The 54,205-nt window shown below is 63.8% G+C and carries 59 protein-coding genes and 2 pseudogenes (2 of these 61 only partly in view); 16 read left to right on the top strand and 45 right to left on the bottom strand.

Annotation, left to right across the window (positions count from 1 at the left end; translation table 11 throughout):
• The 5 genes from JCM7685_RS00560 to JCM7685_RS00545 form a co-directional block, all read left to right on the top strand.
• Positions 1–1,586, top strand: partial view of an ATP-binding protein gene (locus JCM7685_RS00560; protein WP_074969944.1) — the 3' portion only. 160 nt of this gene lie to the left of the window's left edge; 1,586 of the gene's 1,746 nt are visible here — the last part of the coding sequence; its start codon lies off the left edge, out of view; its stop codon occupies positions 1,584–1,586.
• Between the two features lie 606 nt (positions 1,587–2,192).
• Positions 2,193–4,202 (top strand): AAA family ATPase, encoded by a 2,010-nt coding sequence (locus tag JCM7685_RS00555; protein ID WP_074969946.1) that lies wholly within the window; start codon positions 2,193–2,195, stop codon positions 4,200–4,202.
• Positions 4,117–5,202, top strand: coding sequence for a helix-turn-helix transcriptional regulator (locus JCM7685_RS00550; RefSeq protein WP_231964722.1), 1,086 nt, complete (start codon positions 4,117–4,119; stop codon positions 5,200–5,202). Before JCM7685_RS00555 ends, JCM7685_RS00550 begins: the two co-directional genes overlap by 86 nt.
• A 32-nt stretch (positions 5,203–5,234) precedes the next feature.
• The gene (locus JCM7685_RS19465) at positions 5,235–5,981 is read left to right on the top strand and encodes a hypothetical protein (protein WP_139218125.1); all 747 of its coding nucleotides are present in this window, start codon (positions 5,235–5,237) and stop codon (positions 5,979–5,981) included.
• Positions 5,978–6,565: a hypothetical protein gene (locus JCM7685_RS00545; protein WP_074969950.1), complete on the top strand. Its 588-nt coding sequence runs from the start codon at positions 5,978–5,980 to the stop codon at positions 6,563–6,565. The genes JCM7685_RS19465 and JCM7685_RS00545 overlap by 4 nt, the downstream gene beginning before the upstream one ends.
• A 134-nt stretch (positions 6,566–6,699) precedes the next feature.
• Here JCM7685_RS00545 and JCM7685_RS00540 read toward each other — a convergent pair whose 3' ends face one another.
• The 11 genes and pseudogenes from JCM7685_RS00540 to JCM7685_RS00490 form a co-directional block, all read right to left on the bottom strand.
• Positions 6,700–7,260: a hypothetical protein gene (locus JCM7685_RS00540; protein ID WP_083412889.1), complete on the bottom strand. Its 561-nt coding sequence runs from the start codon at positions 7,258–7,260 to the stop codon at positions 6,700–6,702.
• Between the two features lie 330 nt (positions 7,261–7,590).
• On the bottom strand, positions 7,591–7,719 hold the full coding sequence (locus JCM7685_RS20500; RefSeq protein ID WP_269458819.1) for a hypothetical protein: 129 nt from the start codon (positions 7,717–7,719) through the stop codon (positions 7,591–7,593).
• A 22-nt stretch (positions 7,720–7,741) separates the two neighbouring features.
• Positions 7,742–7,987 carry a hypothetical protein gene (locus JCM7685_RS00530; protein ID WP_074969954.1) on the bottom strand — a complete coding sequence of 82 codons (246 nt, stop codon included), beginning with the start codon at positions 7,985–7,987 and terminating at the stop codon, positions 7,742–7,744.
• Positions 7,984–8,652, bottom strand: a complete 669-nt coding sequence (locus JCM7685_RS00525; protein WP_074969956.1) for a YcbK family protein — start codon at positions 8,650–8,652, stop codon at positions 7,984–7,986. Before JCM7685_RS00525 ends, JCM7685_RS00530 begins: the two co-directional genes overlap by 4 nt.
• Positions 8,653–8,721: 69 nt before the next feature.
• A complete protein-coding gene (locus tag JCM7685_RS00520; RefSeq protein ID WP_074969958.1) occupies positions 8,722–8,961 on the bottom strand; it encodes a hypothetical protein in 240 nt (79 codons plus the stop codon).
• A gap of 19 nt (positions 8,962–8,980) precedes the next feature.
• Entirely contained in the window at positions 8,981–9,724 is a 744-nt protein-coding gene (locus JCM7685_RS00515; RefSeq protein ID WP_074969960.1) for a DUF2793 domain-containing protein, read from the bottom strand.
• Positions 9,725–9,738: 14 nt separating this feature from the next.
• Positions 9,739–11,859 (bottom strand): annotated as a pseudogene (locus JCM7685_RS20875) (baseplate multidomain protein megatron); the annotation flags it as partial.
• Positions 11,860–12,423: 564 nt separating this feature from the next.
• Positions 12,424–14,301 (bottom strand): annotated as a pseudogene (locus tag JCM7685_RS20870) (baseplate multidomain protein megatron); the annotation flags it as partial.
• A gap of 3 nt (positions 14,302–14,304) precedes the next feature.
• Positions 14,305–14,805 carry an NlpC/P60 family protein gene (locus JCM7685_RS00500; RefSeq protein WP_074969962.1) on the bottom strand — a complete coding sequence of 167 codons (501 nt, stop codon included), beginning with the start codon at positions 14,803–14,805 and terminating at the stop codon, positions 14,305–14,307.
• The gene (locus tag JCM7685_RS00495; protein ID WP_074969964.1) at positions 14,805–15,689 is read right to left on the bottom strand and encodes a DUF2163 domain-containing protein; all 885 of its coding nucleotides are present in this window, start codon (positions 15,687–15,689) and stop codon (positions 14,805–14,807) included. The genes JCM7685_RS00500 and JCM7685_RS00495 overlap by 1 nt, the downstream gene beginning before the upstream one ends.
• Positions 15,686–16,312 (bottom strand): DUF2460 domain-containing protein, encoded by a 627-nt coding sequence (locus JCM7685_RS00490; RefSeq protein WP_074969966.1) that lies wholly within the window; start codon positions 16,310–16,312, stop codon positions 15,686–15,688. Before JCM7685_RS00490 ends, JCM7685_RS00495 begins: the two co-directional genes overlap by 4 nt.
• Positions 16,313–16,427: 115 nt before the next feature.
• Between JCM7685_RS00490 and JCM7685_RS00485 the strand changes: the two genes are divergently transcribed.
• Positions 16,428–16,622 (top strand): hypothetical protein, encoded by a 195-nt coding sequence (locus JCM7685_RS00485; protein ID WP_074969968.1) that lies wholly within the window; start codon positions 16,428–16,430, stop codon positions 16,620–16,622.
• A gap of 46 nt (positions 16,623–16,668) precedes the next feature.
• Here JCM7685_RS00485 and JCM7685_RS00480 read toward each other — a convergent pair whose 3' ends face one another.
• The 4 genes from JCM7685_RS00480 to JCM7685_RS00465 form a co-directional block, all read right to left on the bottom strand.
• The gene (locus JCM7685_RS00480; RefSeq protein ID WP_100525999.1) at positions 16,669–19,068 is read right to left on the bottom strand and encodes a tape measure protein; all 2,400 of its coding nucleotides are present in this window, start codon (positions 19,066–19,068) and stop codon (positions 16,669–16,671) included.
• On the bottom strand, positions 19,031–19,222 hold the full coding sequence (locus JCM7685_RS20105; protein WP_456299459.1) for a DUF7697 family protein: 192 nt from the start codon (positions 19,220–19,222) through the stop codon (positions 19,031–19,033). The genes JCM7685_RS00480 and JCM7685_RS20105 overlap by 38 nt, the downstream gene beginning before the upstream one ends.
• Positions 19,223–19,293: 71 nt before the next feature.
• Positions 19,294–19,716 carry a hypothetical protein gene (locus JCM7685_RS00470; protein ID WP_331716672.1) on the bottom strand — a complete coding sequence of 141 codons (423 nt, stop codon included), beginning with the start codon at positions 19,714–19,716 and terminating at the stop codon, positions 19,294–19,296.
• Between the two features lie 18 nt (positions 19,717–19,734).
• Positions 19,735–20,679 (bottom strand): phage tail tube protein, encoded by a 945-nt coding sequence (locus JCM7685_RS00465; RefSeq protein WP_100525997.1) that lies wholly within the window; start codon positions 20,677–20,679, stop codon positions 19,735–19,737.
• Between the two features lie 75 nt (positions 20,680–20,754).
• Between JCM7685_RS00465 and JCM7685_RS00460 the strand changes: the two genes are divergently transcribed.
• Positions 20,755–21,171, top strand: a complete 417-nt coding sequence (locus JCM7685_RS00460) for a thermonuclease family protein (RefSeq protein WP_083412937.1) — start codon at positions 20,755–20,757, stop codon at positions 21,169–21,171.
• 19 nt (positions 21,172–21,190) lie between these two features.
• Here JCM7685_RS00460 and JCM7685_RS00455 read toward each other — a convergent pair whose 3' ends face one another.
• The 12 genes from JCM7685_RS00455 to JCM7685_RS00405 all read right to left on the bottom strand — a co-directional run bounded on the left by JCM7685_RS00455 (position 21,191) and on the right by JCM7685_RS00405 (position 30,990).
• Positions 21,191–21,613, bottom strand: a complete 423-nt coding sequence (locus JCM7685_RS00455; RefSeq protein ID WP_074970372.1) for an acyl-CoA transferase — start codon at positions 21,611–21,613, stop codon at positions 21,191–21,193.
• Between the two features lie 82 nt (positions 21,614–21,695).
• Entirely contained in the window at positions 21,696–22,259 is a 564-nt protein-coding gene (locus JCM7685_RS00450) for a hypothetical protein (RefSeq protein ID WP_100525996.1), read from the bottom strand.
• 3 nt (positions 22,260–22,262) lie between these two features.
• Positions 22,263–22,901, bottom strand: a complete 639-nt coding sequence (locus JCM7685_RS19460; RefSeq protein WP_139218133.1) for a hypothetical protein — start codon at positions 22,899–22,901, stop codon at positions 22,263–22,265.
• A gap of 80 nt (positions 22,902–22,981) precedes the next feature.
• On the bottom strand, positions 22,982–23,620 hold the full coding sequence (locus JCM7685_RS00445; protein WP_074970376.1) for a DUF6441 family protein: 639 nt from the start codon (positions 23,618–23,620) through the stop codon (positions 22,982–22,984).
• On the bottom strand, positions 23,617–23,931 hold the full coding sequence (locus tag JCM7685_RS00440; RefSeq protein WP_074970378.1) for a head-tail joining protein: 315 nt from the start codon (positions 23,929–23,931) through the stop codon (positions 23,617–23,619). Before JCM7685_RS00440 ends, JCM7685_RS00445 begins: the two co-directional genes overlap by 4 nt.
• 11 nt (positions 23,932–23,942) lie before the next feature.
• The gene (locus tag JCM7685_RS00435) at positions 23,943–24,965 is read right to left on the bottom strand and encodes a major capsid protein (protein ID WP_074970380.1); all 1,023 of its coding nucleotides are present in this window, start codon (positions 24,963–24,965) and stop codon (positions 23,943–23,945) included.
• Positions 24,966–25,010: 45 nt separating this feature from the next.
• Positions 25,011–25,391 (bottom strand): head decoration protein, encoded by a 381-nt coding sequence (locus JCM7685_RS00430; RefSeq protein WP_036700378.1) that lies wholly within the window; start codon positions 25,389–25,391, stop codon positions 25,011–25,013.
• Positions 25,392–25,432: 41 nt separating this feature from the next.
• Entirely contained in the window at positions 25,433–26,749 is a 1,317-nt protein-coding gene (locus JCM7685_RS00425) for a S49 family peptidase (RefSeq protein ID WP_074970382.1), read from the bottom strand.
• Positions 26,749–28,248, bottom strand: a complete 1,500-nt coding sequence (locus JCM7685_RS00420; protein WP_074970384.1) for a phage portal protein — start codon at positions 28,246–28,248, stop codon at positions 26,749–26,751. Before JCM7685_RS00420 ends, JCM7685_RS00425 begins: the two co-directional genes overlap by 1 nt.
• A gap of 3 nt (positions 28,249–28,251) precedes the next feature.
• Positions 28,252–28,467 carry a phage head-tail joining protein gene (locus JCM7685_RS00415; RefSeq protein WP_074970387.1) on the bottom strand — a complete coding sequence of 72 codons (216 nt, stop codon included), beginning with the start codon at positions 28,465–28,467 and terminating at the stop codon, positions 28,252–28,254.
• Complete coding sequence (locus JCM7685_RS00410) at positions 28,467–30,506, bottom strand: phage terminase large subunit family protein (RefSeq protein ID WP_074970389.1); 2,040 nt, start codon at positions 30,504–30,506, stop codon at positions 28,467–28,469. The genes JCM7685_RS00415 and JCM7685_RS00410 overlap by 1 nt, the downstream gene beginning before the upstream one ends.
• Entirely contained in the window at positions 30,454–30,990 is a 537-nt protein-coding gene (locus tag JCM7685_RS00405) for a hypothetical protein (RefSeq protein WP_036700384.1), read from the bottom strand. Before JCM7685_RS00405 ends, JCM7685_RS00410 begins: the two co-directional genes overlap by 53 nt.
• Before the next feature lie 128 nt (positions 30,991–31,118).
• Between JCM7685_RS00405 and JCM7685_RS00400 the strand changes: the two genes are divergently transcribed.
• Genes JCM7685_RS00400 through JCM7685_RS00385 form a run of 4 tightly spaced genes read left to right on the top strand, consistent with a single transcriptional unit; the run spans position 31,119 to position 32,373 of the window.
• On the top strand, positions 31,119–31,340 hold the full coding sequence (locus tag JCM7685_RS00400; protein WP_074970448.1) for a hypothetical protein: 222 nt from the start codon (positions 31,119–31,121) through the stop codon (positions 31,338–31,340).
• 9 nt (positions 31,341–31,349) lie between these two features.
• A complete protein-coding gene (locus JCM7685_RS00395) occupies positions 31,350–31,577 on the top strand; it encodes a hypothetical protein (RefSeq protein ID WP_074970391.1) in 228 nt (75 codons plus the stop codon).
• Positions 31,567–31,791 (top strand): hypothetical protein, encoded by a 225-nt coding sequence (locus JCM7685_RS00390; RefSeq protein ID WP_074970393.1) that lies wholly within the window; start codon positions 31,567–31,569, stop codon positions 31,789–31,791. The genes JCM7685_RS00395 and JCM7685_RS00390 overlap by 11 nt, the downstream gene beginning before the upstream one ends.
• 12 nt (positions 31,792–31,803) lie before the next feature.
• Entirely contained in the window at positions 31,804–32,373 is a 570-nt protein-coding gene (locus JCM7685_RS00385) for a DUF3489 domain-containing protein (protein WP_074970395.1), read from the top strand.
• 116 nt (positions 32,374–32,489) lie between these two features.
• Here JCM7685_RS00385 and JCM7685_RS00380 read toward each other — a convergent pair whose 3' ends face one another.
• The 5 genes from JCM7685_RS00380 to JCM7685_RS00360 form a co-directional block, all read right to left on the bottom strand.
• Complete coding sequence (locus JCM7685_RS00380) at positions 32,490–32,822, bottom strand: hypothetical protein (protein ID WP_074970397.1); 333 nt, start codon at positions 32,820–32,822, stop codon at positions 32,490–32,492.
• A 33-nt stretch (positions 32,823–32,855) separates the two neighbouring features.
• The gene (locus JCM7685_RS00375) at positions 32,856–34,187 is read right to left on the bottom strand and encodes a site-specific DNA-methyltransferase (RefSeq protein WP_074970399.1); all 1,332 of its coding nucleotides are present in this window, start codon (positions 34,185–34,187) and stop codon (positions 32,856–32,858) included.
• Positions 34,184–35,443: a site-specific DNA-methyltransferase gene (locus tag JCM7685_RS00370; protein ID WP_074970401.1), complete on the bottom strand. Its 1,260-nt coding sequence runs from the start codon at positions 35,441–35,443 to the stop codon at positions 34,184–34,186. The genes JCM7685_RS00375 and JCM7685_RS00370 overlap by 4 nt, the downstream gene beginning before the upstream one ends.
• Before the next feature lie 617 nt (positions 35,444–36,060).
• Positions 36,061–37,464, bottom strand: coding sequence for a sensor histidine kinase (locus JCM7685_RS00365; protein ID WP_074970403.1), 1,404 nt, complete (start codon positions 37,462–37,464; stop codon positions 36,061–36,063).
• Positions 37,457–38,128: a winged helix-turn-helix domain-containing protein gene (locus tag JCM7685_RS00360; RefSeq protein ID WP_074970405.1), complete on the bottom strand. Its 672-nt coding sequence runs from the start codon at positions 38,126–38,128 to the stop codon at positions 37,457–37,459. The genes JCM7685_RS00365 and JCM7685_RS00360 overlap by 8 nt, the downstream gene beginning before the upstream one ends.
• Before the next feature lie 165 nt (positions 38,129–38,293).
• On the opposite strand from JCM7685_RS00360, the gene JCM7685_RS00355 reads away from it, so the two are divergent.
• From JCM7685_RS00355 to JCM7685_RS00345, 3 genes are read left to right on the top strand one after another with little or no spacing between them, the layout of a single operon-like run.
• Complete coding sequence (locus JCM7685_RS00355; protein ID WP_231964664.1) at positions 38,294–39,820, top strand: ArnT family glycosyltransferase; 1,527 nt, start codon at positions 38,294–38,296, stop codon at positions 39,818–39,820.
• Between the two features lie 8 nt (positions 39,821–39,828).
• Positions 39,829–40,833 (top strand): glycosyltransferase family 2 protein, encoded by a 1,005-nt coding sequence (locus JCM7685_RS00350; RefSeq protein ID WP_197701061.1) that lies wholly within the window; start codon positions 39,829–39,831, stop codon positions 40,831–40,833.
• The gene (locus tag JCM7685_RS00345) at positions 40,827–41,216 is read left to right on the top strand and encodes a GtrA family protein (protein ID WP_074970406.1); all 390 of its coding nucleotides are present in this window, start codon (positions 40,827–40,829) and stop codon (positions 41,214–41,216) included. The genes JCM7685_RS00350 and JCM7685_RS00345 overlap by 7 nt, the downstream gene beginning before the upstream one ends.
• A gap of 13 nt (positions 41,217–41,229) precedes the next feature.
• Here the strand turns inward: JCM7685_RS00345 and JCM7685_RS00340 are convergent, their stop codons facing one another.
• The 5 genes from JCM7685_RS00340 to JCM7685_RS00320 are packed head-to-tail and all read right to left on the bottom strand — an operon-like array spanning position 41,230 to position 43,790.
• Positions 41,230–41,907 (bottom strand): hypothetical protein, encoded by a 678-nt coding sequence (locus JCM7685_RS00340; protein WP_074970408.1) that lies wholly within the window; start codon positions 41,905–41,907, stop codon positions 41,230–41,232.
• Positions 41,904–42,869, bottom strand: coding sequence for a helix-turn-helix domain-containing protein (locus JCM7685_RS00335; protein ID WP_074970411.1), 966 nt, complete (start codon positions 42,867–42,869; stop codon positions 41,904–41,906). The genes JCM7685_RS00340 and JCM7685_RS00335 overlap by 4 nt, the downstream gene beginning before the upstream one ends.
• Positions 42,866–43,264: a VRR-NUC domain-containing protein gene (locus JCM7685_RS00330; RefSeq protein WP_074970413.1), complete on the bottom strand. Its 399-nt coding sequence runs from the start codon at positions 43,262–43,264 to the stop codon at positions 42,866–42,868. The genes JCM7685_RS00335 and JCM7685_RS00330 overlap by 4 nt, the downstream gene beginning before the upstream one ends.
• Positions 43,261–43,515 carry a hypothetical protein gene (locus tag JCM7685_RS00325; RefSeq protein ID WP_074970415.1) on the bottom strand — a complete coding sequence of 85 codons (255 nt, stop codon included), beginning with the start codon at positions 43,513–43,515 and terminating at the stop codon, positions 43,261–43,263. The genes JCM7685_RS00330 and JCM7685_RS00325 overlap by 4 nt, the downstream gene beginning before the upstream one ends.
• A gap of 5 nt (positions 43,516–43,520) precedes the next feature.
• Positions 43,521–43,790 (bottom strand): helix-turn-helix transcriptional regulator, encoded by a 270-nt coding sequence (locus JCM7685_RS00320; RefSeq protein WP_074970418.1) that lies wholly within the window; start codon positions 43,788–43,790, stop codon positions 43,521–43,523.
• Between the two features lie 494 nt (positions 43,791–44,284).
• Here JCM7685_RS00320 and JCM7685_RS00315 point away from each other — a divergent pair, with 494 nt between their 5' ends.
• Complete coding sequence (locus JCM7685_RS00315) at positions 44,285–44,881, top strand: hypothetical protein (RefSeq protein WP_074970420.1); 597 nt, start codon at positions 44,285–44,287, stop codon at positions 44,879–44,881.
• 63 nt (positions 44,882–44,944) lie between these two features.
• Here JCM7685_RS00315 and JCM7685_RS00310 read toward each other — a convergent pair whose 3' ends face one another.
• The 8 genes from JCM7685_RS00310 to JCM7685_RS00275 form a co-directional block, all read right to left on the bottom strand.
• Positions 44,945–46,207, bottom strand: coding sequence for a tyrosine-type recombinase/integrase (locus tag JCM7685_RS00310; protein WP_074970422.1), 1,263 nt, complete (start codon positions 46,205–46,207; stop codon positions 44,945–44,947).
• A gap of 154 nt (positions 46,208–46,361) precedes the next feature.
• Positions 46,362–48,977: a bifunctional lysylphosphatidylglycerol flippase/synthetase MprF gene (gene mprF, locus JCM7685_RS00305; protein ID WP_074970424.1), complete on the bottom strand. Its 2,616-nt coding sequence runs from the start codon at positions 48,975–48,977 to the stop codon at positions 46,362–46,364.
• A gap of 123 nt (positions 48,978–49,100) precedes the next feature.
• A complete protein-coding gene (locus JCM7685_RS00300; protein WP_074970426.1) occupies positions 49,101–49,679 on the bottom strand; it encodes a cytochrome b/b6 domain-containing protein in 579 nt (192 codons plus the stop codon).
• 96 nt (positions 49,680–49,775) lie between these two features.
• Positions 49,776–51,107, bottom strand: coding sequence for a sensor histidine kinase (locus JCM7685_RS00295; protein ID WP_074970428.1), 1,332 nt, complete (start codon positions 51,105–51,107; stop codon positions 49,776–49,778).
• Complete coding sequence (locus tag JCM7685_RS00290; protein ID WP_074970440.1) at positions 51,104–51,775, bottom strand: winged helix-turn-helix domain-containing protein; 672 nt, start codon at positions 51,773–51,775, stop codon at positions 51,104–51,106. Before JCM7685_RS00290 ends, JCM7685_RS00295 begins: the two co-directional genes overlap by 4 nt.
• A 68-nt stretch (positions 51,776–51,843) precedes the next feature.
• The gene (locus JCM7685_RS00285) at positions 51,844–52,455 is read right to left on the bottom strand and encodes a PepSY domain-containing protein (RefSeq protein WP_074970442.1); all 612 of its coding nucleotides are present in this window, start codon (positions 52,453–52,455) and stop codon (positions 51,844–51,846) included.
• Positions 52,456–52,652: 197 nt separating this feature from the next.
• Positions 52,653–53,135: a DUF2127 domain-containing protein gene (locus JCM7685_RS00280; RefSeq protein ID WP_074970454.1), complete on the bottom strand. Its 483-nt coding sequence runs from the start codon at positions 53,133–53,135 to the stop codon at positions 52,653–52,655.
• Positions 53,136–53,227: 92 nt separating this feature from the next.
• On the bottom strand, positions 53,228–53,449 hold the full coding sequence (locus JCM7685_RS00275) for a hypothetical protein (protein ID WP_074970444.1): 222 nt from the start codon (positions 53,447–53,449) through the stop codon (positions 53,228–53,230).
• 203 nt (positions 53,450–53,652) lie between these two features.
• Here JCM7685_RS00275 and JCM7685_RS00270 point away from each other — a divergent pair, with 203 nt between their 5' ends.
• Positions 53,653–54,205, top strand: partial view of a COG4705 family protein gene (locus tag JCM7685_RS00270; protein ID WP_074970445.1) — the 5' portion only. The gene runs 239 nt beyond the window's last position; only the first 553 of its 792 coding nucleotides appear in the window; the start codon lies at positions 53,653–53,655; the stop codon falls past the right edge of the window.

Below are 54,205 nucleotides of genomic sequence, written 5' to 3'. Positions count from 1 at the left end.
TCGGGATTGTCTCACGCATTACACGCAAGGCAGGCGACGAGTCGACCATAGATGGTGCTGAAGAAGACCCGGAAGCCACTCTTCCCGAGAACAACCTTGTGCGAGTTGCTCTGATTGGGACACTCGTCGACAAGGAAGGGCTGAAAGAGAACGTGTTCAAGCGTACCCTTGAGACTGTGCCCGAAATCGATGCGGACTGCTTTGCCCTAGAAGGTCAGCGGCTGACGGACTTCATGCAGGTCATTTCGCAGGTTTCTGGCGACGGCCCTCAGCTTGATCTTGGCCGCTATGCGCTGCATGAGGATGCACGGGCGTTCTTGAACGGAAACCGCCTTTTCCAGCGTCATGCCATTGTAGTCGGAAGCACCGGAAGCGGCAAATCATATACAACTGCGCGGCTTCTGGACCAGATTGCCGAACTTCCGCAAGCCAACGTTATTTTGTTCGATATCCATGGTGAGTACCAGACCTTGGATAGTGATGAATTTCGACACCTGCGGATCGCTGGGCCGGGAGACATTGGACAGGATCGTGGGCTGGCTGATGGTGTTCTACATCTTCCGTTCTGGCTTCTCGGCTATGAGGCATTGGTTTCCTTGTTCGTTGATCGGTCCGATCAGAACGCCCCGAACCAAGCAATGCTAATGACGCGTTGCATCACCGATGCAAAGCGCATGATGCTCAACCCGGAGCAGCACGCCGATATTCTAGCTAATTTTACCATCGATAGTCCGGTGCCATTCAGTATTGATGCAGTTTATCAGGAGCTATCAAACCTGAATGAACAAATGGTACCAGGTGCGAGCAATAAAGAGAAACAGGGGCCTTACTTCGACAAGCTGAGCCGTTTGATAGCACGATTTGAAGCCAAGAGAAATGATCGCCGTCTCGGGTTCATATTCCAACCGCCAGAAGCATGCATGGATATGGCGTGGCTGTCGCAAGTCACGCACTTACTGATTGGCGGGCGCGGATCACAAGAAGATGGCAAGGGTGGGGTCAAGATCATCAATTTCTCGGAAGTGCCGTCCGACATACTTCCGCTCATGGTCAGCCTGATCGCTCGGCTGATTTTCACCGTGAGCCAGTGGACGCCACCGGACAGCCGTCATCCTATCGCATTGTTCTGCGATGAGGCGCATTTGTATATCCCCGAGCGGGCATCGTCAGAGTCAGCCGATGAGATTTCGGTCGGGATTTTCGAGCGGATTGCCAAAGAGGGGCGGAAGTATGGGGTCGGGCTGGTGGTCATCAGTCAGAGACCGTCCGAGGTCAACCGCACCGTCCTCAGCCAATGCAACAATGTGATCGCTATGCGGCTGACGAACGGGGATGATCAATCCGTCATCAAACGGCTGTTGCCTGACAGCCTCGGCGGTTTTGGTGATCTCCTTCCGGTCCTCGACATTGGTGAAGCGCTGGTGGTTGGTGATGCTAGCTTGCTACCGACACGAGTGGTCGTGTCTGCGCCACGCTTCAAACCAAATAGCGCGACAGTCGATTTCTGGGATCGTTGGCGTGACGCGGAGCCGGTTGCGGGAACAGAAGACGCCGTCCTCTCTTGGCGGAGACAGAGTAATCACTAATTATGAGAGTGGAGGCGATAGCGCATAGTTGATATCGTATTCTCCGCGCGGGTGGAGCTGCGTACTCCCAGGAGCGCGAAGTGAATGTTCGGAATGTGATCGAGCGGTTGGTTCGTTTGCATTAGCAGCGGGCGACCGCTTTCCGCCCATTTCGAGCCTTCAGCTTGGGTAGCAACGGCGCTCAAGCCACTACTTTGACTCAACGCCAACTCAACAGATGGACGCCCTTTGAGCGCCTTTCCCGCGCGGCGAAGCACGATGAGAGTCGCCGAATGCTGGAAGCAAAGCGCGCGATAACAAACGGTTGTGGCGCAAGTCGTTGATTCGTAATGAATCGAGCAATATCAATAGCATAGCCTCATAACCTGAAGGTCACAGGTTCAAATCCTGTCCCCGCAACCAAAAAATACCACAAAATCAAATAGATAGGCCGACGGTATTTTTATACCATCGGCCTTTTCGCGTTCTACATCAACACCACATCAACACCCGAACAGAAAACCGGCAACGGCCCGCATCCGCCGACATTCACTGGCAGCGGACGACGGATGCGTCCGAATCTGACGGGGGCGCGGATTATCTTCTCCTCATCAATGGAGAGAAAAGATGACCTGCGAAAAACACCTTGCGCTCGGCCTTGTCGCCTCCCTGGCAGAGCGCTTTGGCCCCGGAAGCAAGATCGCCAAGGAACTGCCGGGCTGGATCGAATATCTGACCGACACCGAATGTCCCGAACGGCCGCGAACCCGGCCCGGCGCTGCCTGGTGGGGGCGGGTGCGCAGTCTGCTGGATGATCTCTGCCAGGAAGCTGACCGCAGCGAAGGCAATCTGGTGCGGGCAAATGCGACGCGGATCGGCGAGCACTTCGGTTTGACGGAGGTCGAGGCGCGGATCCTCGAGTTCTTCGCCAACTATCGCATCTTCGATATGTTCGAGCATGTAGTCGATCAGGCGCTGGAAACGAGGGAGGTGACCCTGCTTTTCCTCGTCGCGCAATTCTCGGGCGCTGAGCAAGGGGAAGTCAGAACGGCACTGCGCCCCGATGCACGGCTGAAAGCTTCGGGCCTGTTGCAGAACGAGGGTCGCAACTGGTCCAGCCAGAGGGTTCCCTATGCTGTTTCACCTCGATTGGCGGATGCCATGCGGGCGGATGTCGACGACATCGAGGAATTGGTTGCGTTGCTGTTTCCTGCTGCGCCCACGCCCGACGCCGAATGGCGGGACTTCGAGGGCCTGGGCGAAAGCGCTGATCTCATGCGCAAGCTGCTGACCAATGCGATCGTGAACGGCACGCCGGGCGTGAACATCCTGCTTTATGGCGCGCCGGGCACGGGCAAGACCGAATTCTGCAAGGTACTGGCCCGCGAAGTGGGGGCCAGTCTGCGCGCCATCGGCGAGGCGGATGACAGCGGAGAAGAGCCGTCGCGGGGCGAGCGGCTGGCCGAACTCGGCATTGCCGGACGGATGCTGTCGGCGCGGCGAGATACCGTGCTGCTGCTGGACGAAATGGAGGACCTGTTCGGTGGCGCGATGCCGTCGTTCTTCCGTCAGGAGCGGATGTCCAAGGTCTTCGCGAACCGGCTGCTCGAAACCAATCCCGTGCCGACGCTCTGGACCACCAATTCCATTGAGGCCTGCGATCCGGCCTTCCTGCGCCGTATGACCTTTTCGGTCGAAATGCGCACGCCGTCCGAGCGGGTACGCAAGCGCATCTGGCAAAGGCTCGCCGACCGGCATCAGCCGCTGGCCGAGACGGGCGCGCTGATGGCGCTGGCCGGGATCCATGACCATCCCCCGGCGCTGGTGTCCGATGCGATGCGCGTGGCGCGCGACTGCGGCGGTGGGGTTGAGACCTTCGCGCAGGTGCTGGGGGCCTCGGCCAAGCTGACCAATGGCGGGATCGCGCCGCCGCCGCGTCATCACTCCGAAGCGGCGTGGGAGGCGACTCTGGCCAATGCCGACACCGATCTTGCCCTGCTGGAGGCGCGGCTTGCAGGCTTCGATACCGCACCGCGGATATCCTTCTGCCTCGATGGTCCGGCCGGGACGGGCAAGAGCGCATGGGCGCGGCATCTGGCCAAGCAGCTGGGCCTGCCGGTGATCGAGAAACGCGCCTCGGACCTTCTGTCGATGTGGGTCGGCGGCAGCGAGAAGGCCATCGCGCGGGCCTTTGCCGATGCGCGGGCGGAGGGCGCGCTGCTGATCTTCGACGAGGCCGACAGCCTGCTGGCCGACCGTCGCAACGCTTCCCGCCAATGGGAGGTCAGCCAGGTGAATGAGATGCTGACCTGGATGGAAAGCCATCCACTGCCCTTCGTCTGCACCACCAACCTCGCCGAGAACCTCGACCCCGCGACCCAGCGGCGCTTCACCTTCCGCATCCGCTTCGACTGGCTGCGCGAGGATCAGCTGCCACTGGCATGGCGCGCGCATTTCGGCGCACCGGTGCATGCCGATGTCCGGGCGCTCGACCGGCTGGCGGCGGGGGACTTTGCCAATGTCGCCCGCAGGATGCGCGCGCTTGGGCAGGATGATCCCGCCACCATCCTCGCGGAATTGCGCCGCGAGTCCGAGGCCAAGGAAGGCAAGACAAGGGCTATCGGCTTCGGCCGTTGACCTTGCGCGCATCCGCAAGGAATGTGAGGCGCGGAGAACATGGAAAACAATGCGCTATTCACGTCAGGAAGATCTGCTGAAGCTGGCCCTGATGATGCAGGGATCGGCGGAAGGGATTTCCATCGCCGACATCGAGCGCGCCTTCGACGTTTCCCGGCGCACGGCCGAGCGGATGCGCGATGCCGTGCTGCGCGCCTATCCGCAACTGGAGGAGCGCCCCGGTCCGCAGGGTCAGAAATATTGGCGCTTCCCGCCCGGCACATTGGGCAAGATGGAGGAGCCGACGCTCGACGAACTCGGCGCCGGTCACCGTGCCGTGGCAATTGCCCGGCGCGAGGGCGATCTTGCCACGGCCGAAACCCTGGAACTCCTGCTGGCCAAGGTACAGGCAATGTTTCGTGCTGACCGCCGCCGTCGCGTGGCCGCCGATCTGGAGGCGCAGCTTCTGGCCGATGGCGTGGCCTTCCGCCCCGGCCCGCGCGAACGCATCGCGCCGGAAATCCTGTCCAGCCTGCGCGAGGCAATTCTTGCCGGGGCGATGATCTCGGCCGACCACCGCGCCCGTGCTTCGGGCAAGCTGTCGCGCGACACCCGGCTTGGCCCGATCGCCATGCTGTTCGGTGAGGGTCGGCAATACCTGCTGGCTTGGAGCGAATACCAAGACGACCTGCGCCTGTTTGCCTTGGCCGGGTTTGAGCGCATCGCGTTGGAGGATGACATCTATGAGCGCCCCGAGGGCTTCGACCTGCAGGACTGGCTGGCCGAAAGCTTCGGCATCTGGCGCGAAGAGCCGCAGGACGTGGAATGGCGCTTTCTGCCCGAAGTCGCGGACGAGGCGGCGACCTATGTCTTTCATCCGAAGCAGGAAACGGAGCGGCTGCCCAACGGCTCGCTGGTGGTGCGGTTCCGGGCTGGCGGGCGGCAGGAAATGGAATGGTATGTGGCCAGATGGGGGGAGAATGTGGAAGTCGTATCAAAAGGAAACCTGAATGATATGTGACCGGAAATCTCAAGGCATGACGGGGGTGGGTAATGTTTCATGCGATAAACGCAAGAAAAGCTAGGTTCGATCGGGTGATAGACGGCGTTGGAAAGCAGCCGCGCGAGGATTTGATAACCTCGGCGCTGTTTGGCACGATCCAGTTTCTTTCCGCACCTGCGCAGAAGTTGGCACTGAAGGCACTGATCGGTCAGGAATTGCGTGGTGACGCAGAAATCTTTCTCTGGCCGTATCTGAGGCACCCGGAAGAAAATGCAGAGCCGGATGTGGTCCTGAGAATTCGCACTGATGATGGCCCTGCCTATTGGATCGTGGAGGTGAAGTGGGGCGCACCTCTCGGTGATGAGCAAGTCGGTCGTGAAGTCCGGACACTTCGTGATGGCGAATGTCTCCGCGGCGGCCTGCCCGCTGAAAATCGGAACGTGATTGGCTATACTCTGCTCGGAGCGGAGATGAAGCATACGGAAGCCATGCAGGTAGCCGAGGGAGAGTTTTCCAAACTGACATTCCATAGCCTGACATGGCCAGCGGTAACAGAGCGGCTGCGCCGTCTGTCCACCGAAAAAAATGACGATCCCGGATTGATTTCGTGGACCAGAACGGCTGAAGATTTTCTCAGGGGCACTCCGAAGGGAAGTGTGCTGGGATCATGGCCTCCTGATATCATGATGCCGCCGGCCGCAAGTTTTACTTTCGCAGCAGGCAGGCAGTTTGATCCCGGAAATGCGGTCGGATCAGTACCTGCAGCGCAATTCAATTTTACCGAGAGGCACAAATGACCACTGACGAAGCCATCTGGCAATCTGCCCAGAATCTGTTGAGATCTTCCGAAAACCTCGACAAGCTCTGCGAGGCATTCAGTGTGATCGAATGCGACGAGAAGAAACTTGTTATAGAGCATTCTGATGAAGGTTCTCAGGATAGTGGATGGATATATCCGGTCTGGGAGGCTTATTACAAAGTCAGGCAGGCACCCAACGGGAAAAAGAAGGATGTCGGTTGGATAACTCTGGCCATCCAGCTTACCTGCGACGTTGGCGTTGAGGGCGACTGGCAACACGGAAAACGCGCCAAGGTTCTTGCGGCGTATGCGCCGTCCAGAGATTTTGAGGACGCATGGGGGTTTGATAGCGAAGGCCCCAACTCGTCAGGCTATATCGAGGAGTGCGTCACCGACGAGTATCGCTGGCTTCACTCAGACGAGGTAAGCTGGCTTTTCGCAGTTCCCCTTGATGCCCTGATCAGCACGGATGATGTGGAAAAATATATTACCACGCCGATGCGGCGACTTGTGGAAGGCGAAAACCCTGTTGAGGTGCTTGGAGCGATTCGCGAAAAGCTGTGTCTGCCGCCGCGCCCCTAAGCTATCGTCGCCGGATCGGGACATCGCGCCCGGTCCGGCAGACGACAGCCTGATCTGTGTCCGGTTTCGCGATTTGATTTCTGGTTCCAATTTCTTCGCCCCTCGCAGCCCTTTTTGCTGCTAACATAGGTCGATCATTCTGCGACCGTCTCCACACCCTCAGCCATCTGATGCAAACGAGACGGAGGCAGCATCAATGCCTCCAACTCTGCCTGATCCGGGGTGACCGGCGCAAAATCCCACTGATCAACGCCGACATTCACCTGACCCTCGGCACCGCGCCAGCGGGTGTGGACATGACCGAAAAGCTGGATCGCTCCGGCCCGCGCGCCGTTCCAGGTGACCAGCGGATAGTGGCACAGGACAAAGCGGCGCTCTCCGATGCCTATCTCGACCAGATCGTGAACCGATGCCCATGGCAGCGCGCGAACCAGCCAGTCGGGATCGTGATTGCCGCGCACCAGATGTTTCCGCCCCGGCAGCGCGGCAAAACCCGCCTGCGCGGCCATGCGTCCGGCGTCGGACTCGCAGGCGGCGAAGTCTCCGATGATCCACAGGTCGTCATCGGGTCCAACCACGCCGGCACGAGCAATCATCGCGGCGTCCATCGCCTCAACCGAGGCAAAGGGCCGGTCGAAGAAGCGCCGCACCGGGTCATCCGCGAAATGGGTGTCGGCAGTGAAGAAATGGGCCATGCGTTCTCCTTGGGGCAGGGCGGGGTGGCGTAGGTACGGTAACCTGCATCGGGGGCGTTGCCATGCCAAGATGAGGTCGTAATGCACCCGTTTCCTGCGCCAAGGAGGTTATGGCGCTTTGAGCGTGCAGGAAACCGCATAGGCCCCGTTCTCCTGATGTGCACAATTGTGCTCATCTCGCCGTGGGACAGACCGGAGCTTGCCGTGCGATGATCCCTGCGCAGCGAATCCCTGCCGCTTTTTGAAACTGTGAATCCGTGAACCGGGCCGGGCATGGTGCTGCGGTCGAGGCGTCTGGTGCTTCTCGCATGGCAATGCCCGGCCCGGTATTCACCTGCAGGCCCGCGCCTGATCGCGCAGGACGGCGTAATCGCTCATCATCCGCACCAGCACGGCTTCTTCCGGCATCGCCTCGACCTCGACCGCAGCGCGGGTCTGCTCGGCGGTGCTGTATTCCACCACCGGCGGGCAAGGGGCACTGTCAGAACCTGCCGTCGCGCAGCCGCTCAGCCAGAGCATCGCGATCAGGGGGGCGGCGGCTGGCGGCATCGAGCATCTGGCGGTGGATGGCATGGTTTCTCTCTCTGGCTTCAAGGCGTTCGGCGGCGCGCCCGGCACGCTCCCCGGCGCGGCGCAGATTCAGCAGGAACAGCAGGGTCGTCGCCGCTCCGAGGATCAGGCCCAGCGCCTTGCGCGCCGGGCCGCGGGTGAAGAGCCAGCCGATCATCTCTGGCCCCGCTTCCAGTCGTCCAGCCGGGCGTAGATCGTCACGGCGATTCCCGCCAAAGCGAGGACGACGAAGATCCAGCGCAGGCCGTCGAGATAGGGCAGCAGCGGCAGGATCGCGCCCTGCGCCTCGGCCAGCGCGGATTGCACCACCTCGACGCCGGCCGCGCCGATGGTGCCGACGCCAGCCGCGCCGCTGCCCTTCAGGGTGCGGCTGTCGGCCAGATGCTCGCGGGCCGGGGGCTGGTCGGGCGCGAAGCTGCTCGCCCGCGCCGGGAAGGACTCGCCCCAGCTCCGCGCAGGACCAGTGTCGATATGGATGAAGTTTGAGCGCGGATAGGTGCCGATGCCCTTGAACCCCGCCTTGCGGGCGGCGGCGATGAAGGCGGCGGGATCGTGGTTCGCCATCGAGATGTCGAAGGCGGTGCCTTCAAGATGCTTCGAGGCCTTCGCGCCGCCGACATTGCGGTTATGCTCCGGGCTGCGATAGGCCGAATTCACGATCAGCGGCTTGCCGAGCGTCACGCGCAGTTCCTGCAGCCGGTTCAGTGCATCCTCGTTGACCAGCAGCTTGCCGGTGCCGCGGCAGGCGATCTCGGCGGGCGAGAAGTTCGGCCAGTGCCAAGCCGTCGCCGGCAGGTTCCGCCAGTGTTGATAAAACGTCATGGGTCTCTCCAATGCAAAAAACCCCACCGAATTGGCGGGGCGGGTGGGGATGCTTGGCTGGTTGGGCGGTCAGTCGCGGGCGGGTCCGCTGCGTTCCAGCAGGCGTTTGATGTCGGCGCGCATCTCGCGCAGCATCTCGTTCTGTTCCTTGCGGGTCTCGGAGATCGCCTGGCGGTCGGCGTCGAGCTGTTTTTCCAGCCGTTCGACCTCGCGCAGCGCGGTTTTGGAGGCGCCTTCGAGGCGGATCAGCCACACGCCCAGCCCGGTTGCCGCCATGATCGCGCCCCACCATTCGCGGATCGTGTCCATGAAATTTTCTCCCATGGGTTCAGCCCGGCGCGCCGCAGATCAGGTAATGGATGGCAATGCGCACCGCGCCGCCGGCAAAGTTTCCGCCATTGGCGGTGAGGCGCACGGGCGTGTCGGCATAGAAGGCCGTCGGGCCGATGACGCCGATATTGCTGCTGCCCACGGCCACGCCGAGCGAGCCGCCGAACTTCGAGGGCTCGCCGTTGACGCCGCAGTCGAAGGAGCTTGCGCCCAGCACCGCGGTCACGGTTCGTGCGGAAACGCCGAGCACGATGGCGCGGTTGGGGATGGCGATGGTGCTGTCGACCGAGGCACCGGAAAGCCCCGTGACGGTTTCTTCACGCACTGCGATACCAGTGGTTGCGCCATTTGCCTCCCGCGCCACCGCGACGGCCGCGGCCTGCGCGATGAAGCCCATGGCATCCACAACCGGGATCCACGCCGATCCGGTCCAGACGATGGCCTGCGCCTCGTCCTCGATCCAGGCCATCCAGCCGGCGCTCGGCAGGATCCGCATCCAGGCGCCGTCGATCCAGTAGGCGATGGACCCCGCCCAGCCTGACCACGCACCACCCGCGCCGCTGGCGGGGATATAGCGGTCGCCTTCGGCCGGGCTGGCTGGCGGCGTGGTCAGGTCGCGATCGAGGATCGCCAGCTGGACGATGCCGTCGAGCATGCGCAGCGCCTCGTTCAGGGTGACGTGCTTTTGCGCCTGTGCGGCCATGATGAAGGGCAGCGCCAGATGCGCTGTGGTCTCGGACATGGGTGGTCTCCTGATCAGAACCAGAGGGTGGTGATGGGGGCAGCCCCGGCGCCGAATGCCTGCCCGATCTGAACAATGCGGACATCGAGTGAGGCACCCGGCCCGAGCGGCGCGCCCCAATCGGTGATCTGCTGGGCAGCGGTGTAGACGGCGCTCGCTGTCGCAACGGTCAAGGATCTCTTGACGGTTGCCCCGTCGAGGATCTCGACCCGCCAGGACTCGCTGGCCTCGGTCATCGGCACCTCGGCGGCGTTCCAGCTATCGGCGGCCAGGGAACGGTCGCGACGCACCCAGCTTATGGTCAGATCGCCGGGGCTGCGCGCGCGCCGCCACGGCTGCTCGACATGCACGGGCGCGAAGGGCCGCAGCCCGATGCCGCGCGGCGTGAAGGTCAGCGCGGCGAAGCTGTCGTCGCTGACCGGACGGCCGGCCGGGCCGATGCGCCAGTTCCACGGCAGGCCCAGATCGGCCTCGGCGACAGGAAGCTCCGCCAGCGCCGTATCCAGCACCACCACCCGCGCGCCCTCGGGCACCATGGCGGCCATGTCGACATCCGTGCCGCGCTGACCACGCAGCAGGCGCGACAGCCGATAGCGGCCGGGGGCGATCAGTTCGGCGGTGCCGAATTGCAGGATCTCCCAGCCGCCGTGCGGCTGCGCGACCGCGATCGTGTTCTCGCCGCCGAACAGGCGCAGGTTGGTGACGCTCTCGAGGGTTCCTGACAGCAGGTCGAGATAGACCGAATTGCCGTAATCGAAGCGCGAGCCGGGGCCGGCATGGAGGTCGGCCACCAGAACGCCCATCCGCGCCCGGGCGCTGAATGTGGTCAGCAGGTCGAACCCATCCTGATCGGGGCTGCGGAACACCGCCATCCGGCCGGGCCATGGTCGGGCATGGGCGGCGATCAATGGACGATGCGCGACATGATCCTCGGTCAGCTGCGGCAGGTCGAGGATCACCGCCAGCGGCGCCCCGAACACCACCGGCTGCGTCAGCGATGCCGGGGGCGGCGTGCCGGGCGGCAGGTCATGGGCGTCCCGGTCCTGACGGATGGTTGTGAGGCCGCGCGCCTCGGCGTCGGCGATGGACAGGATCCGCAGCTCCGCGCGCCTTCCATCGTGGTCGAGCGCGATCACGTCGCTCGGATCCAGCGCCAGCCGCGATGGCGGCAGGCGGAAGGCGGCGGTTTCGCGCCCCACCCATGCTTCCATCAGCGCCCGGCGGCAGCGGCGGTCGGCTTCCTCGGGCGGCACCGCCACGGCGAAGCTGTCGGAGGCGACGCGCGTGGCGTCCACGGTGATGCGCCGCGCCTCGACGGTGATCGCGTCATAATCCTCGTCTGCGCGCGCGACTTGCCATTTCAGCGCCTGCGGCAGCTCAGACTCCTGGCCGCGCGTCAGTTCCATCACCTCGCCCGCGCCGCTGGCCACCATGTTGTCGGGCGCAATAGTCGCGACCGGGCTGCGGCCCCGCATCACGAAGCGGATGCGGCCTTCGCTCTCGACCGCATCGAAGCCGAAATGCCGCGCCAGCATGGTGATCGAGGTCCGCGGCGATTCCAGCGCCGAAATCACATAGCCTTCGACAGCCCCGGTCAGGCCGGAGGTGTCGATCCATTCCGGCCGAAGCCCCGCCCGCAGGCAGAGGTTCCGAACCAGCGCCGCCAGCGAGACCGCGCCCAGCCGCCCGGTCAGCCAGTGCCCGAGGCGCCAGTTGCCGCCGTCCGACCACAGATCGGAAAGCTCGGGGAAGAACGGATAGGGTCGGGCATCCCAGGTCCAGGCCGCGCTGTTCGCGATATCGACCATGCGCCCGCCATATTCGGTCGAGATCGGGTTGTTCGCTGGATCGCGCCAGAACAGATATGTTGCTTCCAGATAGGCCCGCTGGATGGCGTCGTCGCGCCAGCCGCGCGAAAAGTGGGGAAAGAAGCTCTCCGAGGATTTCGGGTCGTGAAACACGTTCGGCTGGTTGGTGCCGCGATCCACGGCCGGGCAGCCGAGTTCGGTGAAGCGGATCGGCTTCGATTGCGGGATCCATGCGGTCGACGATAATGCCGGAACTCCGCCGGGGCGGTTGCGGTGCTGATTGGACCACCATGCGTGGAGATCCTTGGTGCGGAAAATCCATGGCTCGGTTGTTCCGGGCGGGATATCCATTGTGGCAGGGATTTCCACCGACCAGATCCGCAGATTGCTGACCAGTGACCCTGCCCATGGGCTGCTTGTCGTCAGCGCGCCACCCGGCACGGGGCCATTCGCGACCCCGTAGCCGCAGGCGGAATTCGCACCCCACAAGCCCGATACCGGCCCGCCGAAACCGACCCTGTCGCCCACCAGACCATCGACGGCGAACCACAATTCGCCGGTTTCCTGATCGAAAACCGTGATCAGATCGACCGTCCGCCCGGCAAGGGGAGCGGCGGAGACTTGCGCGACACGGATCCGGTTCGTGGAGGGAAGCACGGCATTATGCTGGAAGAACAGGCGAAGATACCCGTCCATCAGACCGAACCACATCCCGCTCAGGCCGTTGCTGATCTCGTAGATCAGGCCGTCGGACAGGGTGGCCGGAATCTGTACCGTGCAGGCATGGGTGATGCTGTTGCTGCGCACCAGAACGGTGGTCGCAAAGGCCGAGCCGGGCGCAATATTGTAGTTCGGCGCGCTGCCCGGCATCGTGTCGATCACCTCGCCACCGGGACGGGGCGTGATGCTGTCCACGATCGGGGTTCTGTTCTGCACGATCCGGTCGACCTCGCTGGCATAGAACCAGTCGAAGCCTTCTCCTCCGGCGACGTTCGATTGCAGATAGGCGCGGTCATGGATCGAGGGCCAGACCTGCGCGTCGAGATGGTCCCGGCCGTCGCGCCAGTCCGAGAGCGGCATGTAATTGTCGATGCCGATGAAATCGACATTGGCATCTGACCAGAGCGGATCGAGGTGAAAGAACACGTCACCACTGCCGTCGCTCGGGTGGTGCCCGAAATATTCCGACCAGTCGGCGGCATAGCTGATCTTCGTGGCGGGCCCGAGGATCGCGCGCACGGCCGCGGCGAGATCGCGCAATGCCTGCACGGCCGGATAGCTCGCTGCCCCCGACCTGATCTGCGTCAGCCCGCGCATTTCCGAGCCGATCAGGAAGGTGTCGACGCCGCCGGCCGCCGCGCAGAGATGGGCGTAATGCAGGATCATGCGCCTGAAGCCCCAATCCGGGCCGCCGGTCCAGGTCACGCTGTCGCCCGATACGGCGAAATCCGAGGGCTGAGCGTCGCCGAAGAACGCTGTGACCTGCTCAGCGGTGGCACCGGTCTTGTCCACAGTGCCGGCGAAACCTGCCGCAGGCGAGCAGGTGATGCGCCCGCGCCACGGCAGCACCGGCTGGCCGATGCTGGCGGCATCATCGGAATACGGGTCGGGCAGGCTGTTACCGGCCGGAATGTCCATCATCACGAACGGATAGAAGGTCACCTTCAGCCCGCGCGCCTTCATCTCGCGGATGGCCTGCACGACCGAGAAATCCGCTGGCGTGCCGCCATAGACGGGACGACCTTGATCGTCCTGGCTGACCACCAGCGCCTGCGATCGGGTGACGCCGTTCACGCGCCATTCCGGCACCGTCGTCTTTTCTGCCATCTCGACCTTGGGTCGGATCGTGCATTGCCCGGCGCGCAGATCGTCACCGAACCACGAGACCACCAGCGAGGCACTCGTGACCGAAGGCACCATCGCCTCGAGCCGGTCTAGAGAAACCAGCATGTCAGGCGTCTCGGGCAGCGCATGGACATTTTCCGCGACGGACGTGCCGCCGACGATCTGCCCGCCGCTGCCCCAACTCGTGCGACCGCCTTCGGTCCTGCGCACGATCTCGGTCGCATAGGCCCATTCGCCCGAGGCGGGGATGATGGTCACCGCCTCGACCAGCCCCTCGGCGGTGTCGGGATCATCAAGCGGGCGGAACACCTCGAAGGACAGCTGCGGCAGGCGGTTGCCGAAATCGCTGAGCAGTAGGTCCTCGAACACCACATAGGCGGTGCCGCGATAGGCCGGTGTCTGCGAGTTGCCCATCTTCGCGGCAATGAACGGGTCGGCCCCTTGCACCTCGTCGCCCGGATACCAGCGCAGGGTGATCGCGGAGGTGTCGAGTGGCTTGCCATCAGCCCAGATGCGCCCGATGCCGGTGATCGGCCCCTCGCACAAGGCCACCGCGAATGAGGCGAAATAGCTGTATTCGGTGCTGGTGACGCTCGGCCCGCCGCCTTTGCCGCCGCCTTGGCGGGTGGTGTTCACCTCCTCGCGGAAATCGGTGGCCCAGATGATATTGCCGCCGATGCGCATCCGGCCATGGAGGCGCGGGATCACCACGCCCTCGGTCGCCGAGGTGACGCGCAGGCTGTCCATGCGCGCGCCTTCGATGCGCTGACCCGGCATCATCGACGAGACGATCCAGCTATCGACCATCGAGCCGATGCCGGAGCCGATCATCCCGCCGATGGCTGCGCTGGAGAGGCCGAGGATGGTGCCGCCGAAGCCGCCGCCGATGGCGGTGCCGACCGCGCCGAGAACAATTGTCGCCATGGATCAGGTCTTTTTCTTGTGCGAGGCGGGAGCCGGACGCGGGAATAGAAACGCGAAGGCGATGCGCCGCCGCCAGGCGGTGGTGAGCGGTTCCTCGATCACGCCGAGCCGCTCATAACTGTGGATGAAGCTGCCGTCGCCGGTCAGGATGCCGACATGCTTGACGATGGCGCCCGCGCGCATGCGAAACAGCACCACCGCGCCGGGACCGGCCGTCTCGGGGTCGATGCGGATCAGCACCCGGCCGGCATTCTCGGCCAGAACCTCGCGCGTGCCGATCTCGCCCCAATCGCGGCTGTAGGGTGGCACCGGCAGCGTCTCGCTTCCGACCACCTCGCGCCAGACGCCGCGCGCCAGCCCGAGGCAGTCGCAGCCGGCGCCCCGGACGCTGGCCTGGTCGTGATAGGGCGTGCCGAGCCAGCCGCGCGCGGCGGCGATCACCCGCACCGGATCGGCGGGCCGGGCATCAGATGTTGCATGCGGTGCAACATGTGCCGCGCCCATCACAGCACCGCCCCTTCGTGCCCACCGTCCTGGCTCGCGTATCGAACCACAGTGTCTTGCCCCGGAATGTGCGGGAAGCCACGGAAGTTGAGAATGTTCGAGAACTTCGCCGCGCAGGTCTCGGCGCGCTTGTCGCAGCCGGCGCGGATGGTGAAGACATCGCCGCTGGTGATCACCCGTACCGGCGCCTCCAGCAGGGTGATGGTGACCACGCCAGAGGCGACCTCGTGCAGCATGATCTCTTCGCGGCGACCGGAATTGCCTCCGGATGTCCATTCCAGCACCCCGAAGGCAAACCAGCCATTGGCGAAGCCACTGATCCCGGAGGCGGTGAAGACCCGGTCGCGGACCTTATCAAGCACCGCGCCGGCCCCGGAATAGGCCGCGTCGTTCAGATCGATGCCGCACCGTTCGTCCCCCAGCGCCGCATCGCAGGTGCCCTGAAACACCCGGCCGACGGTCTGGCCCAGCACATGCGCCATGCTGCGCACCTCGGCCACAAAACTCATGCGACCACGCCGCAACTCGCCGATCGCGCCACGCCGGATCAGCACCCGCTGGCCTGGGGCGCTCCAGTTCACCCGCCAGACCTCGACCAGCGCATTGTCCCAACGCCCGTCCAGAATATCGGTCTCGGTGATCCGGTCCGAGGTGAGCGCGCCCTCGGCGTCCTGCGAATCCACCGACAGGTCGGAGCCAGATCGGATTTCCGAGGCCGACAGCCCGCTTTCCGGCTCGAAACCGGTACCGGCGAAGGAAAGCGCTCGATCATGATCGGTGAAGCCGAAACTCACGCCATCGGATCGGGTGATCTTCCAGCACCAGGCCAGCGTCGTCGTGCCGCTGTCGAGGTGGGCCTGCAGGGCAGGGGAGAGGGATTTCATCGGCGGATTTCCACGAGCGGGATGGAGGTGATCGAGCCGAGCCGCTCGATATCGAGGGTGACGTCCAGCGCATCGGAATCGAAGCGAACTGGCACGTCGAACTCGAAGCCGGCGCGCACGGCCACGCCGTTACCTGGGGGCGCGGCGAAGGTGACGGTTCCGGTCGCCGGATCGACGGTCCAGCCTGATGGCTGGCTAACGCCGCCCTGCGCGATGCTGATTGTGCCCGCCACCGGCTTGGTGATGGTGCGGACCCATGTCTGCGACCCGGAAGCGTATCGCTTCACCAGCTGGAAGGCGGTGCGTGTGCCGTCCCCCGTCCCGATCAGCTGGTCGGCAGCATTCGGCGTCTCGCTCGGCTTGCAGGATTTGTGATCAGCCCAGTCCTTGAAGCGGAAGCCGTGCAGCCGCCCGTTGCGGGCCTCGAAGAAGGCCACCACCGCGTCGAGATCATCGGCGCGGCGGATACCATAGGAGATGTCATAGCGGCGGCGCGAGTTGGCCCAGCTTGCGTTTCGTTCCTCGTCGCCCGAGGCCAGTTCCACGATCTTGGTGCGCCGTTCCGGGCCGCCACGCGCGCCGCGGCTGATATTGTCCGGGAAGCGGACCTCGTGAAACGCCATAAGCGCCTCCTTCGATAAAGCAATGATATTGCGGTGATTTACCTTCATTCCGGGCGATTGCAGAGCGATGGTGATGACAAGGAAAGCGATATCGCCTCACCAGGGAGACCACGCCATGACCAGCGCCACCGACACCCTTCCCGACATGATCGAGGTCAACGGGGAACGCTTTTTCAAGACCCGGCTCACCAATATCGCGATGAAGGGCCATGTCTGGGGCGAGGGGGTCGAGATGCGCGAATACTGGCGCGACGGCAAAGACGATTGTCGCCTGCAGGTGCGCACGGAAAACGACTACGTTCTCGACTGACCACGCCCGCATAACTGCCCGCGCCCGGCCCGAAAGGCCGGGCTTCTCACATTCCCCTCCTTCCCATGGCGACGGCCCGCGCGATATCTGCCGAAATCTGCGCCCGCGACTGCCGGAAGCTCTCGGCATCGCGGGCGTTGATGTTGATGGTGACCCCACCTGCGCCGCTGGCGACCTCCCGGCGCGAGAGCACCCGCTCGCCCTTCTGCAGGATTGCCGGCACCTCGTCCGAGCGCAGGCCCGCCCAGCCGCCGGAATGCATCCGGGGCGCATTGGCGAAGGCCATGGCCGAGACCATGCGGGATGGCGCTGCACCGCCGACCATGCCGCCGGCATGGAGGATCGGCACATTCAGCCCCGGCATGACGCCCGACAGAATCCCGGCCAGCGGCCCGAGCAGGAAGCGGCGCGCGCCGAGCTTCGCCATGTCGGCCAGCATCGAGGTCACGAGGTCGCGGAAGTTCAGCTTGCCGGCCTTGACGAAATCGCCGACCGCATTCTCGGCGCTCTGGAAGGCCCCGACCAGCGCGTTGCCGATATCGCCACCAATGCTGCGGGCCTTTTCCGCATAGTCGGAGAGCGAGGCCACCACCGCGTCCCAGCCCTGTTTCGCCTGTTCCGCGCCGTTTGTAGTGTCTTCACCGGCTTTCTTGCCAGCCGCACCGGCCCGGCCTGCGGCGCCACCGGCGCGATCCATGGCACCGGCAACCCGCTCGGCCGCGCCAGCCGCATCGTCCAGCGCGTTCGCGCCATCCTCGCCTGAGGCGGTGACCGCATCCTTCAGCGCCTGCCAGCTTTCCAGCGGCGCAACCGCCGCCGCGCCCAGTGCCTGCGCGGCGTCGAGATGTGCAGACGCTGCCGCGGCCGCCTGATCGGCAAGATCACCGAACAGGTCGGGGGGCTTGATGTAGCTCCGGTCCCAGGCATCGGCGAATGCGCCTGCCGCGGCGCTCCCTGCATCAGATGCGGATCCCTCGAACGGGTTGTCGATGCGGCCGATGTTGAACGGGTCCAAGGTTCCGATCTGCGCTCCGCCTTCGCCGACAGCCCATTCGGGCAGCATGGCGAGGGCGGCGTTGATGCCGGAGATGAAACTATTGATGCGGGTGACGACGCCGTTCAGCATCGCCTCGACCCCGGCGATTAACCCGTTCGCCGCCTTGAACGCCAGATCGCCAATGGCATCCGGCAGCAATGCCCAGATCGCCTTGATCGCCTCAAACCCGCCGTGCCAGACCGCAACATATCGGTCCACGGCGGTGACGCCCCCGGTCACGATCAGGTCGAGCACCGTGAACACATAGGCGCGATAGCCATCCCAGGCCGCATTGAGCAGCGCGAACGATGCCTGGAAGGCCAGGACGATGCGCTGGCCGACCTCCTTTGCGACATCGCCTAGCAGCTTGAACGCCGTGCCGATGCCGCCGACTGATTTGACCAGCGAGGAAAACTGGTAGATCAGCTCGCCCGCCGCGACGATCAGCGCGCCGATGCCGGTGCGGATCAGCGCCCCCCGCAGCACGGTCAGCGCCGTGGACAGCGAGAAGGTCGCGACACGGGCGGCGACAAAAGCCGCCACCCAGCGCCCGGCCATGAAGCCGGCGAAGGCAATCGCGAGCGAGGCGAGGCGTTCGATATTGTCCGCGACAAGGATCAGCACAGAGGCGACGGTGGAGGAGGCACCCAGAAGCTGATCCCAGCTGCCAACCAGTTGCAGCGCCGCATTGCCGATCAGCGTGAACGCGTCGCCGATGGTGGCCGGCATGGAGTCCGCTTCCTCGCGCAGCAGCTCCAGATTGCCGACCAGCGCGGTGCGGATCACCTCGCCGGTGATCGCGCCCTGCGTTCCCATCACCCGCAGGCCGGAAACTGTGGTGCCGAGTTCCGCAGCCAGCAGTTCGGCCACCCGGCCGCCGGTCTGGATCACCGTGTTCAGGTTATCGCCAGACAGGCTGCCCAGCGCCATCGCCTTCGAGAGCGCGTTCTGGACCGAGGCCGCGCGCTCGGCCTTTGCGCCCGAGACCACCATGGCGTTGTTCAGCGCCTCGGTGAAATCGAGGCTCTCGGCGGTGGAAAGTCCGAGTTCGCGCAGGGCGGTGGCGTTCGAGAGCCAGCTTTCGGTCGTCTGCTCGATTCCCGAATAGGTGCGCCGCGCCATCTGCGCGAGCCGGTCCATGACGGCGGCGCCCTTCTCCTGCGACCCGGTCGCCAGATCGACGCGCGAGCGCAGATCCGTCCATGTATCGGCATATTGCGCCACCTGCCGAATGCTGAGCGCGCCGGCGGCAATGCCTGCCAAACGCCGCAGCATGATGCCTGCGTGATCCACCTCGGCCGACATGCGCTTGAAGCTCTCTGCACCCGCATGGCCGACGCCTTCCAGTTCCGCGCGGACCTGGCGTCCGTTCTCAGCGACGAGACGAACGGAAACTTTCTTCTCGGCCATCGCCTCTGCCTTCCTCGATCTTCTGGTTTGTCCTGCGGATCATTTCCGCCTCGATCACCGGCAGCAGTTCCACGACCGCGAGCGGTGCAATGCCAAGGGCGCGGCCCATTTCCAGCGCCGCGCCCATGTCCCAGCCGAGAACCGCGCCGGGGATCGCCCGGACCTGCCCGCTCAGCCGCCCGGCCAGATCCCAGACCTGCCAGCCCTCTTGCGTTTCGGGACTGTTCAGCCGGGCAGGGCAGTCGGGGCAGTGTCCGGGGCAGGCTGCGCAATATCGCTCGCCCCCGCCGAAATGCCATTCGGCGAGGGCGCGGAGCCGTTTTTTTCCGCATCCAGCACCAGATAGGGGCCCAGAACCTTTTCCTGGAATGCCTCGAACACCGGCCAGATGTTCAAGAGCGCGTCGATGCCTTCGGGCGTCACCGGAAGGTCGATGCCCTCGGCGTCGCCGACGCCCGACCATTCGGTAATCACCATTCTGGCGACGGCCTGCGCCATGGCCACGGCCAGCACTTCCTTCGGCGCATCCGCGTCGAGGGTATCGAGGGAGACATCGGAGCGCGCGGCGGCCATGATGGATGTGGTGATCGGGGCGACCCGGATCATCAGCCCCGGCAGCAGATCGATCCAGCGCGGCTCGGTGGTCATGTTAAGTCGGATCATGGTTCAATATTCCTCGGTGTTGTTGACAAGGGTGATGGTTGCCATGCGCGCCGGGCTGGCGGCCTTCGCCGCCTGCCAGTCGAAGCTGGCCTGAATGCCTTGCGGCCCGCTGATCTCGACGCGGGGGCGCGGCAGATAGACGGCATGTGCGGTGAAGGTCAGGCTTTCGCCGCTGGTCAGGGTGTATGCGAATTCCAATTCGCACGGCCCGCCGGCGATGGCCTGGTTCATCAGCACCATATCGGCAAAGCGCAGCTCGATCTGGCCGGTCAGCGCGGCGATGGACGGGTCCGCACCGTCGATCATGCCGTCGGCACGAATGGTCTCGATCCGGTCGAGATTGTTGGCATAGGTGATCTGGGCCGAGATCACATTGCCCAGTGCTGTGCCATTGCGCGTGATGGCGCCGTTGAAATGCCCGAAGCGGATCAGGTCCAGATCAGCCAGCGTGCCGGCCTGCGAGGTGCTGACGACGGTCTCGCCCTGCGCCACAAGCTGGGCGCTGGCGGTCAACAGGCCGGAACGCTGCATGGTCCAACTGAGCTGGTTGACCATGACGCCCGAATACATGGCAAAGCGCGGGATTTCCGGCATGGCGACCTCAACCGCCATGCTGGGCAGCGTCCAGCCGCCCGAGCGGAATTCATGCGTGTAGGGCCCCGGCGCAGTTCCGGTCGTGACCGGCGCCCCGAACGCGGCCTTGAGCCAGAAGCCGAACGCCTCGGCATCGATGGGGATGGTCAGATCGCCATCCGCGGTGATCGCATCCTTGACCGGCGCCAGCGGATCGCGGCCATAGCCCAGCAGTTCCGACGAGAGCAGCGGCTGCTCAGCGCTCAGCGTCGAGGACGCGAAGGGCAGGCGGGTGTAACCGCTGGCCGGCGCGGTGCCGTAGACAGTCTCGAACGCGACCGCGAGTTGCGACCGCGCACCTTGGGCGCGTGCCATGGGGGATTCCTTTCATTCGACGGATTGCCGGGATGAAGCTTGATATCGGGCTCTGCCCGAGGGCATTCCCGGCGCATGAAGTCATTCTCGTTTCTTCGGACTGCTGTCCTTGCCGTCATCCTGTCCGGTTGTGCGCCGCCACCGCCGCAACAGGCCGATGTCCCGCAGGGCTCAACAGCGTTTTCTGGTAACGTCAGCAGGGTGATCGACGGCGATACCTTTGCGCTTCAGGGCGAGAGCCGCCGGATCCGGGTCTGGGGTCTGGACGCGCAGGAATGGAACCGGCAGGGTGGATCTGATGCTACTGCGGCGATGCGGCAGTTGGTTTTGGGCAGAAGCCTGCACTGCAGCCAGCGCGACATCGACCGCTACGACCGCATCGTCGCCCAATGCTTCCTGCCCGATGGCCGTGACATCGCCGCCGTGATGATCCGGGCGGGTGTTGCGACCGAATATTGCCGCTATTCACGGGGCTATTACGGCACCTGCTGAAATCCGCAGGACCAGAGCCTCAGGCCAGAGGCCCGGTCGTGGTATAGTGCAGCACGACGGTGATCACCGCCGCCTTCAGCGCCGCCGCGCCATCGACGGCCAGATCGACCGAGGCCGGGGCCTCCGGTTCGACCCAGTCGCAGAGCCCGCCGAGCGTCCGGTCAGCTTCCAGCGCTGCTCCGATGGTGCTGATCAGGCCGTCGAAGGCGCTGGCCCGGCCGTTGCCAGTTTGGACGACGACCTCGAGCTCGGCGCGGTGCTGGTAGTGATAGCGCAATGGCGAGAGCGTTACCTCCGGCTCGCCCGGCTGGCCATCGCGCAGGATGATCAGCCCAGCCGCGGGGATCCGCTCGGGCAGCACCTCATCGCGCAGGGTAACGGCGGCAAGCGGCTGCAGCCGCGCGTGAAGCGCGGCGAGGATGGTTTCATAGGTGGTGGGCATAAATGGACAGCAAGTTTGTTGGGCGTGATTATCCGCCAGTTGAAAGCGTTTTGCCGTGCGAAGCTGTCAATGATCTGGATTTCTACGCCACAGCGGCAACTGCACCGGACAGTATCCCAACGAACATATCCAGTTGGCAAACAATTTCTATCAGCCTCCCAACATCAGACTTACTGCCCGCTCCGCCCTCCATCTTTTTGATAAGCTCAGAGGCTTCGTTCCCAAGCTCTACCAGTTCATCGAGGACTTGATCGCTTGTCTCGATGTTTTGATAGCCTTTGGCAATCAACGCGTCCAACGCAGTGTCTGAAAGCTTGATTCCATCGGGGACAGAAACTTTCGAAATCTGCTCTGCGCCACCGGAGTAAAGATTTTTCGCCTCGCTCAGATTGGCCTGGAACTGATCAAAATCAGGCTCCTGCGCCAGCCATATAGCCAGCGCATCCTGGACGTGTGCGTTGGCTTTCATCAGTAGCGAAGCCCCGTTCCCAAGCTCGCTTGGCAGGTTTGGAATAAGCCTGCGGACTTCCGGTGGACCCGCATCGAAGATATCGCGCATTGACGTTTCTTGGGCGCTCACGGACGTGATGGATATCGCGATTGCCGCAATGGTCGTCGCAATGATGCGCTGATTTGATCGATTCATCGGCTATCCTCCGCTATTGCTGACTGTTCCGGACTGACTTTGACCGGTCGTGGTTTGATTTGATCCTAGCGAGGCACATTCCGTTTTGAGAAACTCTGGGTCCGAATCTTTTCCTTTGGGGCAGAGCTCATTGAGAAGGCCAACCCACATTCCATCTGCAACGACGCCCTCATCGTTCATCTTCTTGGCAAGCCACAAACGGATTTCTAGGACTTTGTTCGCGTCTGGCCCGCCAGCCTTCGCTTCAAGCCCGTCGATGAACTGCTCCAGAGCAGCAAAACCGCTAGTCGCCTTCAGGGCGCGAGTATTCTCAGCGGCTTGTTCACTCGCCGTGTTGGCGGCCCAAAGTGCGCCACCGGCGGCCATGGCTGCGAACAATGCCGAAATTGCGGGGATTATCCAGCCATTGGTTGAAGGCGGAGCATTGACAACCAGTCCTTTGGCCGCTTGCTCAAGGCTATCGAGGCGCGGCTCAATGGCTTGAAGCTTCAAGATTGCCCGAATGGCCTCTAAGTCAACGGTTTCAACACCTTCAACCACTTCAATGTGAAGCTTGCTCTCCCGTGCGATGGACTGAACCTTGGCAGCATCGAAGCTGTCTCCCAGCGATGCGGCAACGTCTGCAATTGGTTGCATCGCCATCCAGTTGTCCTTTCAGCGTTCCGTCATCAATGGCCAGTCTACACCACTTCGCTTGTTGCCAAAGTCTGTTTTTTATCGGCTTATTCCGATGGTTGCATACCACCTTTCGCCCACTGTCTCACAATTAACCCCGGCAAGGCAGAATGCGCCCGATCGCTATCCCTTGCCAAGTCCAGCCGCTTGCGCAGTCTGACCTGCCTGACCATGAGAAAGATCGGCACGGTGGTCAGCCCGCGGCCGGTCCTGGACCGGGACGCCACGGCGCGCCCCTTGGCGTTCAGCCGGCCCTCGGCGACCAGCAGGCTGGGCCCGGTGCGACGTGGGATGAAGCGCAGTTTCAGCCCGGTCCTGGCCTCCCATTCACGCGGGGTCGGGCGCTTGCCGCCTCGGCCCCTGCCGGCCGCATCGGTCGGGATCACCAGCCACAGCCCGCCCCTGGACCGGATCAGGGGGCCGGTGTCATGCGCGCCGATGATCGCCGGAGCTTTCGACCAGACCAGCGCGGCGGCGTTCAGGCTGTTGTTGCCGGCAGGATAGTTCTGCGAGCGAATGGTGCGGGCAAGCCGCGCCCCAAGACCTGCGCCGGTGATCTGGCCGCGCCATGCTGTCTTGAGGCCGGTGCCGGCATCCCTGATTGCGGTTGACACGGCCTTTTCGCCGGCGGCGATCTCCGCCTGCATCAGCTTGGCGATATCCGTGACGGACAGGCTGATTTTCATGCCGGCCTCAGGTCCAGCGTCCAGATCAGCCGCTCGCGGTCGCGCAGGGGTTCCCCTTGGATAACATGGCTGTCCGCGCCGATGACGATCAGATCGCCGGGGCGCGGGGCCGGCAGATCGGCCACGCGGACGTCCACCATGGTGGTATCACTGACAAAGCGGCCGGCGCCGAACTCGGTGACGCGGTCCGGGGCGCGGGCGATGATGCGGATCGTGCGCTCCTCGGAGGTGCTGGCCGAGATCCACAGCGCCGGCACCGCCATGGCGGCATGGTTGAAGATGCGGTCCATGGCGTTGGCGAAGGCGGACATGGAAGGGCTCGTCAGTTCGAGCTGTGGATCCGGATCGCCAGTCGGGGCCGCTTGTTGACCGGCAGGATCGAGGCCTCGGTCATCAGGTCGATCCAGCGGCCCTTCTCGTCGAGATGCTGGCGGGCATAGAGCGGCAGGCCGATGGTATTGGCGGTTTCCAAGAGGTTCGCCGGGCCGCCATAGGTGGTGAAGGTGTCCATGGTGCCCAAGGGAAAGGCAATGCCTTCGCCTGCGGGCACCAGCCGTTCGGTGGCTTTGGTCGATAGCGTGACCGCGCCGGAATATTCCTCGAACAGGATGCCCGCGAAGGGGAAGTTGCGGCGCATGTCCTCGCGCAAGGGCTGGGCGCCGGTCGCGGCGTAGAACTTGTAGGCTTCCTCGACCTTGGCATGGCCGATCAGCTTGTCGAAGAACTCGCGGCTGACCAGCGCATGCACGCCGGTCATTGCCTCGCCGAGCAGGTTGTCCTCGATGGCGCGCAAGACCTCGCGAACCTTGGCCTGCACATTGGTGCCGGCGGTGCCCAGCAGGAAATCCACGGAAATCTGGGTCAGCCCGAATTCGGTGAAGTAATTGTAGAGGGCCGCGCCCGCCCCGTCCTTCACGATGCCGCGCAGCGCGTTCATCTCCATGTATTCGCGGGTCTGGGCATGCTTGCGGCGCATCAGCATCAGCTTGCGGCTCATGACGCCAACCAGCGGATCGGCCGCATCCGAGACCCCGAGCGCCGGAACTCCCTGGATATCGGCGGGCAGGATCACATCATCATGCGGGATCCATGGCAGGGCGAAGCTGCGCATGGACCGGCCCTCGCGGGTGCCGACGGTGGCGGGACCACCCATTGGGACCGAGGGCAGCAGGCTCAGCACACCCTCATATTGCTCGATGATCACCGAGCGCTGGCTGACGCCTTCGAAGCGGAACAGCCCGAGCTGGCCGAGGCGGGTATGGAGATCGGGCAGGATATTGATGGCCTGCGTCATCTCGGCCAGCGAATAGCCGCCGGCGTCAAAAGGATTGCGGGTGATGGTCATGGGAGGACTCCGGGGATGATGGGGGAGGACTGTCGATGTGACGCGTCAGGCGCCGTCACGGGTGACGATGCCGACGGTGACCAGTTCGGCGATCTTGGCGGCAGTCTTGGTGGCGTCATCGACGCTGGCGTCGAAGACGAGGCCTGCGCGCGAGACGATGGCGGGGCCCCGGGCCACCACGATGCCGGTAGCGTCGGCCGCTGCGGCATCGGTGGCGTAAAGCAGCACCGCAGCGGCAGTCTCGGCCCCGTCCGAGCCGGTGGCGGGTGAGATTGTGTATTTGCCGCTGGCGGTGATCTGCCCCAGCACCGCGCCGGTGGGGTAGGCCGTGCCCGCGAGCAGTGTCACCACTTCGCGGCTGTAGTTCGGGTTCAGCTCGTATTTGAGGACATCGCCCATCGAGGGCGGTTGCGTCAGGACGGGCATGGTTCAGGCTCCGGAGTGTCGGGGGAGGGGATGCGCCGGGATCAGCGCGAGGCGGCGGATTTGCGGGCAGCGGCGACGATCGGGCTTTCCTTCGCCGTTACGGCCGGGGCGGTGGCGATGATGCCGGCGGCATCGCTGCGGGCGGCGAGATCGGCCAGGACCTTCGCACGCAGGGCCTCGGGCTTGATGCCGCGCGTCAGGGCATCGGCGGCGTCGATGCTGACGCCGAGCCGGGCGGCCTGCGCGCAGACTTGCGCAACCTCGGCCGCTTCGGCGCGGATGGCTTCGGGCGAGAGTGCCGCTTCCTCCTGCGGCGGGGTGACTGCAGGTTCCGGTTCCGGCGCTGGGTTCGCAGCCGGCGCGGAATCTGCAGCAGGCGCAGCGGTTGGTGCGGCATGGTCTTCGGGAGTAGTGGTCATCAGGAAGCCCTTTCCTCTGGGGGTGGATGTGCCGCGGGGTGCGGCGGCGAAGGCACGGAAGGCGGTGACCGGATCGGCGACCTCGTCGGCGAGACCGGCAAAGACTGCCGCCTCGCCCCGGAACACGGCCGCCTCGGTGCCAAGCGCGCTCAGGGTGTCGAGGCGCTGGCCCCGACCTTCGGCGACGGTTTCGGCGAAGAGCTGGCGCAGATCCTCGAGCTCGCCCGCGATCCGGGCGTGCACAGACTCCGGCAGCGGCTGGTACGGATTGGCATCCACCTTGCGGGCGCCGGCATGGATCAGGGTGACGGCAATGCCCTGTCTGTCCAGTGCCCCGCTCATGTCACTGTGCATGGCCACCACGCCGATGCTGCCCACCGTGCCGGTGCGGGGCAGGATGATGCGATCGGCCTGCGAGGCCAGCGCATAACCGGCAGACAAGGCATGATCGGCGACGAAGGCCTGCACGGGTTTGACCTGACGCGCCGCGCGGATGCGGTCGGCCAGATCGAAGGCGCCGGCCACCTCGCCGCCGAAACTGTCGATGTCCAGCGCAATGCCGCGGATGGCCGGATCGGAAAGCGCTGCCTGCAGCTGCGCGGCGATGCCCTCATAGGAGGTGAGCCCCGAGGACTGCCCGATCCAGGTGCCGCGGTGGACCAGCGTGCCGGCGATCTCGATCACCGCGATGCCGTTGACGACGGCGAAGGGCTGGCCGCCGCACTGCGCCTGGCGGCGGGCGAGGTCGTCACCGAACAGCGAGGATCGAGCGGGCAGGGCAGCCGCATTCGGATCCGCTGCTTCCACTTCTAGCCCTTGGAAAGTGATGTCCTGTCCGGTGATCCGGGGACCAAGGCCGGTGATGAAGGCCAGCGCCTTGGCGGGATCGACCATCAGGGGTGTGTTGAACACCCGCTGGGCGATTTGCATGTGATGCATCATCCCTCCTCCGGACGCGGGGGTTTCCGGTCCTCGCCCTCATCGTCCTGAGTGTCATTGTCCTGCGCGTCGGCCTGCTGGTCCTCGGTGTCGTCGCTCCCCGCTGCCTGCGCGGGCGACCCCGGCCGCCGGAAGTCCAGCCCCATTTCTGCTTCGCGCTGGCGCTCGGCGGCGATTTCCCGGTCGACCTGTTCGGCGTCAAAGCCGCGCTCGGCGATGGCCTGAGTCCGGGACTTCAGGCCCGCCTCGATCTGCAGGATCTCAGCCGAGGCGTCCTTGGCCGGGTCGATCCAGTCCCACTTGGTGGGCAACCAGTCGCAGGCGAGGTATTGCCGCCGCTCCGCGGCATAGCTTGGCAGTTCGATGGCGCCTGCCAGCACGGCCATGTCCAGCCAGCGCGTCCAGACCGCCCGGCAGAGCTGATAGACCATGACCGAATGCTGGAAAGCCGAGATGCGGCGGCGGAAGTCGATCAGCGCAATGCGGGTGTTCGAGAAGTTCCCCTTGGCGGTGTCGCCGGTGAGATAGCCATAGGGCACACCCAGCGCCGCGCCGATCTGCAACAGCGTGCGATACTGGAAGGGTTCATAAGTGCTGCCCGAGTCCGGGGTGGCGGGCGTGGTGACATCCTCGCCCGGGTCGAGCCGCACCACCTGGCCGGGTTCGACCTCCAAGTCCTCGTCGGCCGGATCGAGGGCGGTTTCCGGGGCGGGCGAGGTGATGAACATCGCAAACATCGCCGCGGTCTTCTTCCGCTCCAATTCCGCATCGTCGTAAAGGTCCAGCGTGAAGAGCTTCACCACGGCGGCGGCAAAGCGCGACACCCCGCGCAGCTGCCCCGCCTCGACCGGATCGAGGATGTGGATCACCTCGGAGGCCGGAACCCGGACGGTTTCCCCGGCCAGTCCCGGATCGGTCATGTCGCCCGGGTGTCGGCGCAGGAAGTGATAGGCCACCCGCCGCCCGATGCCATCGAATTCGATGCCCGCCCGGATCGAACCGGCGCCGGGCAGGCTGCGGTTCATATGCATCGGCAGCATTTCCGAGGGCAGCATCTGCAGCTGCATCGGTACGGTGAGGCCGTCCTCGGGGCGGCGGGTGCGGATGCGCAGGAAGACCTCCCCGGCCAGAAACACCTCGCGCGCCGCCCGGCGCTGGATGCCGTAGAAATCGGTCAACCCCTCGGCATCGGCCTCGTCGGTCCAGGCCAGCCACAGCTTCTGAAGTTCTTCCTTCTGTCCTGCGTCCGCGATCTTCGACGAGGGCTTGATCCCGTCGCCGACGACGTGGTTGGCGAAGGCATCGACGGCATTCGCGGCATAGCCGTTGTTTCTGACCAGCCAGCGGGCGCGGGCGGTGATGGTCTCGCCCGAGGCGGCGATCAGCGTGTTGACATGGGCGCGGCTGGCGCGAAAGCCGCGCATGCGGCGTTGCGACTGTGCGGCGTCAAACCCGCCGATGATGCCGCCAAGACGCTGGCGGAAGGCGTCGAAGACCATGGCTTACAGCCCCTTCGTCGCGACCGTGCCCCAGCGACGGCGCCGGGCAGGGGCGCCGCTGACAGCTGCGATGCGCGCCTCCAGATCGCGGATCGCCGCCGCCAGTTCGGCGTCCGAGCCATAACTCACGGTCTTGCCGTCGTAACTCACGCTGCGCAGCCCGGCGAAGCGCGCCTCCTGCAGCGCCGTCAGCAGCGCCTGCATCCGGTCCAGTTCCATCAGTCCCTCATGAAGTTCGGGGTGTAAGCCCGCCGTTTCCGGCGCGGCGTGGTCAGGGTGCCGGCCTTTGGCTGGGCCGGTTCCGGCGTGGTGGCATCAGATGGCACGGCAGCAGGCATGCGGGTTTCGACCCCGGCCTGCGCTTCGAGCCGCCGCCAGGTGGCCTCGTCCCAGCGATCCGCGCCGAGGATCCACGCGGCGGCCCTTGCATAGACCCGGCAGTCCAGCGCCTCGTTGCGTTCCCGCATCTTCTGCCATTCCTGATGGGAATAGCCGCGCTTGTTGCGGATGGTGACCAGCTGTTCGGCCACCAGTTGCTTCAGCCATTCGCTGTCGATCCAGTCGGGCAGGTGGATCGTGCCGGGGGCGTCGAGCGCCCCCAGCGCCCGGTCTTCATCGCTCGGCCGTTCCAGCCGCAGGTAGCGATAGGTCTCGGCCTTGAAGCTGGCGGTGGCTACCGACCACAGCCGCGCGCCCCGGCGCAGACGTTTGCCGCCGATGGTGGCGTCGACGAAGGTCGGGCCCGAGACCGGCGTGGCGCGGTTGAAGCCTTCCAGCCCCTTCAGCGGCGCGACCTGTTCGAAACCGGCCCTGCGCGACCAGGCATAGACCGTCGGCGCCTCGTAGCCGGTGTCGATCCCGAGTTTTGCCACCGTCATGAAAGCGCCATTGGCATGCTGCCACGAGCGGCCCAACAGCGCGGTCAGCTGATCCCAGCAGGTGGGATCATCCGGCCCGCCCGGAATGACGATGTGATCGACGAGCCAGCTTTCCAGCCCCCGGCCCCAGGCCCAGACATCGACCTCGATCCGGTCCTTCTGCACGTCCGCACCTGCGGTCAGGAACAGCCCCGCCATGGGCACCGTGCCCGGCTTCCACACCTCCCGCCGATCCGCCAGCCGCTGCCATTCCGGCGCATCGCCCGACTCCACCCATGTCTCGCCCAGAAGCGTGTTGCGCGCCGCGCGCAGCATCTCCTCGGAGCCCTGCGCCGCCAGCCAGTCCCGTGCGATGTCCGCCCAACTTTTCCAGCCGAGCGGCGAATAGAGCGCCGAGAGGTGGAAGCCGATGGCCTTAGGATCGGTCGCAACTGCCGTCGCCCGCCATTCGCCCCGTTCCAGCATCTGCGTCTTGTGGTGCTCGGCGATGGGGCGTTCGCATCCCTCGCAATGATAGGCGGCGGTTTCCGGTTTTCCCTTCGCCCAGCGCAGCCGGTCGAACTGCAGCCATTGCATCGCCCCACAATGCGGACAGGGCACGAAATAGCGGCGCTGGTCAGATGCCTCGAACTCGCGTTCGATGCGCGACAACCCCCGGATCGTGGGCGTCGAGACCATGAACACCTTGCGCCGATGCGCGAAGGTGGTGGTCCGCGCCTCGGCCAGGGTGACCGGATCGCCCTCCTCGTCAGCCGAGGCCGGATAGGCGTCGACCTCGTCCATGAAGACGTAACGCGCCGGCATCGAGCGCAACCCGGTGGCGCTGTTGGCGCCGGTCAGCACCAGGATGCCGCCCTGAAACTCCTTCGACAGCATCGAGTTGCCGGCGTCGCGCGAGCGGGCCGGATTGACGAGCGCGCGCAAAGCCGGGCTTTCCGCGATCAGCGGGTCAAGACGGCCGCGCGATGTGCGCTTGGCCATCTCGACCGTCGGCAGCACCGCCAGCATCGGGCCGGGTGCATGGTGGATGACGAAGCCGATCCAGTTGTTGCCGGCCTCGGTGGCCCCGACCTGCGCCGCCTTCATGAAGCTGATCCGCTGCGCCGGATGGCGGGGCGACAGCGCATCCATGATCCCGCGCAGATAGGGGGTGCGCGCCGTCCGATACCGCCCCGGCTCGGCCGAGGCGCGTGACGACAGCCAGCGATGCTGATCCGCCCATTCCGACACCGTCAGGTCCGGATCGGGGCGCATGCCGCTGCGCCAGACCCGCAGCAGATCCTCGGCACCGTCAAACCCGAGGTCGAGGCCGTCGGTCAGGTCATCGCTATCCGAGGGAGACCCTGAGATCGGCGAGGGCGTCGAGTTGCGCTCTGACATGGGTTTCCAGCACCCTCTGCAGGATCGCGGCCTCGATGATCACCGGCTTGGCCGTTTGCTTTTCCACCTCCGCAGCCACTTCGGCCGCCATCAGCGCCGCCACCCGGGCAGGCCAGGTCACCCAGACATCGCGTTCCTGCCGCGCGAGGCGGAACACCAGCGTTTCGGCGCGGGCGCGATCCACCAGCGTGCCCTTCTTCTTCTGGATCCCCAGCTGCTTTTCCTGCGCCTGGTAGACCGTCAGCGCGGTGCGGGCCTTCAGATAGGACGAACTGTCGGCCGGGCCGGAAAACGCGGTATCGCCACCGGTGCTGCGCCGCTGCTGGTCCGGATCGGTCATCTCCGCCCGCCGCACATCGGACGCCGCCGCGTTGATCGAGCCATCGTCGTACACCACCAGCCGACTGGCTCTGCGCGCCTTCTGGATCGCCCCGCGCGACAGACCGGAATGGGCGGAATACTCCCGCTCGCTCATACCTTTCATGGCGGCTCCGAAAGTCTCAACTGATTGCAAATAAACGGAAATAATGCATGATTTTGGTTGATTACACTCCGCGCAAGAGCGATTCCAATGGTACGGAAACGATGCACTTCAACCCCCGGAGCCTCTTCATGACCATGGCCATCACCACCATCCGCCTCGATTACGCCGCCCTGCCGGCGCGCTTCGATCCCGGCCGCAAGAACGCCATCGCCGAGGCGATCGAGGCGGAACTGCGCGGGCACGGCATCAAGGCCGACGCCTCGGACGTGATCTCGCATCTCAAGATCGAACTGCCGACCGCACAGCTGGCCGCCGCCAGCGCCGTGCTGGCCGATCTGCAGCTGATCTGAGGCAGGCCGATGAGCAACCGCCGCGCCACCGATAACACAAAGGCCCTTGCCGCCTTCGTCGGACGGAAAGCCGAGATCGACGCCATGCTGGCGCGTCTGCAGGCGCTCAGCGCCGACCATTTCAACTTGAGCCCCGAGGAGGTGAACTCGGGCGATGTCGGCACGCTGGAGCATTACGCCAGCCTGCTGCGCCGGATCACCGACTCTGCCTTCAAGGAGGGCGAACATGCCGCTTGACCCCGCCCAGCGCCACCAGATCGAACAGGACGCCATCACCGCCGCATGGGAGGCCGAGCGCCTCGCCGCCTGCGATGATGCCATCGCCCTGCTGCGTGAGATCGCCGATCTGGAAACCGACGACGATGGCGACATGATCCTTGGGGCCGATGCGGATGGCCACAACGACCTGCTGTCGCGCATCGCGGCCTTCCTTGCCAGCCACGACCAGTAACAGGAACCCGCCATGACGAAACTCACCGAAACCCAGACCATCATCCTCAGCGCCGGGGCCCAGCGCCCTGACAACATCGCCCTGCCGCTGCCCAAGGGGCTGGCCGGGGCGGCGGCGAAGATGGCCGTCACGAGGATGATCGGCCACGGCTGGCTGCAGGAGGTCGATGCCAACCTGCACCGGGGCGAGCCGCTCTGGCGCGAGACCGGCGATGGTCATGGCACCACGCTGGTGGTCACCGAGGCGGGCCTGCTGGCCATCGGGATCGAGCCAGCGGTGGCCAGCGCCGTTGCTGGCGCGCAGAATACAAAGCCGACACCGAAACCAGCGCCGACGCTCGACGCCGCCGACACCATGAAACCCGTCGCTATCCGTGTGGGCACGAAGCAGGCGCAGATCATCGCCATGCTTCAGCGCCCCGACGGCGCCACCGTCGCCGAGATGGTCGAGGCGACTTCGTGGCAGGCACACAGCGTGCGTGGAATGATCTCCGGGTCGCTGAAGAAGAAGCTGGGCCTGCCCATCGCCTCGGAGAAGGTCGAGGGCAGGGGAACGGTGTACTCCCTCGCCGCTGGCGTCTGATCAACAGACGCCAGCTTCTGCACGAACCGCAGCCCACAGCCTTGCCCATCGCGCAATCGTCTGGGCAGCGGTGCGTGCCTCATTCCTGCGCTTGAAGCATCGCTCCGCCAAGCACATCATTCTTTTTCGTTCGGCGAACCATAATTCCACCCCTGAACTTGGTGAAAATACGGGGTCCAATCTGAACGACGCCCCAAACGGAGCAGGTACTCGGTCGCAATGCCTCTTTCCCAGTCGTAGCTCCCCGAGAATTCGTCAAGGAATCCGAGCAGGTGATAAAAGGCTTGAGGACCGATTTCATAGTACAGCGTACCGCCAATGTAGTCTTGTTGACCCTCGGCCCGGCTTTCAACGATGCCCTTGTGAAGCAAAAGCATCACCTCATCGACGACCTTCCGGACGTCGTCTTCCTCCATGCCGAGATTCTTGGCAGCTTCAGCGGTAATCATTCGTTCCCTACCGTTCCGTCTTGAGGCGGTCGTTCATTTCCCTTCTAACACTGCTTTCTTCCCGGTCGCCATCTCCCAGCGCCGCACGGCGACGTCGCAATAGGCCGGGTCCAGTTCCATGGCGAAGCAGCGTCGGCCGGTGCGTTCGGCCGCGACCAGCTGCGTGCCGGAGCCGCAGAACGGCTCGAAAATCAGATCGCCCGGATCGCTGAAGGCCCCGAGCACCGCCTCGACCAGCGCCACCGGGAACACCGCCGGGTGCGATCCCGCTGCCCCCAGCCCGCCCTTGTGGCGCATGATGCGGAGCACAGAATCGGGGATGCGGTGGCTCTGGATCGCGTTGCCGGCCCCTCGCTTGGCGTGGACTGTGCCGTCGGCGCCGCGCAGCCCGCCGCCGCCCAAGGTCTCGCCTGCATGCTTCGACGGGACGGTCTTGTGCGGTTTGCGCGGCGCGCGGTTGAAATGGAAGATGAACTCGTGCGAGGGCGCGAGGCGGCCGTTCCAGTCGCCCGGCAAGCCCGGGCCCTGATCCCAGACATACCAGCCGAACCGCCGCCAGCCCTGCGCGCGCATCCAGTTGACCCAGCCCTCCCAATAAGGGATCCATTCGCCGTCACGATGCACGAGGCCGAGATTGACCAGCAGCTGGGCATCGGCGGTGACGGGCGCCGCGGCGAAGACGCCCTGCATCAGAGCATCCCAATCGCCGAGTTTTTCCTTCGCCGCGCCATACTCGCGCTGTTGGGCATAGGGTGGCGAGGTGAAGAGGAGCGAGGCCTGCGCGCCGTCCATCAGCCGCGACACCACGGACGGGTCGGTTGCATCACCGCAAATCAGGCGGTGATCGCCCAGCGTCCAAATGTCGCCTGCCTGGGTGATCGGCTCGGACGGGACCTCCGGGAGGGTGTCGGTCGCGTCATCATCGATGGGCGCGCGGTCGTTGTCGGCATCGTGCAACAGTGCGTCCAACTCGTCCTCGGCGATCCCGATCAACCCGAGGTCGAAATCCTCGGCCAGCAGCCCACGCAGTTCCTCGAGCAGCAGCGCCTCGTCCCACCCGCCCAATTCGGTCAGCTTGTTGTCGGCGATCCGATAGGCCCGGCGCTGCGCCTCGCTCAGATGCCCCAGCATGATGACGGGTGCCTCGGCCAAACCCAGCTGCGCGGCGGCCAGGACGCGGCCGTGGCCTGCGATCAGCTCGCCATCGGCGGCGACGAGGCAGGGCACGGTCCAGCCGAACTCGGCCATGCTGGCGGCGATCTTCGCCACCTGATTGGCGTCATGGGACTTGGCATTCCGGGCATAGGGCCGGAGGCGCGCAAGTGGCCAGTGCTCGATCCGGCCGGGCAGGAGGGGCGCATTCATGCCGCGAGCCGCCTGGCCTTGAGGGCGGTGAAACTCTCGCCGGTCTCCGCCAGCACGGCGTCCTCGCCGGTGAAGGACTGCCAGCGCTCGACGGCGACATCGACATAGGCCGGGTTCAACTCGACCCCGAAGCACACCCGGCCGGTGGTTTCCGCTGCGATCAGCGTGGTGCCGGAGCCCATGAAGGGCTCATAGACCGCCTGACGGGGGCTGGAATTGTTCAGGATCGGGCGGCGCATGCATTCCACCGGCTTCTGCGTGCCGTGAACCGTGTCGGCATCCTGGTCCTTGCCGGAAATCTGCCACAGCGTCGTCTGCTTGCGGTCGCCCGCCCAGTGGCCCTTGCCCTTGGCCCGCACCGCATACCAGCAGGGTTCGTGCTGCCAGTGGTAATCGCCGCGGCTGAGGACCAGCCGGTCCTTGGCCCAGATGATCTGTGACCGGATGGCGAAGCCCGCGACCACCAGGCTGTCGGCCACGGTCGCCGCATGCAGCGCACCATGCCAGACATAGGCGACATCGCCGGGGAACAGCGCCCATGCCTCGCGCCAATCGGCGCGGTCGTCGTTCAGCACCTTGCCCGTGCGGCGGGTCTTGGCCGCCCCCGCCTGGTTGCGCCAGGACGGGTCATATTCCACGCCATAGGGCGGGTCTGTGACCATCAGCAGAGGCTTCACCTCGCCCAGCAGCCGCCCGACCACATCGGCAGACGTGCTGTCGCCGCAGATCAGCCGGTGCGATCCGAGCTGCCACAGGTCGCCCGCGACCGATACCGGCGTGACCGGTGCCTCGGGAATGTCGTCCTCGCCCTCGACAGCTGCACCTTCCACCTGATCCGGATCGCGCAGCAGGGCGTCCAGATCCTCGTCGGTGATCCCCAGCAGCGTCGGGTCGAAATCCTCGGCCAGCAGCCCCGCGATCTCGTCGCGCAGCAGGGCCTCGTCCCATTTGCCGAGCTCGGTCAGCTTGTTGTCTGCGATGCGGTACGCCCGACGCTCAGCCTCGTCGAGATGGCCGAGCCGGATCACCGGCGCCTCGGTCAACCCCAGCATGGTTGCCGCCAGCACCCGGCCATGCCCGGCGATCAACTCGCCATCGTCCGCGACCATGCAGGGCACCGTCCAGCCGAACTTCGCCATGCTGGCGGCGATCTTCGCCACCTGGTCGGTGCCGTGGATCTTGGCATTGCGGGCATAGGGCCGCAGCCGGTCGAGAGGCCAAGTCTCGATCTGGCTCGGCGTGAACACCAGGTCCATGGGGTGGGTCTCGTCTGGGGCAGGGCGGACATGCCGACGCGCGCGACCCGGGAAGGCAGCGTCAGAATCGGGATCCGCGATGTGGTGAAAAAACGAAAGCGCCCGCGAGGGGATTCCTCCGGGCGCTATTCTTCGATGCTCAAGGGGTAGGTCAAGGAGGGCAGCTTTGTCAATCGGAAATCCATGCGTGGATTCAACAGCTTCCCGGCAGGTGGCTTCCGCTGGCTGACTTCCGGCGTGGTGGCTTCCACAAACTGGATTCCCTGGATTCCGCAAAAGAATCCAGCACGCCAAGGTCGCGATTCGGCAAGCCTTTGATAATGATTCGTTTTCCCCAAGGTCGCGCGGCAGGTGGCTTCCGCCTGGATTCCCCGGTGAGAATCCATGTCGCTAGCGAAATGCCGCGCTGCGCCCCCCCGAATACAGATCGCGTCGGGGAGGAACCATGGCAGGGGGGAGGTGTGGAGGGTTTGACCTGATGAGGACCTGAGAGACGTCTGTTCTCCGGGCGCTCGTCTTCGATCCTTGAGTTATGAGTCAAGAGAGGCTCGAATGTCAAACTGTTTTGTTGCGGGTTTGTTCGTGTGGCGCTTACAAGATCTCGCAGGCTGTATCGTCTAGGCTAAGCTCCTCGCGGTGCTGCCTTGCTGGAAACGCAGCAGAACGCGCAGGCCCGGATTGTTATCGCTCATTGTTACCTCTGCGCTGTGTAGTTCCGCGATCGCTCTGACCATGCTAAGGCCCAAGCCGTTGCCCGGAGTGGTTCGGCTTTTCTCAAGGCGGTAAAAGCGGCGGAAGACCTTGTCCCGCTCTTCCGCTGGGATGCCCGGTCCATTATCTGAAACCTTAAGCAGAACGCTGTTATCTGACCTTGCCAGTGTCACCTCAATTCGCGTTCCCGGAGGGCTGTGGCGCAGGGCGTTTTCAACGAGATTTGCGATCATTTGGGTTAACAGGTGCTGATCGCCCAAAACCATTGCGTCCTGATCCTCAATGCCAAACACCAGCGTCTGATCGTTCTCCTCGGCGACGGGGCCATAGGCGTCCTCGATCCGGGCGAGGATCGGAGCCAGCGGGGTTGCGGCGAACCGAACTGAACGCTGACCGGCTTCGATCTGCGCGATCCTCAGCAGAGCATGGAATATCTCGATCAGATCGTCGGCAATCTCGACGGCCTGTTCCGCGACCTCCCTGTTCTCACGCGTCAGATCGGGCGCATTCAGCAGCACATCCAACCGCTGCCTCAGACGCTGCATCGGGGTGCGAAGATCATGGGCAATATCTGCTGATATCTGCTTCTGGCTGTCGACCATCTTCTGAAGTTGGGCGATGGTCCGGTTGATTTCATCTGCCATGCGGGCAAGATCATCGCTGTCGGTTCCAGTGGTGGGGACGCGACGTTCCAATTGGCCCATCGCCACCGACTTCAATGTCGTTGAAATCTGGGTCAGCCGTTGTTCGGTTCTGCGACCTACAATGATCCCCGCAAGCAAACCAGCAAGCAGCAAGAGGATGAAGCCCGCAACGAATCCGCGCTCGAGAACCTCGCGCAGCTCTTCAAGAAAATAGGTGCTTGTGCCCAAGGTCAGCCGGTTCGGGCCGAGTTGCACCGAATGTAGCAGATAGCCGGTAACATCCTCATAGCGTGGCTTTTCGGCGTGAATTGCATCGACGGGGACATAGCCGCTGCCCTTTCCGTCGATGGCATCGACATTTCCGGCCAGAACGGTGCCATTGGCGTCCTCAAGCAGGTAGATCCGATAGTCTTCGAAATTGAAGCCGGCAAAACCTCCTAGCTTTGCCTGAACCGCCTCCAGCCCATCGCTTTCATAGAGACTTGCGAAACCAGCCGCATCATCGGCCAGTTGATCTGATACCCATTCACTGATCTCGCGATCCGCGAAGTGATAGCTTAGCCCGAATACCAAGGCGGTAATGATTGCGTAAAGCGCCGCGAACCGCAGTGACAGGCGCGCCGAGGTCGAGCGCAGGAAGCGCGATATGCCAGTATGCCTAGCCATGCAGGCTGTAGCCAGCGCCGCGGACGGTGTGGATCAATTCGGTGTCGAAAGGTCTGTCGACCTTGTTACGCAAGCGGCTGATATGGGTCTCGACGACATTGGTCTTGGGGTCGAAGTGAAAGTCCCAGACCGATTCCAGCAACATGGTGCGGGTTAACACACGTCCGGCATTGCGCATCAGATATTCCAGCAGGCTGAATTCGCGGGGTTGGAGGTCCAGCGACTGGCCCGCCCGCGTGACCGTGCGACGGATCAGGTTCATTTCCAGATCGGCCACCTGCAGGACGGTTTCCTCGGTCTTCAGGGGGGGTCTGCGGGTCAGGGCCGCCAGCCGCGCAGACAATTCCTGAAACGAGAACGGCTTGACCAGATAATCGTCCGATCCTGCCTCCAGCCCTTCGACCCGGTCGTCGATGCCGTCCATCGCTGACAGGATCAGGATCGGTGTTTTTACCCCTGCGCCGCGCACCGATTTGATCAGTGTCAGCCCGTCCAGACCCGGCAGCATACGGTCGAAAATCATCACATCGTAATTGTTGTCCAGCGCTGCCAGGAAGCCTTCGCGGCCATTATCGCAGTGATCGACCAGGTGCCCCTGCGCGCGCAGGCTGGAAGAGATATATTCCGCCGTTTCGGTATGATCCTCGACCACAAGAACGCGCATTTGTGTTGCTTTCAGTTGCTCCCTTCGCTGGGATAGCCCACCCTGTGTCTTGGTCAAGCCTGCGGGACATTACGGATTGTTATAGTTCCGGCAACGGCGCGGACAGGTCTCGCTTGGTAAATGGCGGCGAATACAAGCTCTTCGCCTATCAAGCAGGACCAGATAATGACAATAACCGAGGCCTATTCGGCCCAGCGGCCTGCCGCGACGCACGCCCGGAAAATTCTGCGCCCGACGTTGCATGATATGCAGCTGGACAACACCGCACGTCGGTTCCTGCTCGCGGTTCTGACGGGATTCGGGCTTTTGCGCATTTGGGCGATGTTTGCCGTGCCTTTCACCGACACGACCGAAGCGCGCTATGCGGAAATCGCGCGCAAGATGGTCGAGACCGGAAACTGGCTGACGCCGCAATTCGACTATGGCGTGCCCTTTTGGGGTAAGCCGCCTTTGCATACCTGGCTGTCGGCGGGCGGGATGCAGTTGTTTGGCGTGAATGAAGCCGCCGCGCGCCTGCCAATTCTGCTGACGGCGCTGGCTGTGCTGTTTCTCGTCTGGCTCTGGGTGCGCGATAACGTTGGGCGTAACACTGCATTGGTCGCGACTGTCGTGCTGGCAACGATGGCGATGTTCTTTGGCGCATCCGCCTTTGTGATGACCGACATGCCGATGGTCCTTGGCACGACACTGGTCATGGTCGGGTTCTGGCATGCGGTCAGCGGGGCAGGCAGCCGCTGGAGCTATGCCGTTTTCTTGGGGCTGGCGATCGGAATGCTTGCCAAGGGTCCGGTGGCCGTGGTCCTTTGTGCCATCCCGCTGACGCTTTGGCTGACCTTGACGCGGAACTGGCACCTATTGCGTCAGCTTCCGTGGACACGGGGCACAACGATGCTGATGGTGCTGGTGGTGCCTTGGTATGTCGCCGCCGAAATTGCCACGCCCGGTTTCCTGCACTATTTCCTGATTGGAGAGCACATTCAGCGCTTCCTGACCCCCGGCTGGCAAGGCGACCTTTACGGGTCCGGGCATCAGGAAGCAAAGGGAATGATCTGGCTGTTCTGGCTGATGGCGGCTTTGCCTTGGAGCTTGGTTCCGGCCTTGTTGCTGACCCGTCCCGGCAAAACCCTCACGACCGTCCGACAAGATCGCTCTGGCTGGCTGATCTATCTGCTGCTCTGGGCTGTGTCTCCGCTTTTGCTGTTCACACCGGCATCCAACATCCTTGCCGCCTATGTTCTACCGGGCCTGCCTGCCGCCGCCGTTCTGCTGGTCGTGCTGTTCGCAGAGGTGTTCGAGACTCAGCCGGGTCGTGCGACGCGGGTCGGTTTCGCTATCGCGACATCGGCGATATTTGCGCTTTTCCTCGCGCTGACCTCGGGCGCCATTTTTGTACCTCAGCAAATTCGGCTGAAATCCGACAAAGCGCTGGTCGCTGCCACCAGCGCGGCATTGCCCGACGCGCAACTTTATACCCTCGGTGGTCGCAACTACTCGGCTGAATTCTATTCGGGCGGCAAAGCGCGGGCCATTGAGAACGAAGACTTTGCAAGGCTGGCTATTGACGGCGCACCGGCTGCATTTTCGGTGCCGCCCGATCAAGCGACAGAGGCCGCAGCATTCGGACTTGAAAACCTGGGTGAATATGGGCGGCATGTCCTGTTCGTTACCCCAGCCGCAGGCGAGGTGAAATGATGGGTCACATGCAGGATATCACCCGCGAAACGGCAAATACCACGCCACGGGTACTCCACCTCGGTCCGACGGTGCCGGATCTGTCCTTCGTCATTCCGGCCTTCAACGAGGCGGAGACTATCGTGGAAACACTGAACCGGGTGTCGCGCAAGGCGCGCAGGCTGGTTCCGCAATCTGAAATTCTGGTGGTCGATGACGGCAGCACCGATGCCACGCTGGAACTGATCCAATCCGGCCATTGGGACGTACCCGTCCGCCTGCTACGCCTGTCGCGCAATTTCGGCAAGGAACAGGCAATCATGGCCGGGCTGCGCCATGCGGCGGGCAAGGCGGTTGTGATCCTCGACGCCGACCTGCAGGAGCCCCTGCGTTATGTCGACACCATGCTCGAGAAATACCGCGAGGGCTATGAGATCGTCTATGCCGTGCGCGCCCATCGTAACGACGAGAGCTGGCTGAAGCGCCGCTGCACGGCTGCCTTCTATCGCTTCCTGAACATCGGCAGTGAGGTGCCGATGCCCGCCGGAGCACGCGATTTCCGGCTGATGGATCGCAAGGTCGTCGATGCGCTTTGCGCCCTGCCCGAAAGCAACCGCTTCATGAAGGGGCTTTATGCCTGGGTCGGCTTTCGCTCGCTGGCGATCCCGGTCGAGTTGCAGCCGCGCGGCGGGGGCAGCACCAAATTCGGCTTCCGGCGACTGCTGAAACTGGGCATGACCGGACTGACCGCCTTTACCGACTGGCCTCTTCGCATGTGGACCGGGATCGGGATGGTGCTGGCCAGCCTGTCGATCCTATACGGGCTATTCTTGGCCAGCCGCACCCTGTTTCTTGGTCATGACGTGCCGGGTTGGTCGACACTGGCGGTGGCAATTTTCTTTTTCAGCGGCATCCAGTTGATGTCCATCGGTGTGCTGGGCGAATATCTGGCGCGCGTGTTCAGCGAGGTGAAGGGCCGCCCCGGCTATTTGATTGCCGAGGATGTCACCATCGCCGCATCGCCCGAATGCTAGGCGCCGCCGCGCGTTTCGCCCTGACCGGAGGGGTGGCGACGCTGGTGCATCTGGCCATCGCGATCATGCTGATCCGGCTTGGGGTTGCGCCGCTGATCGGCAATGCCGCAGCCTTCGCGACCGCTTTCATGGTCAGCTTCTGGGGGCATCACCTGTTCACGTTCGCCGGCCATGGTGTGGATGTGCAAAACTCGCTATCTCGCTTTGTTATCGTTGCAGTCCTTGGGTTCATTGCCAACGAGTCGAGCCTTGCGCTGTTGTTGAAGTTTGCAGCGGTTCCGGCGGAGCTGGCTCTGCTCGTCTCGACGCTGATAGCTGCGGTGCTCACATTTTTCCTGTCGCGATATTGGGCCTTCAAACCTGATCCTTCGCCAATGCGGTGATGGTTCAGGGTCATCACACACGGGTGCTGGCTCGCCATGGCTCTCGTTTTGGCAGGGTATCCGTTACTTCGATACTGCGCAGCATGCCGCCCGCGATCAGCCCCTCCCGCACCCAGCGCAGGCCCAGCCACCACTGCGCGTAGTGGCGCCGCGCGGCGGCGATCTGCTCCGGATGCGGCGAGAAGGTGACCGGACAGGCGCGCAGTTCGACCGTCCGCCATTTGCCGCGTGACAGCACGCGCGCCGTGCCGACCGGGATGGTGATCGAGCGGTCGCCATGCTGGTTGCGCTTCGTCTCGACCGGCACGCAGCGCGGGACCGCGCCGGGCATCCAGTCTGGCGTCATCCCCGCTCGTGCCAGTTCGGCGATGCGGATTGCCATGCGCAACCCGCCCAGCGACGTCGGCAAGTTTGCGACACAGGCGGCGATGACTTCGGCATCCTCGTGGGTCGAACTGTCAGGCTTGTAGCGTCCTCCATCGATCCGGCAGCCCAGCGCGGCGCGCTGCATCAGGACATATTCGAGGCCGAAGCCCAGACCGTCGCCGCGTTCGGGGTCGGGCGGCTCGGGCAGTTCCAGTCGGGCCTTCTCGGTGCGAAAGGCCCATTCCAGCACCTGCTGGACACCCAGCGCACGTTTGCCGTGGGTGCCTGTGGCACTACGGTTCGGGAAGCGGGAATGGATGCTCATGCTACGCCCCGCGCCCTGAGCCGTTCCGCCGTCACCAGGCCACGCTCCAGCATGGCATTGCGCACGGTATTCGAGATGGCGTTGGAGGGCAGGTATCCATCCCCGTTCACCAGCCCGGCGTAGAACCCGGCGATCTCGTCCATGCTGGCGCGCGGCGCATCAGAGGACTTACCGCTGCGCCTGCGGCGCTTGTCACCCTCTGCAGGCTTCGTGGCCTCGGCGGACCTCGCCGCCCGTTCCATCGCCCTGTCCAAGGCCCTCGGTCCATCCGGCGGCGCAGGATGCCGCTCGCGGCTGTCGCGGGCCACGGCGATGATCCGATCCTCGGTCAGGCCGAGATCGGTGATCCAGCGTCGGATATGTTCGCGGGGTGGCCAGCCCTGCCACCAGCCGGGAAGGCTGGCATCGGTGTCCAGACCCAGCGCATCGAGCAGCTGGCCGAAAAATTCTTCAAATCGATCATCGCGCGCTCGCGCGCCCTCCTCCTCCTTTACTGGTTCCCTTAAAGGTTCTCTTACAGGGTTAGTCTCCGAATTTCGGAGATGGAAACCGGCCAAATTCGGAGACGGCTTTGGCGTTTTTTCGGAGATGGCTCCATCTCCGGAATCTGGACATGGATCGCCACCGATCTCACAATCGTCGGGCTCGGAATCGCCGCTGTCGCCATCGTCCGACGGATCGGGGAACCGGTTCTCGAAGCCGAGAATGTAGCGGGTTGCCTGGCGCCGATGTGTCTGCGGATCGTGGCAGCGGACTCGGTGGATCAGCCGCGCCTCTTCCAGCGCCCGGAGATGGTCATTCAACGATGACACCGACATCTCGCAATCGGCAGCCAACCGCGCCTGGGTCGGGAAGCAACCGAAATCGGGGTTGTGGCGATCGCAGAGATGCCAGAGCACGATCTTGGTGGCGGGCTTCAATCCGCGCTGCAGAATGGCCCAGTTGGTCGCGCAATGGCTCATGCGCAGGCCCTCCGGCGCGGATTCATTGCCTGCACCCGGGTGGTGATGCCGTGATCGGCCAGCGCGCCCAGCGCGTCTTCGACAGAACGCACCAGCGCCCAGCCGAAGCCCTGCGCCTTCACCATGTCGCGGAACGCTTTCTGCGCCGGGCTGAGCCTGCCAGAGGGGCTCTTCACTTCCAGAAACAGCACCTGGCCGCCCGTCAGGACGATCAAATCGGCGAAGCCCGGAAACACGCCCATGCCAGTCAGGATCGCCTGGCGCTGGCGTGCGGCCTTGCCACCTGATCCGACCTCATTGGCGGAATGATGAATGATGGCATCGCGGGGCAGAACGACGCGAAGCGTGTGGATGATGGCGCGCTGGATATCGGCCTCGGGCGTGCGACGGGTCATGCGGCACCGCCTTTCGGCTTGCGGTTCGATAGGCAAATCAGCAACCCGGCCAACGCCAAGGCCTCGCGGCGTTCCTGTTCCTCGGGGCTGAGCGTGGCGATGGCGCGGCAGGCGAGGATGATCAGGCTGTCCGGGTGATGGACGAAATCGGCGACAATGCCGCGCGCCTCCGTTAGGCGCTGGGCGGGCCAGTCCGCCGGGCGGGAGGTGTCGGTGACATCGCCGCGTTCGGTTTCGGAGATCGGGGACATGGCGTTCATTTCCGCCCCCGCGCTTTGCTGGCGTTGTCAGCCTTGCTGTCGGCGACACGCGGCATTTCCTGCGACTGCAGCCAGTCCTGCACCACGCTCATCCGGTAAAAGATCTTGCGACCGGCACGGACGCAGGCTGGACCTTTCCGCCGTCGCTCCCAGCGCCCCAGCGTATCGACCGTCAGGCCGAGTTCCTGAGCCAGATCGTAACGGCTGATCCAGCCGCGCAGCAGGCGCGGTTCGATTTCCGGTTCCGCACTCATGGGTTGTGTCATGCTCTTGCCTCCATCTTGCATCGCCCGGGTCGGGCGGCTGACGGGGAGAAGAACAATCACATCGAAAGGCCCGGCAGGGAGGCGGAAGGTGGCGTAACCTCGCCGGAGGTTATGCCACCCCATGTTTTGCTGGGTTTGAGGCGGTTAGCGACGAATGTGAGTGATTCGGCGCCGGGTAAAAATGCCGTCGAAAGCCGTCGAAACCACAACCGGCAGAACCGGTTCTGCCGGTTGCCGCTAACAGTCCCAGCGCTCGCTGGCCCTGGAACATGTCAAGAACAAAGATGCCGTTTTCCGCAGCCAAATGCTCTTGCCAAATCGCGCCCCGGTGGTGAAGAAATCCGCCCAATCACGCCCGATGCGGTCGATCAACGCGGAGTTCCTCGCGACTCCGCGAATGGCGGAGCTGTGTCCGGGCAGGAGGTCAATGAAGGCAGGGGCCTGTGGTCCGGATGACGGACTGCCGGGCGTCGAAAGCAGGGAGAACAGACATCATGACATTGCCGCAACGCACGTTTTTCACGGTTCAGGAGGTGACGATCCGGTGGGATTGCAGCCCTTACGATCTGGCGGGATGGGCGATTGCCGGCAAGCTCGACATCGTCACCGCCATCGAGCCGATCGAGCAGGGCGGCGAGGTGCTAGCAGGGCTGGTCGTCGTGCCGGTCGCCGATATTCTGAGCATGTTCCGGCGCTGGGAAAGCTGGCAGGCGAAGCGTAGCGTCCGGCGCATCCGCATGCAGGGACAGCAGGGCTGGACCATGATCGCCGATCCCTCTGACCATATCGAAATCGAACTGGCAGATCTGATGGTTCTGGCCGATGAAGTCTATCAGTTCGAACTGCTGAATGGCATGGCGAACCGCTGGACCGATCCCGGTGGTGCGCCATCACGATACGACTGGGAGGGGCTCTATATCGCCCTGATCAGGCGCGTTCATTTCCACGGTCTTCCGGCGACGCAGGCCGAATGGATCGCGGATGCACAGGCGTGGTTCGCCGAAAGATCCCGAAATGGCGAGGTGCCAGATGAAAGCACGATCCGGCGCAGACTCGGGCCAATCTGGAAATCGCTGCAGGAAGATGCGTAGGGCGGCGTGTGATTGTGATCCATTTATCACGCCGCCCAGCGCCCAGCGCAGTCGCAGCAACGATCAGGCGCTCTTGCGCGCCTGTTCCTCGGCATCAGGGACCAGCACCGGCTTCGGCCGGAAGGCGCTGGCCACGGCATCGACCCCAGCGCGCAGCGGCGAATCCATCAGATGCGCATAGCGCGCCGTGGTCTGGGTCTGGCTGTGACCCAGAAGCTTGCCGATCATCTCCAGCGACGCGCCGCCGCTGACCAGCAGCGAGGCAAAGGTGTGGCGCAGGTCGTGGATCCGGATATCCTCGATCCCGACCTGCTTCTGGATCTGGTGCCAGAAGCGCCTGATTTCCTTCACCGGCCGGCCGGGTACATCGCCCGGGAACAGGAACGCGCAGCCGCGCGGCACCAGCAGTTGCCTTTGGCGAACAATGGCAGCTGCCTCGTCCGAAATCGGCAGCCGGTGGATTTTCCGCTGCTTGGTCATGCTGGCGGGCTTCGACCAGCTCAGGTGTTCGAGATTGAAATGCTCGAACCGGGCCTGCCGGACCTCGCCGACCCGCGCGCCGGTCAGCATGCAGAGCCGGATGATATCGGCAGCGCGCCGATCCTCGGCCGCGTCCAGCGCCGCCGCCAGTTTCCGGATCTCCTCCTGCGACAGGAACCGTTCACGCGGGTTCTCGATCCGGCGGCGAAAGCCCGAGGCCGGATTGTCATCGCGCCAACCCCAGCTTTGCGCATAGGTGAACATTTTGCGCAGCACCTCGCCGACGCGGTTGGCACGCACCGGCGTCGGTTTCGATCCCTGCAGCTTGCGGGCCCGGTTGTTGGGCTTGGCCTTGTGCGGACGTGCCCGGCCTTCGGCGATGCGATTCAGCAGCTTCTCGACGTCGTAGGGCGTGATCTCGGTCACCAGCCGGTTGTTCCAGTCCGGCGCGACCAGCTTGGTCAGCATGGAGCGCTGATCCGAGGCATTGGTCTTGGCGAGGTTCGGCAGATGCACCTCGGCATAGCGTTCGACCAGATCCTTGAACCGGGGCGAATCCCGCCCGTCTTCCTTGGCGCCCAGAGGATCTCCCCCGGCATCGATGTCGCGGCGCAACTCCTTCGCCCGCTCCCGCGCCGCCGCAGTCGACCATTCCGGCCACCGACCCAGAGTCATTCGCCGCTGCCGCCCGGCATGGCGGTAATCCAGCGTGAAGGCCCGGTTGCCGGAACGGTAGATGCAGATGGCGAAACCCCGCACCTCACTATCAAAAATCTGGTAGTCCCGTCCCGGTTCCGGCGCCGCCTCCCGCACCGATTTCTCGTTCAACCTCAATCGTTTCACCATGCCCAGCGCCTCCTTCTTGCATCCCACATGAGGCTCAGCCTCGCGCGCATGGCAAGTCATACATCGCCGGTCAGACCGGCAGGGAGGCGGAAGGTGGCAGAACCTCGTGCGGGGGTTGCCGGATCGAGCAATTGCACGAGAGCGATAACTCAGATTACCTTTGCGGACGGTCGCGCGAAATAAGCATCGCCGCGTCCGCAAGTGGTTTCAGCGGTGGCAGGCCAGACGGTGTTGCAAGATAATGAGGCAGCCAGTCCGGGTCGAATTTGGCCTTGAAGGCCCGCAGCCCTTCGAAATTGTAGAAACTGCCGCCATGCCGATAGATCATGTTGCCGAACCGGTCCCACAGCCGGCCGCTGCGATCTGGCTCAAGACCTGAGAGCGGGGCCATGCCAAGCGAGAAGCGCGCAAACCCCTGTGCCTTCAATTGCAGCATCAGTTCGGTGAACAGGAACTCCATCGTGCCGCCCGGCGCGGCGTCGGAATGCCGCATCAGGTCGATGCTGCAGGTCCTGCGGGAATCCGTTGTCATGAGGTTTGCGAAGGCCACTACCCTGTCGCCCTGCCGCACGACCGCGATAGGCCAGCGGTTCAGCCATTCATCTTCGAAACGGCCCACCGAAAAACCCTTCTCGCGGGCATTTTTCGCCGTAAGCCATTCATCCGAGGTCTGCCGCAATTGCGACAACAGTCCGTCGTCATGGGGCGGCGACACGATCTCAAGCGACAGCCCGTCGCGCCCCGCGCGGGCATGGGCAGCGCGCAGTTTCTTTCGGGCCGCGCCATCCAGCGTGAAACGGCTCAGATCGACCACCGCCTCCTCGCCCATCTTGTGCATGACCATGCCCAGTTCCAGCATCAGCGGCACTGATTCAGGGCCGATCTCATAAAAGACCGGGCGGGCACCGGCACGGCGCGCGGCATCCACGAATCTAAAGCCGACCTCTTGAGCGCCCACCGGCTCGCCCACGGGGCCGCCATAGGCCAGCCATGACCCGCCCGAGACGCCGAACATCACCAGCGCGTCGCCGCCATCGGACAGCATGATCGCCTTGTCGCCGGTCAGCGCGAACCCCGCATCGGGCTGGTCGCTGGCCATCGCAATCCTTCGCGCGGCCTCCAATGTCCCGGTATCGGGTGGCTGCGGCTGAAAGCGCGGGGCGCGCAGCAGGAACAGCAGCGATCCCGCGCCGATGAACAGGCTGATCAGCAGGCCCGAGCGCAAGGCGCGCGGCGCGTTCGCATCAATCGCGAACTGCCACCACAATTCATGCGCGTAGGGGATGCTTTTATGCGCGTAGAACAGCACGAAGCTGACGCTGAGAATCGCCGCCAGCAACAGGGCAGCCCAGCCTGGCGTCATCGCCCCATGCGTCAAGACCGAGCGGCGATGAAAGGCCCTGCGGAATGGCAGCAGGATCAGAACCGCGACGATCAGCGTGACCGCCTGTTCCATCTCGGTGCGCTGGAGGAGCGCGACAATGGCACCGGCCAGCATCGCGCCGATGGTCAACCAGAAGGCGCCAAGGCTGCGGCGCGCCAGCCCAAGCGACAGAACGATCAGCAGCGCCCCAAGCGCACTGGTCAGCAGGGTCGAGCCTTCGACGAAGGCCAGCGGAAACAGGGCTTCTGCGGCCTCGGTCGTCTGGCTGACCGGGGGTAGCAAAGCCGACAGCGACATCCACATCCCCGAGCCGAAAACCATAATGGCAAGCAGGATCGGCGCGGTGGGCTCGATGGCACGGAACGCCGGTTCGGTTGCGGCAAAGAGGCGAGACATGCCGCTGTTGCGCGTCGTGCCGCCAAGCGCGCGCCAGCTTTCGAATGCCGCCATCAGGACCAGCGCAAGTGCGAAGGGCACAAGAAAATAGATCAGCCGATACAAAAGCAGGGCGGCGGCGATCTTGTCGACACCGACCGAGGCGGGCAGCGCCGCGATGACGATGGTTTCGAACACGCCGACCCCGCCCGGCACATGGCTGACGACGCCGGCCATCGTCGCGGCAGCGAAGATCGCCACGAAGGTCAGAAAGCCGGGCCCACCCGCTGGCAGCAGCAAATAAAGCGTCAGCGCGGAAAAGGTGATATCGCCAAGGCTGATCAGAAGCTGGGTCGCCAGCAAACCGGGCGATGGTGCCTGCAATTCGAAACGGCCGACCTTAAGCCGCCGCCGGGTGACAGAAGCCCAGACCAGTGGCCCCAGAATGACCAGAATGGCAGTGATGGCCAGGAGCCTGACGCTGGAGGTTTGAAATGGCAGCACCGAGGCCAGCGCCATCGGATGCACGGCAAGCGCGCCCAGCCCGACCAGCGTGGCAGCAACCCCGAATGCCACTGCCGTGAAGGTGGATACGGCGGCGATGTCATAGCCATCGAGACCAAGACCGGAATATAGCCGCCACCGTACGGCACCGCCGGATACGGCCGTCAACCCGATGGTATTGCCAAAGGCATAGGCCAGAAACCCGCCACTGATCGTCACCGGCAGCGGCAGTGGCTTGCCGATATGGCTTAGCGCCGACCAGTCATAGGCCGCAAGACACAGATAGCCCGCAAATGTGGAACCAAGGGCAAGCGCGACAAGGTGCCTTGGCGTTGACCGGATCTGAGCCGCGACCGCGTTAATATCAACCGGCGCTAGCAGGCGGTAAAGCGCATAGGTGCCCAGCCCGAACAACAGCACGGCCAGCAGATAGGGCGCGTAGGCCCGCAATCGGGCTAAGGTGCCGCCGCCAGCCGAAGCCATTTGGGTCGTGTCGGAAAGATTCATTCCTGTCCCTTGCTTATCAGAGGCTATGTCCATGAAATCCGGACATCCTGCCTTGCCCTTTTCCAAGGCAACGGCCGCAGCAGCAAGTGCGGCGGCCGTCCTGTCTTGAATTCGACCCCGGCGCTATTTGCGCAGCGACCATATTTCGGCCAGTGGCGCATCTCGCCTAAAATGGTGAACGACAGCAAGCCCCGCATGAGCGATCAGATAGGCCCAGACCAGATTGGCAAACAGCTTGTGAATCCCGATAGCCGGACCGGCAAGGGCGCCTGTGGGACCAAGCCACCAGATCACGCCTGTCCCGGCCATCAGCGTAACAAGCAGCAGGCCAAGCCCATGGACGGCCGAGGCCAGAGGCGAGGCTTCCTCATATGCGGGAAAACGCCCATGGCGCAGCGCGGTCAGGTGCCGGCGGGTATCGGCCATCAGGGCGGCGCGGCGGTGGGCCGAGAACCATGGCATGAGCCCGCCCGGATCGGTTCCCAGACGGCGCAGGGTCAGGTTCAGCCAGAAGGCGGTGATGAACATGAACGCGGTCAGGCCGACATATTCATGCGTCTCGAACAGGGCGTTTCCGGATTGGCCGGGGCGCGGTGCCTCCATGCCCAGGCTGACCAGAAGTTGCCAGATGACGGATAGCGCCACCCCAATATGCAGCAGGCGGGTCACGCGGTTGTGGCGGGTCGCGCGTGTGATGTCCATGGTGGTGGCTTTCCGAAAGGGTGCTAATCGATTTCCGAGATTCTAGCCGGGCCAGGATAACGACAACCTGTTGGTAAGATTACAGTTTGGTAATGTTCAGGCCGCAGGCAGACGGACCACGATCCGTAGGCCGGGCGCGTTGTCCTGCAATTCCAGTGTTCCGCCATGCAGTTTGACGACGGCATCTACCAGGCTGAGACCAAGTCCGCTGCCGGGTGTGCTGCGGCTGCGGTCGAGGCGGTATAGACGGCGCAATACCATTTCGCGCTCTTCAGCGGGGATACCGGGACCGTTATCCCCGACCGTCAGGCGTGATCCGTCGACGCTCAGTGCCACATCGCTGCCGGGCGGTGTGTGGCGCAGTGCGTTCTCGATCAGGTTTGCAATGATCTGCCCCAGCAACGCTCGGTCGCCCATGACGTTCGCTTTGCTGCCGATGTCGATCCGCAGGTTGTGCCCGCTTTCCTCGGCGGCGGGCTCATAGACCTCGGCCATGGTCGCGGCCAGAGCCGAGAGGTCGACCGTCGCGAAGCGCGCACGCGGGCTGCCGCCTTCAATCTGTGCGATGCTGAGCAGTGATTGGAAGGTCGAGACGATTCCGGCCACTTCAGCCTCTGCGCGGTCAAGTCCAATGGTCGAGGCGCCGTCTGGCAACTCGTCGCGAACCTCGGCCAGTTGCACTGACAGGCGCTGGATCGGCGTCTTCAGATCATGCGCGATATCCGCTGATACCTGACGTAGGGCCTCGGTGGAGGCCTGCTGCGCCTCGGCCAGCCGATCGATGCCGGTGCCGACGCGCGACAAGTCATCGGCGGGCCCGGGCATGTCAGGCAGGCGTGCCGACAGATTGCCGCCGCGAAGACGGTCCAGCGTTCCTTCGATTGCTGCAAGCCTGCGTGCCGAGCGGCGGGCGCTGATCATCCCTGCTGCCAGCACAAGAAGGACAGTAGGCAGTAAGGTAAAAGATAGAACCTGCCCGAAGACCTCGCGCAATTCATCGAACGCATCAGCCGATTGACCGACCGTCAGCACCCCGCCCGGGACGTTGCGGCTTTTGACAATATAGCGGTCGCTGAGGCGATCCCCGCCGTCGCGTGGGTCAAATTCGCGCAGGCCGCTTCCGGGCAGGACTTCGCGATAATTGCCGGTCGCACCAGTCGCGCCTTCGAAGTGTAGGATCATATCTTCGGGATCGGTCCTGGCTGAAAGTGCCTCGACGGCCGCAGTGATGCCAGCAGCATTCCCAGAGGCGGAAAGCTCGTCCAACTCGACATCCAGCGTATTATCGGCGGCGTCCAGCAGGGTCTTGTTGGCCAGCCACCAGGTCGCTGCAAAGGTCAGCAGGCTGGTCATCAGAAACAGCGCTACCAGCCTCAGCGTCAGACGCATCGGTGTCGAGCGCAGGGTATCTTGCCATTCGGCCCTCATGCTTCGATCCTGTAGCCTGCGCCACGCACGGTCTTGATCAATTCGGTCTCGAATGGCTTGTCGACCTTGCCGCGCAGGCGCGAGATATGGCTTTCGACCACATTCGTTTGCGGATCGAAGCTAAGTTCCCACACGGCTTCCAGCAGCATGGTGCGGGTCTGGACGCGGCCCTTTCGGCGCAGCAGGCATTCCAGCAACGAAAATTCTCGCGGCAGCAGGTCGATCTCAATCCCGCCTCGCGTGACCTTGCGCCTGATCAGGTCCATCTGAAGGTCGCCTGCGGACAGTGTGGATTCGTCGTCACGCATCTGCGGGCGGCGGGCCAGCGCTGCGAGTCGCGCGGACAGTTCACCAAAGGCAAAAGGCTTTACCAGATAATCGTCCCCACCCGCGTTCAGGCCTTCGATCCGATCATCGACGCCGCCAAGCGCCGTCAGAAACAGGGCGGGTGTCAGGTTCTTCGCGGCGCGCAGGGTGCGGACCAGCGACAAACCGTCCAGATCGGGCAGCATCCGGTCGACGACCAGCACATCGAAATCACTGGTCTGAGCGGTCAGCAACCCCTCGCGGCCATTGCGGGACAGATCGACGACATGGCCCTCTTGGCGCAATCCGTTGGCGATGTAATCGCCGGTCGTTCGGTCATCCTCGATCACCAGAATGCGCATCTGCCCCTCATTTCGTTACTAGGCCGGCCCCGGAAAGGGGCCGGCAAATTGCGCGTTATCGGGTCGGATCAGTCGGCGACTTCGCCATTTTCGGCACCTTCGCCGCTTTCGTCGCCCTCGTCATCCTGACCATTGTCGTCGGCAACCTGAGTCATGGTCCCGTCAGCCGCCATGGCGAATTCTTGCGTGGTGCCATCGGCATTGGCAAGTTCCACCTCGATCGTTCCGGCTTGGCCGTTTTCATGCTCGGCGCTGATCGACATCACCTTGCCCGAACCATTCTGTTCGGCTTTGGCGATCAGTTCGGCCAGCGGCGCGCCCAGTTGCGCCGGGTCCACGATGTCATCGTCGTCGGCATTGGCGACGTCGCCTTCATCCTCGGTCTTGATCACCTGACCGGAGCTGGCGTCGATCTCCACCGAAACCTGCTTGCCGTTCGCGATGGTATCGACCTCGAAATAGCCCGTGCCATTTTTCTCGTCGAACTCGGCGGCGACGGCCGTGCCACCGCTGGCGGTCTCGGCAGCAGCGATCGCGGCGGTGATATTCTGCGATGCGCCCAGGAAGGCCTGAACCTCTGCCTGATCATTGCCATTGTTGCTGGCAAAGGCAGCACCACCAGCCAGAGCCGCGGCGGAAACCGCACCAGCGGTCAGAAGGGTAACCAGTTTGCGTTTCATTGTCGTCATTCCTTTCGGTTCGTCGTTGGGCGTGATTGCCTTTCGATGACCTCAATCTGGGGGTGCCGGATGACCGAAAAATCGCTGCGGGATTACTTGTGCGTAATGTTTCGTCTTTCGCGAGGGCCGGAAAAGAGCCGCCCCGCCGAACGGATCGGCGGGGCGGGATCATGGATCAATTTATCTGTGGGCACGCGTCAATCGACCGGCAGATGTTTGCGCAGAAGCCGCCATTCATGCCAGACCAGCACCATGACGATCAGGTCAAAGACGGTCAGGACGATCAGCCCGAAGGACTGTGTATAGGTGTAACGGTAAAGCTGGTAGGCGATGAAGGCCGCCATCGCCGCCAGCGAGGCGGGGTAAGCGATCAGCCTTTCTCGCAGCAACCCGATCACGAGAACAATTTTGATCAGCCCATGGCTGAGCAGGTAGAAGGCATAGAATGACTGCGTTGATCCGGTCAGCCCCTGTGCCGCCGCCAGAAGATGCGTGGCGACAAGATCGCGGGGATCCTCGACCAGTTCAGCCCGCGTCAATACGTTCACCCAATTCAGTACTGTCTGAGAGCTGATGAAGTAAAAGGCCAGCCCTCCCGCGATCTCGATCAAAGCGTGCAACCCTTTCAGGATGACGCTGATGCGAAAGATCTCATGGATACCATGTTCGGTGATCTGCATGATGAAATTGCCCCCGCTCGTCCGGCCCGGCCCCAACGGGTTGCCTTTGCCAGTCGAGCGGGGGCTTATCAAGTGCGCCGTCGAGCAGCGGTTCAGCTCGCCGTCGCCAGTTCACTATCGACGATGTCCGTGTCGTTGGCCTTCGCCTCGCTGAATGGTTCAGCTCTCCGGGAGCCAACAGCCAGCCTTGCGCCAGCAGCCACAACCAGTCCGATCACCAGCGCGGCAACCGCCACGACGGTTCCCAATCCGATTGCCGCAGCCCCGGCGGCTACCAGCAGGATCTTCGCAAGGCCCGATTTCAGTCGTTTCATTTCAAGCACTCCTTTCTTGGCTGATCAGACAGATGGGGGCGGCGAATGGCAGCGTGCTGGCCTGAAGATTACAGATTCGTAATCGATCGGACGATTGCCCTCGATTACGAATTTGTAACCTTTTGCTCATCCCGGTGTCAGAAATGAGGGCGATGCATGACGACGACGAAGCTCGACTTCGCCGTCTTTCAAGGATTGCTCTCATGTCCAATGCAGACCCCTCAGTCGCGCCCGCCTTGCGCGACACCTTCAACAAGGTTCCAGAGGTCACGGCTTTCTTCTGGGTCATCAAAATCATGGCGACAACGGTGGGTGAGACCGGCGCCGACTTCCTGATCTTCAACATGAAGCTGGGTCTTCCGGTGACATCCCTGCTGATGTCGCTTGTGCTTGCCGCGATCCTTGTCGCCCAGTTTCGCACCGACCGATATCAGCCTTGGGTGTATTGGCCAACCGTGACTATGATATCGGTCGTGGGCACACTGATCACCGACAGCCTTGTCGATACCTATGGCGTTCCGCTGGAATTGACGACCGCAGTTTTCGCGGTCCTTCTGATTGCTACCTTTGCCATCTGGTATGCCCGAGAAAGCACGCTGTCGATTCACTCGATCGACACGCCTGCCCGCGAAGGCTTCTATTGGCTGGCGATCCTGTTCACCTTCGCCCTCGGCACAGCGGCGGGCGACTTGATGGCGGAACGGATTGGCCTTGGCTACCTGCCTTCGACCCTGCTCTTTGCTATCGGCATCGGTG

This window comes from Paracoccus aminovorans, assembly GCF_900005615.1.
Lineage (GTDB): Bacteria > Pseudomonadota > Alphaproteobacteria > Rhodobacterales > Rhodobacteraceae > Paracoccus > Paracoccus aminovorans.
The sequence above is the reverse complement of the archived record's forward strand: the minus strand, read 5'-3'. Positions and strand labels throughout refer to the sequence as shown.

Excerpts from the sequence above, each read along its gene's own strand:
- JCM7685_RS00540 (WP_083412889.1), bottom strand. The coding sequence starts at position 7,260 with ATGGCCCATTTCTTCACTGCCGACACCCATTTCGCGGATGACCCGGTG.
- JCM7685_RS00550 (WP_231964722.1), top strand. The coding sequence starts at position 4,117 with ATGATCCCGCCACCATCCTCGCGGAATTGCGCCGCGAGTCCGAGGCCA.
- JCM7685_RS00515 (WP_074969960.1), bottom strand. The coding sequence starts at position 9,724 with ATGTCCGAGACCACAGCGCATCTGGCGCTGCCCTTCATCATGGCCGCA.
- JCM7685_RS00435 (WP_074970380.1), bottom strand. The coding sequence starts at position 24,965 with ATGACCATCACCCGCAATCCTTTTGACGCCGGCGGCTATTCGCTGGCC.
- JCM7685_RS00325 (WP_074970415.1), bottom strand. The coding sequence starts at position 43,515 with ATGTCCCCGATCTCCGAAACCGAACGCGGCGATGTCACCGACACCTCC.
- JCM7685_RS00420 (WP_074970384.1), bottom strand. The coding sequence starts at position 28,248 with ATGGTCTTCGACGCCTTCCGCCAGCGTCTTGGCGGCATCATCGGCGGG.
- JCM7685_RS00395 (WP_074970391.1), top strand. The coding sequence starts at position 31,350 with ATGAGCAACCGCCGCGCCACCGATAACACAAAGGCCCTTGCCGCCTTC.
- JCM7685_RS00415 (WP_074970387.1), bottom strand. The coding sequence starts at position 28,467 with ATGGAACTGGACCGGATGCAGGCGCTGCTGACGGCGCTGCAGGAGGCG.
- JCM7685_RS00470 (WP_331716672.1), bottom strand. The coding sequence starts at position 19,716 with ATGACCACCGAGCCGCGCTGGATCGATCTGCTGCCGGGGCTGATGATC.
- JCM7685_RS00440 (WP_074970378.1), bottom strand. The coding sequence starts at position 23,931 with ATGTCCGCCTTCGCCAACGCCATGGACCGCATCTTCAACCATGCCGCC.
- JCM7685_RS00355 (WP_231964664.1), top strand. The coding sequence starts at position 38,294 with ATGACAATAACCGAGGCCTATTCGGCCCAGCGGCCTGCCGCGACGCAC.
- JCM7685_RS00530 (WP_074969954.1), bottom strand. The coding sequence starts at position 7,987 with ATGATCGGCTGGCTCTTCACCCGCGGCCCGGCGCGCAAGGCGCTGGGC.
- JCM7685_RS00485 (WP_074969968.1), top strand. The coding sequence starts at position 16,428 with ATGACCAGCGCCACCGACACCCTTCCCGACATGATCGAGGTCAACGGG.
- JCM7685_RS00400 (WP_074970448.1), top strand. The coding sequence starts at position 31,119 with ATGACCATGGCCATCACCACCATCCGCCTCGATTACGCCGCCCTGCCG.
- JCM7685_RS00405 (WP_036700384.1), bottom strand. The coding sequence starts at position 30,990 with ATGAAAGGTATGAGCGAGCGGGAGTATTCCGCCCATTCCGGTCTGTCG.
- JCM7685_RS00310 (WP_074970422.1), bottom strand. The coding sequence starts at position 46,207 with ATGGTGAAACGATTGAGGTTGAACGAGAAATCGGTGCGGGAGGCGGCG.
- JCM7685_RS00370 (WP_074970401.1), bottom strand. The coding sequence starts at position 35,443 with ATGGACCTGGTGTTCACGCCGAGCCAGATCGAGACTTGGCCTCTCGAC.
- JCM7685_RS00365 (WP_074970403.1), bottom strand. The coding sequence starts at position 37,464 with ATGGCTAGGCATACTGGCATATCGCGCTTCCTGCGCTCGACCTCGGCG.
- JCM7685_RS00295 (WP_074970428.1), bottom strand. The coding sequence starts at position 51,107 with ATGAGGGCCGAATGGCAAGATACCCTGCGCTCGACACCGATGCGTCTG.
- JCM7685_RS00380 (WP_074970397.1), bottom strand. The coding sequence starts at position 32,822 with ATGATTACCGCTGAAGCTGCCAAGAATCTCGGCATGGAGGAAGACGAC.
- JCM7685_RS00410 (WP_074970389.1), bottom strand. The coding sequence starts at position 30,506 with ATGTCAGAGCGCAACTCGACGCCCTCGCCGATCTCAGGGTCTCCCTCG.
- JCM7685_RS00340 (WP_074970408.1), bottom strand. The coding sequence starts at position 41,907 with ATGAGCATCCATTCCCGCTTCCCGAACCGTAGTGCCACAGGCACCCAC.
- JCM7685_RS00450 (WP_100525996.1), bottom strand. The coding sequence starts at position 22,259 with ATGAATCGATCAAATCAGCGCATCATTGCGACGACCATTGCGGCAATC.
- JCM7685_RS00375 (WP_074970399.1), bottom strand. The coding sequence starts at position 34,187 with ATGAATGCGCCCCTCCTGCCCGGCCGGATCGAGCACTGGCCACTTGCG.
- JCM7685_RS00430 (WP_036700378.1), bottom strand. The coding sequence starts at position 25,391 with ATGCCCGTCCTGACGCAACCGCCCTCGATGGGCGATGTCCTCAAATAC.
- mprF (WP_074970424.1), bottom strand. The coding sequence starts at position 48,977 with ATGAATCTTTCCGACACGACCCAAATGGCTTCGGCTGGCGGCGGCACC.
- JCM7685_RS00280 (WP_074970454.1), bottom strand. The coding sequence starts at position 53,135 with ATGCAGATCACCGAACATGGTATCCATGAGATCTTTCGCATCAGCGTC.
- JCM7685_RS00480 (WP_100525999.1), bottom strand. The coding sequence starts at position 19,068 with ATGGCCGAGAAGAAAGTTTCCGTTCGTCTCGTCGCTGAGAACGGACGC.
- JCM7685_RS00545 (WP_074969950.1), top strand. The coding sequence starts at position 5,978 with ATGACCACTGACGAAGCCATCTGGCAATCTGCCCAGAATCTGTTGAGA.
- JCM7685_RS19460 (WP_139218133.1), bottom strand. The coding sequence starts at position 22,901 with ATGGCGATGCAACCAATTGCAGACGTTGCCGCATCGCTGGGAGACAGC.
- JCM7685_RS00525 (WP_074969956.1), bottom strand. The coding sequence starts at position 8,652 with ATGACGTTTTATCAACACTGGCGGAACCTGCCGGCGACGGCTTGGCAC.
- JCM7685_RS00490 (WP_074969966.1), bottom strand. The coding sequence starts at position 16,312 with ATGGCGTTTCACGAGGTCCGCTTCCCGGACAATATCAGCCGCGGCGCG.
- JCM7685_RS00335 (WP_074970411.1), bottom strand. The coding sequence starts at position 42,869 with ATGAGCCATTGCGCGACCAACTGGGCCATTCTGCAGCGCGGATTGAAG.
- JCM7685_RS00425 (WP_074970382.1), bottom strand. The coding sequence starts at position 26,749 with ATGCATCACATGCAAATCGCCCAGCGGGTGTTCAACACACCCCTGATG.
- JCM7685_RS00320 (WP_074970418.1), bottom strand. The coding sequence starts at position 43,790 with ATGACACAACCCATGAGTGCGGAACCGGAAATCGAACCGCGCCTGCTG.
- JCM7685_RS00330 (WP_074970413.1), bottom strand. The coding sequence starts at position 43,264 with ATGACCCGTCGCACGCCCGAGGCCGATATCCAGCGCGCCATCATCCAC.
- JCM7685_RS00445 (WP_074970376.1), bottom strand. The coding sequence starts at position 23,620 with ATGAAAATCAGCCTGTCCGTCACGGATATCGCCAAGCTGATGCAGGCG.
- JCM7685_RS00385 (WP_074970395.1), top strand. The coding sequence starts at position 31,804 with ATGACGAAACTCACCGAAACCCAGACCATCATCCTCAGCGCCGGGGCC.
- JCM7685_RS00275 (WP_074970444.1), bottom strand. The coding sequence starts at position 53,449 with ATGAAACGACTGAAATCGGGCCTTGCGAAGATCCTGCTGGTAGCCGCC.
- JCM7685_RS00465 (WP_100525997.1), bottom strand. The coding sequence starts at position 20,679 with ATGGCACGCGCCCAAGGTGCGCGGTCGCAACTCGCGGTCGCGTTCGAG.
- JCM7685_RS19465 (WP_139218125.1), top strand. The coding sequence starts at position 5,235 with ATGTTTCATGCGATAAACGCAAGAAAAGCTAGGTTCGATCGGGTGATA.
- JCM7685_RS00285 (WP_074970442.1), bottom strand. The coding sequence starts at position 52,455 with ATGAAACGCAAACTGGTTACCCTTCTGACCGCTGGTGCGGTTTCCGCC.
- JCM7685_RS00495 (WP_074969964.1), bottom strand. The coding sequence starts at position 15,689 with ATGAAATCCCTCTCCCCTGCCCTGCAGGCCCACCTCGACAGCGGCACG.
- JCM7685_RS00315 (WP_074970420.1), top strand. The coding sequence starts at position 44,285 with ATGACATTGCCGCAACGCACGTTTTTCACGGTTCAGGAGGTGACGATC.
- JCM7685_RS00520 (WP_074969958.1), bottom strand. The coding sequence starts at position 8,961 with ATGGACACGATCCGCGAATGGTGGGGCGCGATCATGGCGGCAACCGGG.
- JCM7685_RS00500 (WP_074969962.1), bottom strand. The coding sequence starts at position 14,805 with ATGGGCGCGGCACATGTTGCACCGCATGCAACATCTGATGCCCGGCCC.
- JCM7685_RS00300 (WP_074970426.1), bottom strand. The coding sequence starts at position 49,679 with ATGGACATCACACGCGCGACCCGCCACAACCGCGTGACCCGCCTGCTG.
- JCM7685_RS00360 (WP_074970405.1), bottom strand. The coding sequence starts at position 38,128 with ATGCGCGTTCTTGTGGTCGAGGATCATACCGAAACGGCGGAATATATC.
- JCM7685_RS00455 (WP_074970372.1), bottom strand. The coding sequence starts at position 21,613 with ATGCCCACCACCTATGAAACCATCCTCGCCGCGCTTCACGCGCGGCTG.
- JCM7685_RS00290 (WP_074970440.1), bottom strand. The coding sequence starts at position 51,775 with ATGCGCATTCTGGTGATCGAGGATGACCGAACGACCGGCGATTACATC.
- JCM7685_RS00390 (WP_074970393.1), top strand. The coding sequence starts at position 31,567 with ATGCCGCTTGACCCCGCCCAGCGCCACCAGATCGAACAGGACGCCATC.
- JCM7685_RS00460 (WP_083412937.1), top strand. The coding sequence starts at position 20,755 with ATGAAGTCATTCTCGTTTCTTCGGACTGCTGTCCTTGCCGTCATCCTG.
- JCM7685_RS00350 (WP_197701061.1), top strand. The coding sequence starts at position 39,829 with ATGCAGGATATCACCCGCGAAACGGCAAATACCACGCCACGGGTACTC.
- JCM7685_RS00345 (WP_074970406.1), top strand. The coding sequence starts at position 40,827 with ATGCTAGGCGCCGCCGCGCGTTTCGCCCTGACCGGAGGGGTGGCGACG.
- JCM7685_RS00555 (WP_074969946.1), top strand. The coding sequence starts at position 2,193 with ATGACCTGCGAAAAACACCTTGCGCTCGGCCTTGTCGCCTCCCTGGCA.